Genomic DNA, 44028 nt, shown 5'->3' on the forward strand with positions numbered 1-44028 from the left:
CATCAAATGGGCCATTCAGGTTGGCGGGCAGTTGGTCGAAACCGTTTATATCCCTGATGGCGATCGCGCCACGCTCTGCGTCTCCTCGCAAGTAGGTTGTGCCCTCGAGTGTACTTTCTGCTCCACGGCGCAGCAGGGCTTCAACCGTAACCTGCGCGTGTCCGAAATTATCGGGCAAGTCTGGCGTGCGGCGAAAATCATCGGTGCCGCCAAGGTTGCCGGTACGCGTCCAATCACCAACGTGGTGATGATGGGCATGGGTGAGCCGCTGCTTAACCTGAACAACGTGGTTCCAGCGATGGAAATCATGCTGGATGACTTCGGTTTCGGCCTGTCAAAACGTCGCGTTACGCTGTCAACCTCAGGCGTGGTGCCTGCGCTGGACAAGCTGGGTGACATGATTGACGTTGCGCTGGCCATCTCTCTGCACGCGCCGAATGACACCATTCGCGATGAAATCGTGCCGATCAACCGTAAGTACAACATCGACACTTTCCTCGCCGCCGTTGAGCGTTACATTGGCAAATCCAATGCTAACCAAGGCCGCGTGACCATTGAGTACGTGATGCTGGACCATATCAACGATGGCACCGAGCACGCGCACGAACTGGCTGAACGTCTGAAGAACACGCCGTGCAAGATCAACCTGATCCCATGGAACCCGTTCCCCGGCGCGCCGTATGGCCGCAGCTCCAACAGCCGTATCGATCGCTTCTCTAAAGTGTTGATGGATTACGGATTTACCGTCATTGTGCGTAAGACCCGTGGTGACGATATCGACGCCGCTTGCGGTCAGTTAGCAGGTGATGTTATCGACCGTACTAAGCGCACGCTGAAGAAAAAGATGGCCGGTGACGCCATCGCGATTAAAGCCGTTTAAATTCAGCAGCTTGTGGGTAAAGGCGAGTCATTTGTTGTGTTTTCTGGAGCCCGGTCGGCAACGTCGCCGGGCTTAATCTGAACAGCATCTGCTGGAGCCAATAGGCTTCGCCAAGATGAAACGTGGTCGGTGGCAGAATAAAGGGATTTAGCATGACGATTAAAACCAGATGGACCAAGGCAATTGCGCTAAGCTTTACTGTCTGCCTGTTGGCGAGCTGCTCCAGTTCGCCAAAAGAGTCAGAACAGGCCGCAGCGGGCAGTGCTTCGCAGACCCGTTTGCAGCTGGGCATGGCCTATTTGTCTCAGGGCAATATGTCCGGCGCGAAGCAGAATCTGCAAAAAGCCGTCGATAGCGCGCCAAACGATTATCGCACCCAGTTGGGCATGGCGCTTTACGAGCAAAAAAACGGCGATAATGGCGCAGCAGAAAGCCGTTATCAGCAGGCTTTGAAGCTGGCCCCGCAAAATGGAACCGTGCTTAATAATTACGGTGCGTTTTTGTGTGGTTTAGGGCAGTATGTACCGGCACAACAGCAGTTTAGCGCCGCTGCCAATGTCCCTGATTACGGTCAGGTGGCTGACAGTCTGGAAAACGCAGGCTACTGTTTTCTGAAGGCCAATCAGAATGAGGAAGCACGTGTGTTACTGAGTCGGGCATTGAAAATTGATCCTGATAAAGGTGCGCCTTTGCTCACTGAGGCAACCAAACAGTTTGCTGCAGGGAACCGCGCACAAGCGCAAGTGTTGCTCGATGTCTACCAACATGTTCTGCCAGCCAGTGCTGAAAGCCTCATGTTACAAATTCGTTTCGCTGCGTTAGCAAGCAACCCGGTTAGCGTTCAACGCTACGGCAAGCAGCTGGCGCGAAGTTTTCCACAATCCCAACAGTACCAGCAGTTCTTAGCTAATGAATACTGAAGCCTCTCAAGAAAATAAAGCCACAATGACGACAGGCGAACGCCTACGTCAAGCTCGTGAACAGCTGGGACTTAGTCATCAGGCCGTTGCAGAACGCCTATGCCTGAAAGTCTCGACTATTCGCCAAATTGAAGAAGAAACCACGCCGGCCGACCTCGCGCCGACTTTCCTGCGTGGCTATATTCGCTCGTACGCTAAATTAGTTCACGTTCCTGAAGAAGAGCTTTCAAGCATGATTGGCAAGCAAGCGCCAATCAAAGTGCCGAAAGTTGCCTCGATGCAAGGGTTCGCACTCGGCAAATCTCGCAAGAAGCGCGATGGCTGGTTGATGGGCTTTACTTGGCTCGTGGTGTTCGTGGTGATTGGCTTGACGGGTGCATGGTGGTGGCAAAATCATCAAGCCCAGCAGCAAGAAATCGCCACCATGGCTGACCAGTCAACGGCTCAGTTGAATCAGGACAATGGCCAGGGGCAATCTATTGCACTGAACACGGGTGACAACCCAAATTCAGCCCCGGTTGAAACCACGCCAACGCAAGGCACGGCTCCTGCTGATGCTACAGCAGGCGCGGCGTCTTCTCAGCCAGCTAATTCAGTGCCATTAGACACTTCAAGTGCAGCCAATGCGTCAGCCAGCAATACTGAGCAGGCTCCTGCTGCCGTATCGCCAAGCCAGCCAGTTGCACAAAACGGCCTGCCGACGGCAAATGCCGATTCGACAACGCCTGCGGCAGATGCGGACGCTGTTGCCATGACCTTTAAGTCAGACTGCTGGTTGCAGATTGACGATGCCTCTGGCAAGACCTTGTTCAGCGGCATGAAGAAGGGCGGTGAAACCTTGAGCGTTAAAGGTACTGCGCCTTACAAATTAAAAATCGGGGCACCTGCTGCTGTTGAAATTCAGTATCAAGGTAAGCCGGTTGATTTAAGTCGTTTTATCAAGTCCAGCCGTGTTGCTCGTCTGACTTTGGCTGCCGAATAATCGGCAGCTGTTCAGATTCTTTGCAACTGTGGAGAGTAAGTAATGCATAACCAAGCACCCATCACCCGTCGGAAATCAACCCGGATTTACGTCGGCAAGGTGCCTATCGGTGATGGTGCGCCGATTGCTGTGCAATCAATGACCAACACCCGTACCACCGATGTCGCCGCAACCGTGGCACAGATCAAAGCCCTTGAACGTGTTGGCGTTGATATCGTCCGTGTTTCTGTTCCTACCATGGACGCCGCCGAAGCATTCAAGCTCATCAAGCAGCAGGTTAACGTCCCGCTGGTCGCCGATATCCATTTTGACTACCGTATCGCGCTGCAAGTTGCCGAGTACGGCGTTGACTGCTTGCGCATCAACCCGGGCAATATCGGTAACGAATCGCGCATTCGCTCGGTAGTGGATTGCGCGCGCGACAAGAATATCCCGATCCGTATCGGCGTTAACGGCGGCTCGCTCGAAAAAGACATTCAGGAAAAGTACGGCGAACCAACGCCGGAAGCCCTGCTTGAGTCTGCGATGCGCCACGTTGATATCCTTGACCGCCTGAACTTCGACCAGTTTAAAGTCAGCGTGAAAGCCTCCGACGTGTTCCTTGCCGTGCAGTCTTATCGCTTACTCGCCGCGCGCATTGATCAACCTCTGCACCTCGGGATCACCGAGGCGGGTGGCATGCGCAGTGGATCGGTTAAGTCAGCGATCGGCTTGGGTATGCTGCTTTCTGAAGGGATCGGCGACACGCTGCGTATCTCTCTGGCGGCGGATCCGGTGGAAGAAGTTAAAGTGGGCTTCGACATCCTGAAGTCACTGCGCATTCGTGCGCGCGGCATTAACTTTATTGCCTGCCCGACCTGCTCGCGTCAGGAGTTTGACGTCATTGGCACCGTGAATGCGTTAGAACAGCGCCTTGAAGATCTGATCACGCCAATGGACGTGTCGATCATTGGCTGCGTGGTTAACGGTCCGGGCGAAGCGCTGGTATCGACCATTGGCGTGACCGGCGGTCATAACAAAAGCGGTTTCTATGAAGATGGCGTGCGCCAGAAAGATCGTTTCGACAACGAGCGAATGATCGACCAGCTCGAAGCGAAGATCCGCGCGAAAGCCGCCATTATGGATGAGAGTAAACGTATCGTTATCAATCATCTTGAAAAGTAACATCGGTTGCAGGCGCCCATCCGCGCCTGCATTATATTGAACCCGACTATCGGGTTCATTTTTTATAAAAACGATAGAGAATTGACGTGGCAAAGAATATCCAGGCCATCCGTGGCATGAACGACTACCTGCCGGAAGATACCGCGCTGTGGCAACGTGTCGAAGGCATCCTTAAGCAGGTGCTGGGTAGTTACGGTTACAGCGAAATCCGTATGCCGATTGTAGAGCAGACCCCGTTATTCAAACGCGCCATCGGTGAAGTTACCGACGTGGTCGAAAAAGAGATGTATACCTTCGAAGACCGCAATGGTGAAAGCCTGACCTTGCGCCCGGAAGGGACTGCTGGCTGCGTGCGCGCCGGTATTGAACATGGTCTGCTGTACAATCAAGAACAACGCCTGTGGTACATCGGCCCGATGTTCCGCTATGAGCGTCCGCAAAAAGGCCGCTATCGTCAATTCTTCCAGATGGGTGTTGAAGTCTTTGGCCTGCAAGGCCCGGACGTTGACGCAGAACTGATCATGATGACCGCCCGCTGGTGGCGTGCGCTGGGTATCGCCGATCACGTCGCGCTGGAGCTGAACTCTATCGGTTCTCTGGAAGCTCGCGCTAACTACCGTGACGCGCTGGTGGCTTTCCTTGAGCAGCATAAAGAGAAGCTGGACGAAGATTGCAAACGTCGCATGTACACCAACCCGATGCGCGTTTTGGACTCGAAAAACCCAGACGTTCAACTGTTGTTGAATGACGCGCCGGAGCTGGCGGATTATCTTGATGCGGAATCTAAAGAACACTTTGCTGGCTTGTGTGAACTTTTAGAGCAAGCAGGTATCCCATATACGGTTAACCAGCGTCTGGTTCGCGGCTTGGATTACTACAACCGCACCGTGTTCGAATGGGTAACGACTAGCCTTGGCTCACAGGGTACTGTGTGTGGGGGCGGCCGTTATGATGGTTTGGTCGAGCAACTGGGTGGTCGCGCAACGCCAGCCGTCGGTTTTGCGATGGGGCTTGAGCGTCTGATCTTGTTGATTCAGGCTGTTAACCCAGATTTTAAAGCACCTGCGACAGTAGATGCTTATGTGATTTCTGTCGGTCCTGGTACTCAGGGCGCAGCAATGCAAGTTGCCGAGTCACTGCGTGATGAGCTTCCTGCATTGAGAGTGATGACTAACTACGGCGGCGGTAATTTCAAAAAGCAATTTGCCCGCGCTGATAAATGGGGAGCGCGCGTCGCTCTGGTATTAGGTGAAAACGAAGTCGCGGCCCGTCAGGTAGTGGTTAAAGACCTGCAAAGCGGTGAGCAAGAAACGCTGGCGCAAAGCGAACTCGCTGCGCGCTTGGCCTCGATGATAGGTTAAGGAGAAGGACCACGTGGAAGTCTATACCACTGAAAACGAACAAGTTGACGCTGTACGTCGTTTCTTTGCAGAAAACGGTAAAGCGCTGGCGATTGGCGTTGTACTCGGCATCGCCGCTCTGGGTGGCTGGCGTTACTGGCAGTCCCACGAGAGCACAGCCATGGCTGACTCTTCTGTGGCTTTCCAGCAGGCCAATCAGGCCGTGACGGATAAGAAAGCGCAGGGCGTTGAAGATTTAGAGAAATTCGCGCAGAGCAATAAAAATAACTATGGTGTGTTCGCTTCACTCCAGCTGGCTGACCATTTCGTGGAAGCGAAAGATTTCGCTAACGCGGAGAAGCAGCTGGTCGCCGCACAATCTCAGGCTAAAGAAGAGAATTTGCTCTCTCTGGTCAGCCTGCGTTTGGCTCGCGTTCAGTCGCAGCAAAAGAAATTTGATGACGCACTCAAAACGCTCGACGGCGTGAAGGGTGAAGGCTGGATTGCACTGCAACAAGATGTTCGCGGTGACGTTTTGCTGGCGAAAGGCGATGCCAAGGGCGCGCGTGAAGCCTTCAGCAAGGGCCTTGATTCTAAACCTTCTCAGACGCTTCAGAACGTGTTGCGTATGAAATTGAACAACTTATCCAGCTAAGGGGAACCCCGATGCAATTGCGTAAAACACTCTTGGTAGGATGGGTTTCCGTTGCCCTGTTGAGTGGCTGTTCTTTGTTTAACAGCGAAGAAGACGTCGTTAAGATGTCCCCGTTGCCGAAAGTTGAAAATCAGTTCACACCAACAAAAGTGTGGAGCACGTCGGTGGGTGATGGCGTAGGCGATTTCTACTCTCATCTGCGTCCAGCTTGGCAGGACAACACCATCTTCGCAGCCGATCGTTTCGGTATTGTGAAATCTCTTGATGCTGACAGCGGCAAAGAGAACTGGAAAGTGAACCTGTCGGAAAAAACCGGTTTCTTCTCCAAAAATCGTCCTGCATTGCTGTCTGGCGGCGTGACTGCTGCTGGCTCACATATCTATGTGGGCAGCGAAAAAGCGATCGTTTACGCACTGAACAGCGCGGACGGTACTGTTGCATGGCAGACCAAAGTGGCGGGTGAAGCACTTTCTCGCCCAGTGGTCAGCGACGGTCTGGTGATCATCCATACCGGCAACGGCATGCTGCAAGGCTTGAGCGAGGCTGACGGTACTATCCAATGGACCGCCAACCTCGATATGCCAACTCTGTCTCTGCGCGGTGAGTCAGCCCCTGCAACTGCCTTCGGTGCAGCCATTGTTGGTGGCGACAACGGACGCGTGAGCGCGGTGCTGATGAAAGAAGGTCAGTTGATCTGGCAGCAACGTATTTCTCAGCCAAGCGGCGCGACTGAAATCGACCGCCTGAGCGACGTGGACACCACGCCAATCATCGTTGACGGCGTAGTTTACGCGCTGGCTTACAACGGCAATCTGGTGGCGATGGACCTGCGTTCTGGTCAAATCATGTGGAAACGTGACGTTGGCTCGATCAATGACTTCATCGTCGACGCGGGTCACATCTACATGGTTGACCAAGATGACCGCGTGATGGCGCTCGACACCCAAGGCGGCGTTAGCCTGTGGCGTCAAAGTGATTTGTTGCACCGTAACCTGACCGCGCCAGTGTTGTATAATGGTTATATTGTGGTCGGCGACTCGGAAGGCTACCTGCACTGGATCAACACCACTGATGGCCGTTTCGTGGCTCAGCAGAAAGTTGACAGCTCCGGCTTCTTGGCTGCGCCAATCGTGGCAAGCGACAAGCTGGTCGTGCAGGCGAAGGGCGGTGAGGTTTACTCCTTCACTCGCTAAACGTCGCCAATAGTCGCTCGCAGCGTCTGGCCCTAACGGGCTTAAAAACGGCTCCTGAAAATCTCAGGGGCCGTTTCGTATTCTAAAATATGCGCAGGTGAATTTCACAGCCTGCGATGTAATGATTTGATTTATAGCGTTTTTACGGCTTTGCGTCGTGCTGTAACTCTTTGCGTTTTGCACTTAGTTTATAAAAACAGAGGCTTTAAAATGATACCTGTCGTCGCGCTTGTTGGGCGCCCGAATGTGGGTAAATCCACCTTATTTAACCGTTTAACCAAGACGCGTGACGCGCTGGTTGCGGATTTCCCGGGGCTAACGCGTGACCGCAAGTACGGTCGTGCTGAAATTGAGGGTAATGAATTCATCATCGTTGATACCGGCGGTATCGACGGGACTGAAGACGGCGTTGAAACCCGCATGGCAGGCCAGTCTCTGTTAGCCATTGAAGAAGCTGACATCGTGCTGTTCATGGTGGATGCGCGCGCGGGCCTGATGCCTGCCGATCAGGGCATTGCCCAGCATCTGCGTAGCCGTGAAAAAGCCACCTTCTTGGTTGCTAACAAAACTGACGGTCTGGACCCAGATACCGCCACCGGCGATTTCTACTCGCTGGGCCTTGGCGACGTCTATGCCATTGCCGCTTCTCATGGCCGTGGTGTGACTCAGCTTATCGAGCACGTGTTAGTGCCGTTCGTCGGCGAGAAGCCGGAAGAAGTTGAGCTGACTGAAGAAGAAGCCAACGCCGCGTACTGGGCGGAATTGGAAGGCGGTCAGGACGACGATGAGATCCCGGCCGACGTTGAAGATGACTTCGACCCGCAATCTCTGCCAATCAAGCTGGCTATCGTCGGCCGTCCGAACGTAGGTAAGTCCACACTGACTAACCGTATTCTCGGCGAAGAGCGCGTGGTGGTCTACGACATGCCGGGCACCACTCGCGACAGTATCTACATTCCGATGACCCGTGATGAGCGTGAATACGTTCTGATCGACACCGCCGGTGTGCGTAAGCGCGGTAAAATCACTGAAACCGTTGAAAAGTTCTCAGTGATCAAGACCCTGCAAGCGATTGAAGATGCCAACGTGGTGATGCTGGTTATTGACGCCCGCGAAGGCATCTCCGACCAAGACCTCTCGCTGTTAGGCTTTATCCTCAATAGTGGGCGCTCACTGGTTATCGTGGTGAATAAATGGGACGGCATGAGCGAAGAGGCCCGTGCTCAGGTGAAAGACCAGCTAGACCTGCGTCTCGGCTTTGTTGATTTCGCCCGTATCCACTTCATTTCTGCTCTGCACGGCAGCGGCGTAGGCAACCTGTTCGAATCCGTAACAGAAGCCTATACCTGCGCGACCACCCGTGTAAGCACTTCCTTACTGACGCGCATCATGCAGATGGCGGCCGACGACCATCAGCCACCACTGGTGAATGGTCGCCGTGTGAAGCTGAAATATGCGCACGCCGGGGGTTATAACCCGCCAATCGTGGTTATCCACGGCAATCAGGTGAAGGATCTGGCTGATTCGTACAAACGCTATCTGATGAACTACTTCCGTCGTTCACTGAAAGTCATGGGTACGCCAATTCGTATTCAATTCAAAGAAGGCGAAAACCCGTACGAAGGCAAAAAGAACACGCTTTCTCCGCACCAGCAGCGTAAGCGTAAGCGCCTGTTGCAGCACCTGAAAAATAAATCTTAATCTGATGAGGTACATGAAAATGTACCTCGTTTTTTTTGGCCTCGACGGCAGGGAAGGAACGGATGTTTTGGGAAACCTGGAGTTTTGCGTTTGGCGTTACGGTTCCTAATTTACTGATATTAATCCTCGGCATGTGGCTGCGTCGTACCGGACTGATGGACGACAGCTTCAATGAGAAAGCCAGTCGTCTGGTCTTCAATATCGCGCTGCCTTGCCTGCTGTTCTTCAGCGTGGCGCAGGGCCACGACACCTCGGGTTCTAACCTGCCGCTGGCCGCCTATGGCGCAGTCGGCACCATCATTTCATTTCTGCTGTTAGAGTTGGTGGCGATCAAGCTGGTGAAAGATCCGCGCGAGCGGGGCATCTTTGTGCAGGGCGGATTTCGCGCCAACACCGGCATTGCCGGGCTGGCCTACGCCTCGCTGGCTTTCGGCAATGACGGCATCGCGCTGGGGTCGATGTATCTGGCGGTCACGGTGATTCTGTTCAACGTGCTTTCAGTCATCACCTTAACCCGCAGTTTGCAGGGCGGCTCCGGCAAGCGCGTCGGGCTGCGGCCAATTCTGCGCGGCATTGTCACTAACCCACTAATTATCGGCCTGCTGCTCGGTCTGGCCTTCCAGTACAGCCACCTGCCGATGCCAGACACCATTGGCAAAACCGGCGAGTTTATCTCAGGCATGGCGCTGCCACTGGCGATGCTCTGTGCCGGAGCCAGTTTGGATTGGCGAACCATGTTCCGCAGCTCCAACGTGGCGGCTTGGTCCTCGGCATCACGGGTGATTTTCGTGCCGGCATTGATGACTTTAGGCGGCTGGTTGCTCGGTTTTCGCGGCGCGGCGCTCGGGGTAATTTTCCTCTTCTCCTGCACGCCAACGGCGGCGGGCAGCTATGTTATGACGCGCGCGCTGGGCGGAAATGCTACGCTGGCTGCGAACATTATTGCTGTCACCACGCTGGGTTCATTTTTCACCACCGCGCTGGGGCTTTATCTATTACGCGCCTTGGGCGTGATTTAACGGGAGCGAGAGAAGATGGAAGCAATTTGCCCGGTTTGCACTCAACCCATGAGTTGGGTGAGCAATCACTTTCACTGTGAGAGCTGTAACACCGACTATCAGCAGACGGCGCTGTGCCCGGATTGCCAGCAGCCGCTGCAAACGCTAAAAGCCTGCGGCGCGGTGGATTATTTCTGTGAACACGGCCACGGGATGATTTCCAAAAAGCGCGTGCTTTTCAGCTATCAGCCCTATAGCGACTAGCCTTCGGGCTGGGCCGATTTCCACAACTCAATCAGCTCGGCGGGCGTCTGGGTTTCCGGAATAATCAGCACCAGACTGCCCGACTGCTGGGCCGTAGCGTAAGAAATCTCCAGCCGATAATAGCGCTGATCGCCGCGCCCGGCCTGCTCCGGGGGCTCGGCGTAAGGCAGCGACTGGTTGATTAATTGGCAAATCTGCTGGCGTTTGTCTTCACTCATCCCCGCCATAGCGACTCGGCGGGGACCGTTGAGTTTAGGGATAAACGCCATGCCGCCTTCGCGATACATTTCGATGACGGCGCTGCTTTCCAGCGTTTCTAGTGGTTTCATCAGATAACCCCAACTTGCTCCCACGCCTCTTTCACCGCCTGAGCTACGGCGGCGTCAAAGCGCTTCTCAGCATGTTCGATTGTTTTCTTCGCAAAGGTGGCAAAGTCGGCATCCTGCGGCAGCGCTTTGTCACACACCGTGTCGTACCAGACATAGCCCGCACGCTCCCACGCAAATCCGCCAAGCTTGGTGGCTGCCAGATAGAAGGCGCGGTTTGGAATGCCAGAGTTAATATGTACGCCGCCGTTGTCGTCGCGGGTATTTACATAGCCTTTCATGTCGGCGGGCTGCGGGTCTTTGCCGAGCAGCGGGTCATTGTACGCGGTGCCGGGATGGGCCATTGAGCGTAACCCTTTGCCCTTGATTCCATTAGCCAACAGCCCTTCGCCGATCAGCCAGTCGGCTTTATCCGCCGTCTGTTTCTTGCTGAACTGCTTGACCAGAGAGCCAAACACGTCGGACAGCGATTCATTCAGCGCGCCTGACTGGCCGCTATAAACCAGCCCGGCCTCGCTCTCGGTTACGCCGTGCGACAGCTCGTGGCCGACCACGTCGATGGCGATGGTGAAACGGTTAAAAATCTCACCGTCGCCGTCGCCAAATACCATCTGCTGGCCGTTCCAAAAAGCGTTTTGATAGCCTTCGTCGTAATGCACCGAGCCGAGCAGCGGCAGCCCTTTATTGTCCAGCGAGTTGCGCTGATAAGCCTGCCAGAAGAAATCATAGGTGACGCCGAGGTAGTCGTAAGCTTCGTCCACCGCCACATCGCCATTGCTCGGCTGGCCCTCTTTTCTCACCGACTTGCCGGGCAGGCGAGTACCGTTTTGCGCATCATAAATATCCCGCTCGACCTGACCACCCTTGGCGGTTTTCACCCCTTTGGGCTTGGCGTAAGCCTCGGCCATCAGGGTGTTGACGTGAACCAGCGTCTGGCGCGCGCACTTCTTCTGCGGCTCTGAGCCGTGCTCAATAATGCGATTGAGAATATAGGGAGGAATAACGCCGAGGGGGGATCTCTGTTTTGTACCGTGACTCATAACAACTCTCCTTATCGATAAGTGAAGCTTAAGAGTGACAAGTATTCATTGATATTGAGTATAGTCCGGCTGCACGCCCCGCCAGCGAAAGATGGGATTTATCTGTTGTCGACAGCCTCTTGGTTATCATCATAAAGCTGATGATTGTGCGAAGTGACTGCCGGATGAAGGGCGCGACCAGTGACCTTGCGCACGGAGTTACGGGTCACCAGCTTGCCTTGTAGCAGCACGCTAGAGCAGGGGGCTTCGGGGCGGAACAGGCGGCGCTGCAGCAGGGAAATGGCCTCCACGCCGAGCTCGTCGCGCGGCACGTGGACGGCAGTGAGCGCCACGTCGTGAATTTCGGCCAGATTAAAGCCGTCAGTGCTCATCACGCTGATATCCGTCGGCACCGCAAATCCGCGTTTAACCAAGGCCGCCACGGCACCTGCCGCCATAAAATCACCGCCCGCCAGAATCGCCGTCGGCATCGGCTGGTCGCCGGGCAGGGTATCCAGATAATTCAGCATCGCCTGTTCAGCTTCCTGCGCGCCAAACCCTGAGGTCGTGACCAAATGCTGACTATCGTTGAAGGCCAGATTATGCCGCGCGAAAGCCTCTTTGATGCCCGCCAGCCGCAGCTCCATGGTGTGGCGGCGCAGGCACTGGAGTGTGAGGATCCGCTGATGGCCTTGAGTGAACAGGTAGTCTGTGGCGAAGTCGCCCATGGTTTGATGATCCGGCGACACGCTGTCGTGGCGCATCAGCCGATCGTGGCAGTTGATCAACACGCAGGGTTTAGCCAAGTCGGCGGCAAGCTGGTGGATATGCGCATCGTCAATGCCAACCAGCAGCGCGGCGTCGGTTTGGGTATCGGTCATTTTGGCGATAAACAGCGCGACGTCGGCGTCACTCTCTTCTAACGCGCAGTAGCGAACCCGCACGTCGTGCTGGCTGACGGCGGCGACAATCCCCTGAATCACCTTGTAGTAGAAGATATCGCTGCGAGCGTCGAAGGCACGGGCCGGGGCGAAGACCACGATGTTATTGAGCATCAGCCGCCCGGTGGACAAGCCGCTGAGCACGCCCTGTGATTTTGCATAGCTCAACACCTGCTCTCTGGCCCGCGCGCTGGTATTGCTTTTTCCAGCCAACACGCGAGAAACCGTGCTGATCGACAGCCCCGTATGGTCAGCAATTTGCTGGATTTTTAGCTTTCCGTTCAAATTGTGATCTCCTTCAAATTCGAAAATGAAAAAATTTTCATAAAGGATTTTGTCCGTAATCTTAGGCTTTTTCAGGGCGAGGCTCGCAAATCCGGCCACTCCATGAAAATTCTTGCAAAGAATCACGTTCCGCTCACAAATCAGCCTGCATACAGTCGTCTAGGGTACTCAAACAATAACCATCGCTGGCAGCTAGAGTGCTGACCCGTGAGGAGAAAATAACAATGACGATTGAGATCAATACCGACGTCGTGACGGCAGGAAGACGCAAAATCAGGGCCTTACGCTGGTGGATGCTGGCGCTGTTTCTACTCGGCGTGACGGTCAACTACATCACTCGTAACTCGCTGGGGTTGTTGGCGGCTGAACTGAAAACCAGCCTGAATATGACCACCGAACAATACTCTTACATCGTGGCGGCGTTTCAGGCGGCCTACACCATTTTCCAACCACTGTGTGGCTGGCTGATTGACGTCATTGGCCTGAAGCTGGGCTTCCTGATTTGTGCCTCGGTCTGGGCCGTGGTCTGCATGCTGCACGCCGGAGCAGGGGGCTGGATCCAACTGGCTATTCTGCGCTTCTTCATGGGCAGCGCCGAGGCGGCAGCCACGCCAGCCAACGCCAAAGCCATCTCCGACTGGTTCCCGCGTAAAGAGCGCCCGGTGGCCGCAGGCTGGGCTGGGGTAGGCTTCTCCATTGGTGCCATGCTGGCTCCGCCGATTATTCTGGTGGCTCATCTCTCTTTCGGTTGGCGCGGCGCTTTTCTGTTCTGCGGCATCTTGTCGATGCTGTGGGTGCTGCTGTGGTGGAAGTTCTACCACGCGCCGGAAAATCACCCCAACCTGAGCAAAGAAGAGCTGGCGCTGATTCGCCAAGACAATGAGCCTCAGCAGACTCGTTTACCTTTCATCAAATCGCTGAAAATCGTCTGCAAAAACAAGAAATTCTACGGCATTGCCATCCCGGCATTTCTGGCGGAACCCGCGTGGGCGGTGTTTAGCTTCTGGGTGCCGCTCTATCTGGCGAACGAGCGCGGCATGGACCTCAAACACATCGTGATGTTCGCGTGGCTGCCATTCTTGGCGGCGGACTTGGGCAGCGTCGCCAGTGGCTATCTCACCACGCTGTATCGCAAATTTTTCGGCTGCACCCGCATTAACTCGATTGTTGCCAGCTCGGTGACCGGCGCGTTCTTGATGCTGTCACTGGCGCTGGTGGCGCTCACCAAAAGCCCATACGCCGCCATCGCGCTGATCTCCATCGGCGGATTCGGGCATCAGGTGATCTCCTGCATGCTGAGCGCGGTGGTGGTGGAGTCATTCGATAAAAGTCAGGTGGCGACGGTTAACGGCATGCGCGGCTCCTCCGCGTGGATCGCCAGCTTCTTGTTTTCATTACTGATAGGCGCGGTGGCTGACAATATCGGCTTCAACCCGCTGTTTATCGCGATGGGATTTTTTGACTTGATTGGGGCGGTTTTCCTGATTGCCCTGATAGCAGAACGCCGTACGCCGGCAGATAAAAGGAAAAGTGCATGAAGACGTTAAAGCATTGGGTGCTGGCAGCACAGGACGCCGCGGGCGTGGAGCTGCGGGTGGACGATCAACATCTGTTTTGCCTGCGCGTACTGGAGCAGGGCCTATTCCGCGTGCTTGTCCAGCGCCGTGGCGAGCTGGCGCTGGACCGAACCTGGAGCATTGCGCCGACTGACGATGTGCCTTGGGAGGGGCGCGATCGTCTGAGCAATCAGGGCTTTAGCCTGCCGGGTTATGCGCTGGAGCAGTTTGAGGATCGGCTGGTGATGAGCAGCGACAGACTGCGGGTGACAGTTCACCAGCCTTTGTGGCTGGAATGGGAGTATCGCAGCGCCGACGGCAGTTGGCTGCCGCTGGCCAGTGACCGTAAAACCGGGGCCTATATGCTGGCGGTGGACGGTGACGGCTCGGCCCATTACCAGCGCCGCTACCCGGAAGAGCGTTATTACGGCTTGGGTGAAAAAGCCGGCGATCTCAATCGCGCCGGTCGCCGTTTTGAGATGCGCAATCTGGACGCCATGGGCTACAACGCTGCCAGCACCGATCCGCTCTACAAACACATTCCCTTCACGCTAACGCGCCGGGGCGACGTCAGTTTCGGCCTGTTCTACGATAACCTCAGCAATGTCTGGCTCGACCTCGGCAATGAACTGGATAACTATCATTTGCCTTATCGCCGCTTTAACGCCGAAGCGGGTGACCTCGATTACTATATGTTCCTTGGCCCGACGGCGCTCGACGTCACCAAAACCTTGGTGCGACTGACTGGCAAAACCACCTTCGGCCCGAAATGGAGCCTTGGCTACAGCGGCTCGACCATGTATTACACCGACGCGCCGGACGCCCAGCAGCAGCTGCTGAAGTTTATCAACCTGTGCCGCGAACAGGATATTGCCTGCGACTCGTTCCAGCTCTCATCCGGCTACACCTCGATTGGCAATAAGCGTTACGTGTTCAACTGGAATTACGACAAAATCCCTGAGCCGAAAGTGATGTCGCAGGCGTTTCTCGACGCGGGGATCCGTCTGGCCGCCAATATCAAACCCTGCCTGTTGCAGGACCACCCGCAATACGCGCTCGTCGCCCAGCAGGGGCTGTTTATTCGCGATTCGCAAGAGGATGTCCCTGAGCGCTCGGTATTTTGGGATGACGAAGGTTCACATTTGGACTTCACCAATCTGGCGACTATCCGCTGGTGGCAGCACGGCGTAACGGTGCAGCTGTTGAAAAACGGCATCGGCTCGACGTGGAATGATAATAACGAGTATGAAGTGTGGGACAGCGACGCGCGCTGTTTCGGCTTCGGAAAATCCATTGCTATTAAGCACATTCGCCCGGTGATGCCGCTGCTGATGATGCGCGCCTCCTTCGAAGCGCAGCAGGTCTTCGCGCCAAACCTGCGGCCATATCTCATCTCCCGTTCCGGCTGCGCCGGGATGCAGCGCTACGTGCAAACCTGGAGCGGTGACAACCGTACCAGCTGGCAAACGCTGCGTTACAACACCCGCATGGGGCTGGGTATGAGCCTCTCCGGCTTGTACAACGTGGGTCACGATGTCGGCGGCTTTGCCGGGGATCGCCCAGACGAAGAGCTGTTCGTTCGCTGGGTGCAGAATGGCGTGATGCATCCGCGCTTTACCATTCACTCGTGGAATGATGACGGCACGGTGAACGAGCCGTGGATGTTCAGCCGCAGCACGGCGCTGATCCGCGACGCCATTAACCTGCGTTATCGCCTGCTGCCTTACTTCTACACCTTGCTATGGCAGGCCCATGAGGATGATGAGCCGATGCTGCGCCCGACTTTCCTCGACCATGAGCACGATGCCAATACCTTCGCCGAAACCGACGATTTTATGCTGGGCAAAGAGCTGCTGGTGGCAAGCGTGGTGGAGCAGGGGCAGCGTCAGCGCGAGGTTTATCTGCCTGCCAACGAGAGCGGCTGGTGCGATTTCTACAGTGGAAAATGGTTCGCCGGTGGGCAGAGCATCAAGCTAGACGCGCCGCTAGATCGCCTGCCACTGCTGGTGCGCGCCGGTGCGGCACTGCCTATGTCTCAACGCACGGCTTATGTCGATCAGCAGCAGGACAAGGTGCGCGAGTTGCACATTTTCCCAAGCCCGGCGGCGGCCACCTCTTGCGGTATGCTGTTTGAAGATGACGGCGAGAGCCACGGCTGGAAAGAGGGCAATGCGCTGTGGCTAAGCTGGGAGATTAAAACTGACGGCGTGAAAATCAGTATCGACTTTACTCAGCGCGGCGATTTCAAACCGGCGTGGGACAGTCTGGGCATCGTGCTGCCCGCCGGAGAGACGCGCCAGTTGTGGATTAATGGTGTGAAGTCAGACAGTTATAGGTTGTAAGCTTTTAGCACCTCCCCCTAAAAAAGGGGGAGGTTGCGAGGGGGTATACAGCGACCGCTATTACTTCGCAGCGGGTTTACGCGCTTTCTTCGCAAGCGTCACGGCTTTCACTTCGCTCTCTATCCAACCATCTGCCAGACGCGTTTTCAGTGTGTCGCCCGGCGCGGTCTGCGTGGTTTTCTTCAGCAATTCACCTTTCGGCGTGGTGGTCACGCTATAGCCTCGCGCCAGCGTGGCCAGCGGGCTCACGGCTTCCAACTGGGTGCATGCCGTGCCAAAACGCTGGCGGCTATTGGACAGCTGCAAGGCCAGCGCCTGTTGCAGGCGATATTGCAATTGCTGCACGCGCTGCTGGGCGCGATGAATACGCGACTGCGGCTGTTGCTGGTTGAGGCGCTGCTGAAGGCGATCGATGCGGCGCAGCATCTGGCGCAGCTGGTTTTGCATGGCCTCGTCGAGCCGACGGCGCAGTTTGAACAGTGCGGTTTGCTGGCGAGCCAAGCGCAGATGCGGGTGCTGTTGCTGCAAACGGTGATTCAAACGGGTGAAGCGCTGAGTCAGCTGGGCGAGGTAATAGTCCATCGCCATTTCCAAACGCTGCTGCTGAGATTGAATTTGACGCAGCAGTTCCAACTGATTGCGGCTGATAAGCTCGGCGGCGGCAGAGGGCGTCGGCGCGCGCAGGTCAGCCACAAAGTCGGCAATAGTGACGTCGGTTTCATGGCCGACGGCGCTGACAATTGGGATGGCGCTTTTAAAAATCGCGCGCGCCACGCGCTCATCGTTGAAGCTCCACAAATCTTCTAAGGAGCCGCCGCCGCGCCCGACAATCAACACATCCACTTCCTGACGCGAGTTTGCCAGTTCGATGGCGCGGACGATTTGCATCGGCGCATCGACACCCTGTACCGCGGTCGGGTAGATGATGACCGGCAGTGACGGGTCACGGCGTTTCAGCACGTTTAACACATCATGCAGCGCCGCGCCGCTCGACGAGGTGATCACCCCGACACACTTGGCAGGCGAGGGCAGAGGCTGCTTGAATTGGGCGTCGAACAGCCCTTCGGCAGCCAGTTGCTGTTTGAGCAGGTCAAATTTTTGCTGCAACAGCCCGTCACCGGCTTCCTGCATGCTTTCGGCAATCAGCTGATAGTCGCCGCGCGGTTCATACAGCGTAATAGTGGCGCGAACCAACACCTGCTGGCCATTTTGCGGGCGGAAGGTGGTGCGGCGATTGGTGTTGCGGAACATGGCACAGCGAACCTGCGCCCGGTCGTCTTTCAAGGTGAAATACCAGTGACCGGAGGAAGGTTGAGAGAAGTTGGAGATCTCGCCTGAAAGCCAGACCTGGCCCATTTCGTTCTCCAGCAGCTGTCGAACCGTCTGATTCAGGCGGCTTACGGTAAAAATTGGCGGGGAAGAAGGTAGTGGCATGTGATCCAGATCAAATTCAAAAACAGAGACTTAATCGGTCGATACTACATGCCCAAAAAAGGTAATCAAGAAGTTTCGTAAATAGTACTAGTCGCAATGGGCCCTCACCTGTATAATCCCGCTGCAATATTTTATCCTTTCCGCATCCACCTTGGTGAGATATTGCCCATGCTACGTATCGCAAAAGAAGCTCTAACGTTCGACGACGTCCTCCTTGTACCAGCTCACTCCACAGTTCTGCCTAATACTGCCGACCTAAGCACTCAGCTGACCGCTAAAATCCGTCTCAATATTCCAATGCTCTCTGCAGCAATGGATACCGTGACTGAAGCGAATCTGGCGATTGCTCTGGCGCAAGAGGGCGGTCTGGGATTCATTCACAAGAACATGTCCATTGAACGTCAGGCCGAAGAAGTTCGCCGCGTTAAGAAGCATGAAAGCGGCGTGGTCGCCGACCCGAAAACGGTCACCCCTTCTACCACCCTGCGTCAAGTTAAAGAACTCACCGAAATCAACGGCTTTGCCGGTTATCCTGTTGTGACTGAAGGCAACGAACTGGTCGGTATCATTACCGGTCGTGACGTGCGCTTCGTGACCGATTTGGAACAGCCAGTGACCGCAGTGATGACCCCGAAAGAGCGTCTGGTGACGGTCAAAGAGGGCGAAGCACGCGAAGTTGTGTTGCAGAAAATGCACGAAAAACGCGTTGAGAAAGCGCTGGTTGTTGACGCGCAATTCCACCTGTTGGGTATGATCACCGTTAAAGACTTCCAGAAAGCGGAACGTAAACCTAACGCCTGTAAAGATGAGCACGGCAGTTTGCGCGTTGGCGCGGCAGTTGGCGCTGGCGAAGGCAACGAAGAGCGCATCGACGCACTGGTTGCAGCGGGCGTTGACGTGCTGCTGATCGACTCCTCACACGGCCACTCCGAAGGCGTTCTTTCCCGTATTCGCGCAACTCGCGCTAAATATCCAGACTTGGAAATCATCGGCGGCAACGTGGCGACCGGCGCTGGCGCACTGGCGCTGGTGGAAGCTGGCGTGAGCGCGGTGAAAGTGGGTATCGGCCCAGGCTCAATCTGTACCACGCGTATTGTGACCGGCGTGGGCGTTCCACAAATCACTGCCGTTTCTGACGCAGTGGCTGCGCTGGAAGGTACCGGTATCCCGGTTATCGCTGACGGCGGTATCCGCTTCTCTGGCGACATTGCCAAAGCTATCGCCGCTGGCGCAAGCTGCGTGATGGTTGGCGGCATGCTGGCTGGTACTGAAGAATCTCCGGGCGAAATCGAGCTGTACCAAGGCCGCGCATTCAAATCTTACCGCGGCATGGGTTCTCTGGGCGCGATGTCCAAAGGCTCTTCTGACCGTTACTTCCAGACGGATAACGCCGCTGACAAACTGGTACCGGAAGGTATCGAAGGTCGCGTGGCCTATAAAGGCCGTCTGAAAGAGATCGTTCACCAGCAAATGGGTGGTCTGCGCTCATGTATGGGCCTGACCGGTTGTGGTACTATCCACGACCTGCGTACCAAGGCTGAATTTGTTCGCATCAGCGGTGCGGGGATTCAGGAGAGTCATGTTCATGATGTGACTATCACTAAAGAATCGCCAAATTACCGCATGGGTTCTTAACCCTTTAGACAGCGAGCCACGTGCTCGCTGTCTGCTTTATTGAAGTAAGCTTTTATTGTTGTTGAAAGTTTAACTCGTTGTTTTAACGCTTTTTATTGCTTTCTGGAAAACGCCCCCTCATGAGCGAAAATATTCACAAGCACCGTATCCTGATCCTCGATTTCGGCTCCCAGTACACCCAACTTGTTGCACGCCGCGTGCGTGAACTGGGCGTGTATTGCGAACTCTGGGCTTGGGACGTAACCGAAGCCCAAATCCGCGAATTCAATCCGAACGGTATTATCCTGTCCGGTGGCCCGGAAAGTACTACCGCCACCGACAGCCCGCGCGCACCGGACTACGTGTTCGAAGCTGGTGTACCGGTTCTCGGCGTATGCTACGGCATGCAGACCATGGCAATGCAACTTGGCGGCCATGTTGAAGGCTCCAACGAGCGTGAGTTCGGCTATGCGCAGGTTGAAGTTCAGACCGAAAGCGCGCTGATCCGCGACATTCAGGACGCCCTGAGCGACAGCGCCAAGCCACTGCTCGACGTATGGATGAGCCACGGCGATAAAGTCACCGCTATCCCGTCTGACTTCGTGACCGTTGCCAGCACCGATACCTGCCCGTTTGCCATTATGGCTAACGAGGAAAAACGCTTCTACGGCGTACAGTTCCACCCAGAAGTGACGCACACCCGTCAGGGCCTGCGCATTCTGGAGCGTTTCGTGATGGACATCTGCCAGTGCGAAGCCCTGTGGACGCCGGCCAAAATCATCGAAGACGCTGTTGAACGCCTGCGCGAGCAAGTGGGCAACGACCATGTGATCCTCGGCCTGTCTGGCGGCGTGGACTCTTCCGTTACTGCGATGCTGCTGCACCGCGCCATCGGCGACCGTCTGACCTGTGTGTTTGTCGACAACGGCCTGCTGCGTCTGAACGAAGCGGATCAGGTTCTGGAAATGTTCGGCGACCGTTTCGGTCTGAACATTGTTCATGTGGCTGCTGAAGATCGCTTCCTGTCTGCTCTGGCCGGTGTTGATGAGCCAGAAGCTAAGCGTAAAATCATCGGTCGCGTGTTCGTTGAAGTGTTCGACGAAGAAGCCTGCAAGCAAGAAGAAGTGAAATGGCTGGCGCAAGGCACCATCTACCCTGACGTGATTGAGTCTGCGGCTTCTGCCACCGGCAAAGCGCACGTCATCAAGTCACACCACAACGTGGGTGGCCTGCCGAAAGAGATGAAACTGGGTCTGGTTGAGCCGCTGAAAGAGCTGTTCAAAGACGAAGTGCGCAAAATCGGTCTGGAACTCGGCCTGCCGTACGACATGCTGTACCGCCACCCGTTCCCGGGTCCAGGTTTAGGCGTTCGCGTACTGGGCGAAGTGAAGAAAGAGTACTGCGACCTGCTACGCCGCGCCGATGCTATCTTCATCGAAGAGCTACATAAAGCCGACCTGTACAACAAAGTCAGCCAAGCTTTCACCGTCTTCCTGCCAGTTCGCTCCGTCGGCGTGATGGGCGATGGCCGTAAATACGACTGGGTTGTTTCACTGCGCGCAGTAGAAACCATCGACTTCATGACCGCGCACTGGGCGCACCTGCCGTACGATTTCCTCGGCCGCTGCTCCAACCGCATCATCAACGAAGTCGACGGCATCTCCCGCGTGGTTTACGATATCTCCGGTAAACCGCCTGCTACGATTGAGTGGGAATAACCCCCCAACCGCAGCCCGCCTGACGGCGTTCAAATAAAACTAAAGCCCGCAATCGCGGGCTTTTTTTGTGCCGAATTCAGCCATTAACCATCAGTTATCAGAGCTTTTCGCCATTAGTGGCGATCACTTCTTTATACCAGTTGAAGGATTGCTTGCGGCTGCGGTTCAGGGTGCCGTTGCCCTCATTGTCTTTATCGACGTAGATTAGGCCGTAGCGTTTTTTCATTTCGCCGGTCCCGGCGGAGACCAAATCGATACATCCCCACGGCGTGTAGCCCATCAGCTCGACGCCATCTTCGACCACGGCTTTCTTCATTTCGGCAATGTGAGCTGACATATAGTCGATGCGGTACTGGTCATTGACCGTGCCGTCGCGCTCTTGCACGTCAATCGCGCCGAAGCCGTTTTCCACGATAAACAGCGGCAGTTGATAGTGATCCCAGAACCAGTTTAGCGAATAGCGCAGGCCGACGGGGTCAATCTGCCAGCCCCAGTCGGACTTCTGAACATAAGGGTTAGAGACCAGACTCTTGGTTTCGTCATAATCCAGCTGCGGGTTATCGTCGGTGGCTTTGGTGGCAAACGACATGTAGTAACTGAAGCCGATATAGTCGACGCAGCCCTGTTTGAGCGCCGCCAGATCGCCCTCGGTGATATCCAGCTCGAAGCCCCGACGCTCAAAATATTTCAGCAGGTGCTGCGGATATTCGCCGCGCACGTGAACATCGGTGAACCAGTAGCGGCGGTGCATGGCGTTCATCGCCATCATCATATCGCGCGGCGCACAGGTCAGCGGGTAGATAGGGCACATGGCAATCATGCAACCAACCTGCAAATCTGGGTTAATGGCCTTGGCGGCGCTGACGGCCAGCGCACTGGCGACCAGCTCGTAATGGGCGGCCTGATACATCACCGGCTCGCGATCTTCCCCCTCGACATACTTCAACCCGGAGTTGGTGAAGGGGGCGAAATCTTCGTGATAGTTGGCCTGATTGTTGATCTCGTTGAAGGTCATCCAATACTTCACTTTGTGCTGGTAGCGCGTAAACACCACCTTGGAAAAGCGCACGAAGAAGTCGATCAGTTTACGATTGCGCCAGCCGCCGTACTCGACCACCAAGTGATAAGGCATCTCGAAGTGCGACAAGGTGATCACGGGCTCAATGCCGTGCTTCAGGCACTCGTCGAACAGGTCATCGTAGAATTGCAGGCCTGCCTCGTTTGGCTCTAACTCATCGCCCAGAGGGAAGATGCGCGTCCACGCGATGGAGGTGCGGAAGCATTTAAACCCCAGCTCGGCGAACAGCCCAATATCTTCTTTATAGCGATGATAAAAATCGATGGCTTCGTGGTTAGGGTAGTTTTTACCCGGCAACACGCCATCCGTTATCACGCGCGGGACGCCGTGAGCGCCAGCGGTCATGACGTCAGCAACGCTGACCCCTTTGCCACCTTCCTTCCAACCGCCTTCCAACTGGTGCGCGGCAACCGCGCCACCCCACAGAAATCCTTCTTTGAATCCGGACATATTCCTTCCCTCAATTAGAGACTGCTATTGTGCGACAGATACTGTTGATTGAAATGGTAGACCGCGCCGATGAGACCGGCGTCATTGCCGTGGCTGACGATATCGACATAATCATCAATCCCGAACCAGGCCAGATGTTGACGAAGTAATGCAAGAAATCCGGGGCGCTCAACAATGCCGCCGCCCACCAGAATGATTTGTGGATCAAACAGATTCACCAAGTTGTACAGGCCGCTGCCGATATCATTCAAAAACTCGGACACCAAGCGCTGGCAGACGACGTCCCCGGCCTCGTAGCAATCGAAGATCTCCTCTCCGCTGACCTCATTGAGCGACTTGCCGACGTGCTCCGCGTAGTTCTGGCGCAGGGTGCGTAGGGTGCAATTGTCATTCATCGTGTACTTGCGGACATCGCGCGGGCCGGGGCGCTCGGTCAGCATGTAGCCGAATTCTCCGGCGCGAAAACGGGCGCCGTGAACCAGCTGGTTATTGCAAAAAATAGCCCCGCCGATGCCCGTGCCGATGGTCAGCACCAAAAAGTTAGCCATCTCGGCGGCCTTGCCTTGCCAACGCTCGGCAAGTAGCGCGCAGTTGGCGTCATTTTCGATGGCGACGGGAAGCTGCGTTTGCTGCTCGAGCCACTCTTTCATGGCGAAATTATCAAAGCGGCGAATGGCTCCGCCCATTTCGATAAAGCCGGTGTGTGGATTGACATAACCCGGCGCGCTGATGGCTATCCCTTCACACTCCGGATGCGCGGCGACCCATTGCACCATCGCCTGTAAAATCTGTTCTCCGTCGCTGTCGTTAATGGGCTGGTTGGCCTTCTCTTGTACTTTTCCATCAGAGGTAAGGACGCCCATTTTTAACGCCGTGCCACCAATATCAAATGCGGCAATCTTCATGTGTTTAATTCCTTCTGAGTTTTTATTTCTGCACAGTGAAAGAATTCAATCTTATTTATTTTTTAATTATTCGTTCTGAAAGCGAATAAAAGCTTAATCAATTGAAAGGAGAGTAGGCAAGGTTGTGCCTCATCATGAATTGCACCTCTTTTGCACTTCTTTAACAGTAGGTTATACAAAGAGTTATGTCTTCTTTCAGAGGCTTAAAGATGGGAGGTACATTTATTATCTGATTTCTGCACCACTTTTTTGAGCGGAACTGTGATCAATATGACGCTAGGGGACCAAATCCAAGCGTCGGATTTGGTCGATGAAATTAAATAGCTTTTATTGAGCCATTAAGCTGGCTGGCGGGCCATCTTGCGCGGAAGGAAATACTTCACTTGGAATTCAAACACATTGGTATAGAGGATGGAAAAATCGATGGGCGCATGGTTGGCATCAACAGATTGGGTTTCCATCCTGATAATTGGGTCACGGACGCTGATATTGAGCATTTTGGCCACTTCGAGGGGAGGAAGCACGGGGTGGAGTGATTCATAGCAGCCGTGTATTTTGACGCCGCACTCATGCTCGATATAGAAAAACTTGGATTTTTTCATATGGTTAATCGTCAAGTCCGGGAAGCGATTAACCGAAAGCCACGTCTCCTCGAGTTGCATCGGGACATTGTCGATGTAACGCAGCCGCTTGGCATAATAAACCGGTTCGCCGATAGCTAAATGCAGGCGGCTGGCAATGTCCTCGGAGGCTTGCTGCAATTCAAATCTCAGGACCTGACTGGTCGGTTTTTTCCCTTCGCTTTTAGCAATTTCGGTAAAACTGTCCAGATGGGTGACCGAGGCTTGAAAATGTTTATTGCGCAGATAGGTACCCGAGCCGTGCCTGCGCTCAATAAGCTCTTCATCTTCAAGAACTTTCAGCGCCTTTCTCATGGTATTTCGCGACACATTATAAAGTTTAGCCAGCTCTATTTCCGCCGGAAAGATATCGCCAATATTGTATGTCGGACTACTAATTCTTTTTTTTAGTAAGTTCACAATATCTTTGTATACCACTTTTGAACCTCCTTAACTCTTTATAAAACAGTAAACTACACATTTCCGAGACAAAAAATTAATCACATGTTCATTTTTATCTATTTTTTTAAACAACTCCGCTCTTACTAACTGTGATCGCAATGGCAATTTCTTTCATTGAAATTCATTAAGTTACCCGACGGGTCGACTATCAACATATATTAATTGGGTGACAAATGAAGAATATTTTATTGGTATGTGCTGCTGGCATGTCCACCAGTATGCTGGTCAAGCGAATGAGAGAACACGCCGAGGCGGGAAATGTTGCTGTAAATATCGACGCTTTTTCCGTTCCTGAGGCCAAGGAAAAAATAAAAAGAAATGAAGCTGACGTTGTCCTATTAGGTCCGCAGGTTCGCTTCCAAAAAAGTGAAATAGAAACTGCCGCGCAGGGAAAAATCCCCGTGGCGGTTATCGATATGAAGCATTATGGACAGATGGATGGTAAAGCCGTATTGGAGAGTGCTTTATCGCTAATGTCAGATAACTAAACCCTTAGGCTGTAGATAATCACTAAATAAAAACAAATTTCACCGAAGAGCATTTCGGTGATTGCGTATGGACGCAATATGACCAGATCATTTCTAAAAATATAATATCTGGCTTTATCTACAGTTCAACGTATTCGGTTAATTATTTATTCTAATATAAAAGGACTCATCATGAGTTTAATGAATGCCTTTGAGCGCGGTATGGAGAAGATCCTTGTTCCTATCGCGATTAAATTAAATTCTCAGATACATGTCTCTGCTATTCGCGATGCGTTTATTTTGTCATTCCCAATCGTGATGGCAAGTTCCCTCATTGTATTAATTAACTTCGCTATTCTCTCACCGGAAGGCTTTATTGCGTCTATTCTGCATTTGGGCACGATATTCCCGAACTTGGCCGAAGCACAAAATATCTTTGCGCCGGTGATGAATGGCTCGGTGAATATCATGTCGATCATGATCACCTTTCTGGTAGCGCGAAATATCGCGATCAGCTACCAGCAGGATGATCTCTTGTGCGGGCTAACAGCCATTGGCGCCTTCTTTGTGGTTTACACCCCTTATCATATGGAAGGGGAGCAAGCCTACTTAACCACGCAATATCTCGGGCCACAGGGGTTATTCGTCGCCATTATTGTGGCGATGCTGACCAGCGAGATTTTCTGCCGTCTGGCGCGCAACCCTAAAATCACTATCACCATGCCGGACACGGTACCGCCCGCGGTGGCGCGCTCCTTTAAAGTGCTTATCCCTATTTTCTTCGTGATGGTGTTCTTCTCGGTGGTGAACTACTGCCTGACGAAAATCTCCCCCAATGGCCTGAACGAGCTGATTTACACCTTTATTCAGGCCCCGCTGAAGAACATGGGCACCAACATTGTCACGGTTCTGGTACTTGGCGTGGTGGCTAACTTCCTGTGGGTACTGGGAATTCATGGCCCGAACACCGTAGCGGCAGTTCGCGAAACGATTTTCTCCGAAGCCAATCTTGAAAACCTCTCTTTCGCCGCCAACAACGGCACCACTTGGGGCGCGCCATATCCCATCACCTGGGGCGGCATCAACGATGCCTTCGCCAACTATGGAGGTTCGGGCATGACGCTGGGTCTGGTGCTGGCGATTTTTATTGCCTCGCGCCGCGCTGATTATCGCGATATGGCAAAAATGGCCTTTGTACCGGGACTCTTTAATATTAATGAGCCGATTATTTTTGGCCTGCCGGTGGTGCTCAACCCCATTCTTATTATTCCTTTTATTATGGCGCCATTTGTTAACTCGATTGTTGGCTATTTCTTTGTGAGTTTAGAAATTATCCCGCCAATTGCTTATGCCGTCCCGTGGACAACGCCCGGCCCGTTAATTGCCTTCTTCGGCACGGGAGGGAATTGGATGGCGCTATTTGTCGGCATGCTCTGTCTGGCCATCTCGACATTAATTTATCTACCTTTCGTTATCGCTGCCAATAAGGTCAACGCCGCGCAGGCCGCACAATAATACATCAAGGAGAAGCGAGATGTTTGCTGATGAAAGCACCGTTATGGAACTGCTTATTTACGCCGGGCAGGCGCGTTCAGATGCCATGGAGGCCATAAGGGCCTCGCGCCAAAAATCATGGAATGAAGCCGAACAGTTGATGGAGTCCTCCGAAGCTGCCTGCCGTGAGGCACATAAGATCCAAACGGCATTAATCGGTCAGGATGAAGGTTGCGGCAAAATAAACGTCAACCTGATTCTGGTCCACGCTCAAGATCATTTAATGACCGCCATGTTGTGTCAGGATCTGGCGAAAGAAATTATTAGTTTACGAAAAGAAGTTTTTGCTTAATTTCACCCGCCTTTAGCCGCAATGGTTAAAGGCAAATAATAATTATATTTCTGGGATACTATAATGCCTTCACATTCATTGAAAGTTAGATTGTTGTATTTATCAATACTTCTTGCTTTATCCTCTACCGATGTTATGGCTGCTAAATTAACCGTCGAGCAGCGCCTTGAGCTGCTTGAGAATCAATTATCGGAGAATAAGTCAGAACTTAAAAAAACACAGGCCGAGCTAGCGGTCTATAAAGACAGAGTGACACAATTACAGGGCGGCACTAATGGTTATAGACCAACAGTACAATCGCCAACTACCCAAACCGCACTTTCACCGGTGGCGGATAATATTGAAAACGAAAATAACCATCTCGGAACGGCGAAGGCTCGAACGCCGGTGAAAGGCTCGCAAAAAGTCGCGGTGGTGAATAACGATGGCGGAAAAACCAGCGTTGAAAACGTCACTCTGACGGATATCAGTAAATTTATTAAAGATGATATCGGCTTTAGCTACGAGGGCTATTTCCGCTCTGGCTGGGCGGCTTCTAATCGCGGCTCGGCACAAACCTATGCGGCGGGCTCGCTGGGCCGTTTCGGCAATGAAATGAGCGGCTGGTTCGACTTAACTCTGAACCAGCGGGTTTATAATCAGGACGGCAAAACCGCTAACGCCATCGTCACCTACGACGGCAACGTCGGCGAGCAGTACAACGATGCTTGGTTTGGTGATACCAACAATGAAAATATCCTGCAATTCAGCGACATCTTCCTGACCACCCGAGGCTTCCTGCCGTTCGCCCAAGAGGCTGATTTTTGGGTAGGTAAACACAAATTGCCGGAATACGAGATCCAAATGCTCGACTGGAAATCGTTAACCACCGACGTTGCCGCCGCCGTGGGGATTCAGAACTGGGACTTGGGGCCGGGCCAGTTCGACGCGTCACTGAGCCGTAATGACGTAGATGTTTACTCGCGCGACTTCAACAGCACCACGCAGATGAACACTAACTCGGTGGACTTACGCTATCGCAATATTCCGCTGTGGCAGGATGGCTCGCTGTCACTGATGGCGAAATATGCTTTCGCCAATAAAACTGACGAACAGAAGGACAACGAAGACAGCGGTGACTTCTTTAAGTTGAAAGATACCTGGATGACCACCGCCATCGTGCGCCAAGAGTTGCCTCGCGACGCATTCAACGAGTTTACGCTACAGGTGGCAAACAACTCCTACGCCAGCAGTTTCGCCAACTTCTCCGGGGCCAGCAACTCCATGGCGCAGGGGCGTTACTACTATGGCGACCAAACCAACGGCATCGCATGGCGCCTGATCTCACAGGGGGAAATGTATCTAGCCGACAGAATCATCATGGCTAACGCGCTGGTCTGGTCGCACGGCAGTGATGTCTATAGCTATGAGAGCGGCGCGCACAGCGACTTCAACAGCTTCCGCGCTGCCGTTCGCCCAGCATGGATTTGGGATACCTGGAACCAAACCGGCGTCGAGTTAAGCTGGTTTACCCAGAAAAACAAAACCGAACAGGGTGAAGACCTGAAAGAGTCTGGCTACAAAACCACGCTCTACCACGCGCTGAAAGTCGGCCCAAGCCTGCTCGGCTCCCGCCCAGAAATTCGTTTCTACGGCACCTATCTCAGCATTCTGGACAACGAACTGTCGCAGTTCAGATTCAATGACAACAGCAAAAACGAGTTCATGGCAGGGGTGCAAGCCGAGGTATGGTGGTGATGGTTTGGTAAACTTTTTAGCCCGCAAACGCGGGCTTTTTTACGCCTTCCTTCAAGCCAGCTTCAATTAAAAAACGCCAGCTTAATCGCGAAGATAGCGAGGAACAGCCCGGCGGTTTTCTCCAGCATGAAGATCATAACGGGGCGGGCTCGGACGGTTTCGGCCAGTGACGAGGTCAAGGCGATCATGATGGTGCAGTAGATTAGCGTCAGTACGGCGGCGGTGCCCGCCAGCGTGCCGAAGGTCAGCAGGCCCTGACTGTGAACCGGGTCGATAAACAGCGGCAAGAACATCACATAAAACAGAATAGGTTTGGGATTGGTCAGGGTGATGACCATACCTTGCAGGAAAGGCGTTCTCTTACGCGTGACCGGCGGGGGAGGGGCGCTGGTGCGCGATTTCATCAGCAGTTGCGCGCCGAGCCACAGCAGATAGGCTGCCCCCAGCCATTTGATGACCTGAAACACATGGGGAGAGGACTCGAGCAGCGCCGCTACGCCCGCAATCGCCAGCCACAGCAGTACCTGATCGCCGAGGATGATGCCAAACAGGCAGAGAAACCCGCTGCGCGCCCCGCCTTTACTGGTGCTGGTGATCAGCACCAGATTGCCCGGCCCCGGAATAATTAATAGCAGAATGAATGACAGGACGAAGGTCCCGTAGTTGATGATGCCCGGCATGCTCAGATGTCCTTTAAAAAGCTTATTGCTTAAGGTGATTTCTTATTGGTTTGGTCTCTCGGAGAGGGGAGTAACGGCTTCCCCCTCTGCCTACATCATGAAAATCCCTCCCATGACCGGCAACCGAAAATCGTGATATGTTTGATGCTTCTATGAAAAAATTCGATTTGTCACTGCAACCTGATCCTGAGAACTGACTGACACAATGTCCAAGATAAAGCTCAATCAGCTGGAAATGCTGATTGCTGTAGTGGAAAACAACGGTTTTAGTGCCGCCGCTGCGGTATTAGGCTGCACGCAGTCGCGCATCAGTCACGCCATTGCCGAGCTGGAGCAGCATCTCAATACTCGACTGTTACACCGTTCACGCACCGGCTGTGTGCCGACTCCTGCTTGTACTCGCATCCTGCAAGACGCGCAAAAAGTGATGCAACTGCTGGCGGGCATTGAGCAAGTCGCCGCAGAGATGCCGCAAATCGCTGGCCGACTGCGCGTCGCCTGCTTTCGTAGCGCGACGGCTTATATCCTGCCGCCCTGTCTGGAAGCGTTGGCGAAGTCTTGGCCGGACATCCATCTGGACATTGATGATAGCGCCACCGAGTACCACCATATTGACGAAGCCGTGGCGTCGGGGCGCGCCGATATTGGTGTGACGATAAACGGTCAGTTGCCCGAGATGCACAGCGTGCCCTATGTCAGCGATCCTTACGTGTTGATGATCCCGCGCTCGTTCCGGCTAAAACATCCGTTCAGCTGGCAGCAGCTGGAAACTCTGCCATTCATCCAGCCCAGCGTGAATACATTGACCACGGTGATTGAACGCTGTCGGGAGATGGGGCTGCGCAATGAGGCCACGCACAAATTGGCCAGCGATAGTGGCATTGTCGGGTTGGTGAATCAGGGAATTGGTTTTTCGATTATGCCGTGGTTGTCGGTGCTCCCAGTGCCTGAAAATATCCGTATTCTGGAGTTGCCGCAGCCCTTGCGCCGCCACTCTTACATCATCACCCGCACGGAAAATCGTCACGACCGGCTTATCTCAACCCTGATTAATTTCCTACGAGATAAATCCCTGATCCGCACCACCAGCGTATGGCGTTCAGGGATGATGGCCTTGGATTACTGAGAAAGCCCCCGGCGGGTGCCGAGGGCTTGATTGGCTGAGTGTATTCAACAGAAGTTAGATCTTGTGGAACTGGTAACACAGCCAGACGACGCCATCTTGCAGAGTCTTCACGGATTTCAGTTCCAGCGCCTGCCCGGCGGCAGGCAGTTCGTCAGCTTTCCCGTGATATTCGAAAATGGCTGGAACGCCTGAAAGCCCGTCAATACCCGGGTAAAGAACCAGACTCAATTCATCCAGCAGACCGGCTTTTAAGAAGTTGCCGTTAATGGTCGCCCCGCCTTCTAGGCGCAATTTTTTGAACCCAAAATCACGCCCCAGAATATCCATTGCCAGAGCAATATTCTGACCCTCTGCCCCACAGAACAAGTATGAAACGTTGCAATCGCGCAGGTGTGCAAGGTAGCGATCCGATACCTTTTCACTGAGTAATGCGATGAAGTGATACTCGGCGTTTTTCTCGTATTGCACTTTGCCGTTAGGGTCGGTCACGACGAAGATTCGCTTATCGCCACGCGGCGCGTTAAAGATTTCTCGAACCTGAGTTGGCGCCTCGCCCTGATGTTCGAAATCTCCGAGAGATAGGAATTCTTGCAGCGTCACGCGGCCCAGAATGGTCGCTTCTCCGCCAACCTCTTCGGCAACATCAAAATAGATATTCAGCACATCATCCGCTGGTTTGCCATCGAACGGCAGACTGTAGCGCGGGGTGACCAGACGACCATCAACCGTCGAGACCATGTGGCTAATAATTTGTGGTTTCATTACTCATTCCTTCTTTCTCAAAAATAGTGTGCAAACCGGCGTCAGCACAGGAGAAACCCAATATCATTGCCTAAAAATGTCTGAGTATTTTCAAAGGAGATATTGGGATAGGGAAATGGTAAAGAGTAGGCTGATGAATGTAATGTCTGATACTGCCACATCATTGCCTAATTCGCGCAAGCTATGATTTCGCAAGAATGGCGTTGGGAAGAGAAGTTAGCCTGAACTGCACCGCCTTTATTATCTATTCGAGAACCATTCCGGCCGTGCGCATTCGGTCGATATCACGCTGCGGAGGGAGGCCAAATTCGCGTTTGTATTCGCGGTTGAACTGTGACGTGCTTTCATAATTAATGCGAAAAGCGGCAGAGGTTGCATCGAGATTTTCAACTAACATCAGCCTTTGGGCCTCATACAGGCGCAGGCGTTTTTGAAACTGCAACGGGCTGTATGACGTGACTTTGCGAAAGTGACGATGAAAGGTTGATAGCGACATATGCGCATGATTCGCCAGATCTTCAATCACCAGTGGCTCAAGAAATTGCTGTCGCAGTCGGGTGACAGCCTGCGCAATGCGCTGACTGTTAGTACCCTCGGTCGCCAGCGCGCGCAAATATTGGCTCAGCGGCCCGGTGAGTAAATAGTAGTGAATCTCGCGAATGATCATCGGGGCGAGGGCCGGAATATGCTGTGGAGATGCCAGCAGGCGCAGCAAACGTAAGAAGGCGTCGGCAATCTCCAGCGTGGAGCCAGTGATGCAAATACCTTTGTGACTGCTGCTGTCCGTGGGCGTATTGAGTTCAAGCTCCACGGAAAGCTGGGTTATCAGTGACAAGTTGAGAGGCAGGCTAAGGCCAAGAAATGGCTCGTCCGGAGCTGCTATCACCTCATTGATAATGCAGGGAATATCCACCCCCGCGACCATCAGTTGGCCTTTGCCGTACTCTAGCCTTTCACTGCCAATCAGAGACTGCCTGCTGCCTTGCACAATCAGCTCGATGATCGGCTGATAGATGCAACTTTCATCTAAAACGGGGCGATCGCGGCGAATAAGCCCGAGATCTTCTAAGGGCGTTGTCGTTTTCTGCTCATCAGGGAGAAGGCGCAGGAGCCACTCTTTAAGCTGCGCGTAAGTATATTCCCCATCTCGTTGCGTCAGCTTCTCCGCCATTTGGCTATCGGATATTCTGTTCCAAAGGTTGTTCCGGGAACCCAGCAAGGAGGCAGAATCTGCGATATGGGCCATGCTCAAAACTCCATTATAGAGGGATGCAAAAACGGAGTTTAAAGGGCCGAGCGACAAATAGCACTAAAGCCATTTATCCCCCGGCAGCTACCGAGGGCAATTCCACGCTACTTACTTGCATCTCCCCGGCGGTACTCGAGTGTTAACTCGTCTAACTGCGTTTTTACCTCTGCGGGTAGCTGATAATCGGCGGCGGCGAGGGTGTCGGTGAGCTGGGCAGGGCGGCTGGCGCCGAGGATAACCGAGGTGATCGACGGGTTGGCGAGTAGCCATGCCACGGCGAGTTTTGGCAGCGGCTGGTTGTGCTGCTTGGCAAGAGCGTTGAGCTTATTGACGGTTTCAAACTCCCGCTGATGCCAATAGCGGGCCTGATACATGGCACCAAATTGCCCCACTTCGGCGGAGAAACGACCCTTTTCCGGCGTGCTGTCTAACTGATATCGGTCAGTGAGCAGGCCGCCAGCCAGCGGATTGAAGGGAATAACTGCCAGATTTTCTTCCTGCGCCAATGGGAAAAGCTCGCGCTCAAACTCACGGAATAACAGGTTGTAACGCGGCTGGACTGAAACAAAACGCGTTAGCCGCTGGAAGTCCTGACGGCCCAGCGCCCGCGCCAGACGGTAAGCCAGAAAGTTCGACACCCCGATATAGCGCGCCTTGCCCGAGCGAACGATGCTGTCCATCGCCTCAAGGCTGTCATCCAGCGCCACGCTGGCGTCATCCATATGCAGTTGGTAGAGGTCAACATAATCGACATTCAGCCGAGTTAGCGAGGCGTCGATAGCATCCAGCAGGTGTTTGCGCGATGTGCCTTTTGACCAAGGCGCGGTGCCCATCACGCCACCGCCTTTGGTCGCCAGAATGAATTTGTCGCGTTTGCCTTTCAACCAGCGCCCGGTGAACTCCTCGGAACGCCCAACTTCGGTCATGTCCGCGCCTGCGGGGTACATGTCGGCGGTATCAATAAAGTTGACTCCGGCGTCAGCGGCGATATCAAAAATCCTAAATGAATCAGCCTCATTGGTCTGTTTACCAAAGGTGCCGGTGCCGAGGGTAAGGCGTGAAACTTGCAGGCCCGTCCGGCCAAAAGTAGTGAATTGCATGACGACTCCTCGATGAAAAGTAGGGGACAGAATGATGGTACGGCAACGGGCTAAGTTGTAATATAGTGATTACTATATTACAACCGAAAAATTACCAAGACTTTAGGAAACGATAATTTTATATTGCTCAACCTTGGTCATCGGGAGGCTCGACACATGGCGCGAACACGCATTTTGGATATCGATAGTGCAATCGAAACGGCAACTCAGCTGTTTTGGCGCAATGGCTATGAACGCACCTCGCTGTCGGATCTGACCCAAGCGATGGGCATCACGCCGCCGAGTTTTTACTTCGCCTTTGGTAACAAAGAAGGGCTATTTAAGCAGGTTCTGGCGCGCTATTCGCAGACCCGTCTGGGCTATGCCGAGCAGGCTTTGGCGCTGCCAAAAGTGCGCGATGGCGTCGAAACCATGCTCTCACGTTTGGCCGCCTTGTACAGCGACACGGACTACCCGCCGGGCTGTCTGGCGCTAAATAACGCGCTGCCTTGTGTCAAAAGCAACGAGCCGATGCGCGAAGAGTTCGCCGAAATGCGCGCCGCGCGCCGCGCCAGACTCTGTGCCAGACTCGAGCAGGCCAAGGCGGAAGGGGATTTGCCCGCCAATGAAAATTGCGAATCTCTGGCGCGTTACATTATGACCGTCGGCTGGGGAATGGCGATTGACGCGCAGTCGGGCGCCACGCGCGATGACCTGCTGCGTACCGTGGCTAACACCATGAAAGCGTGGCCGTTCTGAAGCCTTTGTTTTGTAACAACTAACTTCCCGCTTTCAGCCGATTTTCAGCGCCGTTCACCGACTTGTTTCTATTTCTTCGACTAGTCATTTTATGCCCTCGGCGATTTTTTCGCCGCTCTGCTTATTGTGTAACGCGTTACATTCAATCTAAGATGCCACGACAGTGAAAGGTGAGCGCCGTCAAGTTTTTGTAGACTGAAACGCCGTCGTGCCGCCTGCTGAGCTTTCTCAACATTTGATGAATCCTATGAACTCAACATCAAAATCAACTGACTCACAGACTGCCATCCACCCGGCGTGGGGCGCGGTATTCGCTATGGCGATGGGCGTTTTCAGTCTGGTCACGGCGGAGTTTTTGCCTGCCAGTTTATTAACTCCGATGGCAATAGGACTGCATATGTCAGAAGGGTTGGCAGGGCAGGCCGTGACCACCACGGCGGCCGTGGCGTTGGTCACCAGCCTGCTGATTTCAGCCGCGACCAAGGGTATTGATCGCAAATACGTGCTGTTGGCTTTCTCATTGCTGCTGGTGGTCGCTAACCTGTTCGTGGCGCTGGCAAATGGCTTTACTGCCGTGTTGATTGGCCGAGTGCTGTTGGGTGTCGCGCTGGGCGGTTTTTGGACCATGGCCGCGGCCACGACAATGCGACTAGTGCCTGAAGATAAAGTGCCAAGGGCGCTGTCGATCATCTTTAGCGGCGTGTCCGTTGCCACTATCGCGGCGGCGCCGATGGGTAGCTACTTCGGCAATCTGTTCGGCTGGCGCAGCGTGTTTTTCGCCGCCAGCGCGCTGGGCGCAGTGACTTTTGTCGCCCAGTTGCTGACCCTGCCTTCACTGCCTGCTAAAGGCAGCGCCGGGTTGAAAACTATTATCGACGTGCTGCGCCGTCCCGCGGTCGGCATTGCTATGGTGGCGACCATTCTGGTCTTCACCGGCCACTTTATTTTCTTCACCTATATGCGGGCTGCTTTGGAGCAGGCGGCAGGCGTCGGCGTGAATACGCTGTCGGCGATTCTGTTGGGCTTTGGGGTAGCGAACTTTTTCGGCACGGCGCTGGCTGGCCGAGTGCTTGAGCATCGGCTGCGTTTAATGCTGATTGCCATGCCCGCGCTGATGGCCGTTCTGGCGGCTTTGTTAGTGCTTTTCGGCTCATCTTCGGTGCTGGACTTCGCGCTGGTGGCTCTGTGGGGCATGGCTTTTGGTGGCGTTCCCGTTGCCTGGTCAACCTGGGTAACGCGCGCGGTGCCCGACGAAGCAGAAAGCGCCGGTGGTCTGATTGTGGCGGCGATTCAGTTGGCCATCAGCCTCGGTGCGGCCTTTGGTGGAGTGATGTTTGACCTCAACGGGGCCAACGGCATCTTCTCATCGTCGGCGGTGATCTTGCTGCTCGCCATGCTGCTGATTATGTACAGCGTGCCGGCCAAAGCCCCGGCACAGGGTGCCAAAGCGCAGAGTTTTCATTGAGTAAACTGCGAGAGGCGTGATCGTTTTTGCGCGTGAAGACATGTTATCCTGCGACTGTTTCGAGACCTTTATCTCAAGAGAAGGGAACATGAGCAGGATAAACATACGGCAAGTGGCGAAGGCTGCGGGTGTTTCGACCGCGACTGTGTCTCGGGTGATTAATGGCACCGGGCCGGTAAAGCCTGAAACCCGTGAAAAAGTCATGCGCGTTGTGGAGCAGGAAGGCTTTCATCCTAATCGTCTCGGCCAAAAATTGAGGAACTCGCACAGCGGCATGCTGCTGGTGATGGTCTCGAGTATTGGTAATCCGTTCTGTGCGCTGGTGGTCTGCGGCATCGAGTCCGAGGCCGAGCGGCGCGGGTATCACATCATTCTGTGTAATTCAGAATCCAGCCCGCAGCGCGAAGCCGCCTACCTCAAGCTGCTGCACGAGCGTACCGTGGACGGCGTCATTACTATGGATGCCACCACCCAAATTGATGCGCTGAAAGAGCATATTGGCCACCACCCTTGGGTGCAGTGTGGCGAGTATAAGCAGGGCGTTGCGCCTTTTGTTTCTATTGATAATTATTCTGCCGCCCGTGCTGCCGTCGACCATTTAATTCAATCTGGCAAAAAGCGTATCGCGATGATCAGCGCCCGCGAAGGCTATAAGTATGCCCAAGAGCGCGAGCAGGGCTATCTCGACAGTCTCGCCGAAGCCGGGCTGTCATGGCATAAAATTGTTCATGTCCGCAATGTAATGAGCTTCACCGACGGGGCATCGGCCTATGAGGCGCTGACGTCAGGGGATGAGCCTTGCGATGCGATTTTTGGGATCTCAGATATGCTGGCCTGTGGCGCACTTAATGCTGCGGTGAAAGCAGGGAAAGCCATTCCCGACCAGTTGGCGGTTGTCGGTTTTGACGGGGTGCCATGCTCTGAAATCACGGTTCCGATGATGACTACTATTCAGCAGCCGATGCTAGAGATGGGCAATAGAAGCGCAGGATTGTTGATCGACCAGATTGAAGGGAAGCTGTTGACCAGCCACGAAAGCGAGCTTCTTCTGCCATGGAAGCTGGTTCCAAGGGATTCCACCTGATAATGCGAGTGGTGTTTCTGCCGCCATTCGTGACTGTTTATTAAGGCATTGATGTCAGATCAATGCCTTTTCAGGCAAACTACTTTTTAGTTTTCGAGCTGGTAATCGAGGGTGATTTCAGCCTTCAGCAACTTAGAAACCGGGCAACCGGCTTTGGCTTTCTGAATGATCTCGTCGAACTTTGCCTTATCAATCCCCGGCAGCTTCACTTTGCTTTGCAGCGCGACTTTGCTAATCGCGAATCCGCCGTCCACTTTATCTAACGAGACGTTAGCCTCAGTATCAATGCTCTTGGCAACATGCCCAGCTTCGGTGAGCATCAAAGAAAGCGCCATAGAGAAGCAGGCCGCGTGCGCCGCGCCAATCAGCTCTTCCGGGTTAGTGCCGGGTTTGCCTTCAAAGCGAGTGTTGAAGCCATAGGGTTGTTTATCCAGAGCGCCACTCTCCGTGGAGATAGTCCCTTTACCTTCCTTAATGTTACCTTCCCAGTGAGCCTGTCCTTTCTTGTGAATGGTCATGTTAATCCTCCGGTTTGTGAACATTGACGATAAGTATAGTCATGAACTCGGAGGTTGAAGGGCTGAAGGAGATTAAACAGATTTATCTGTGTGCATTGGGTCATAAACCATGCGTGCGAGCATATCGTTAATCCATTGGTTAACGCTTTTGCCTGAAATCTCGGCGGCAACATTAATGGCTGAATGGACTTCAGGTTGGATGCGTAAGCTGATTTTTCCGCTGGCCGGGCGCTGTGGTGACCTGCCTTGTTCAGCGCAATAGCTGAGATAGTCATCAACAGCTTCCTCAAAAGCATTTCGCAAATCAGTCACATTATCGGCATGAAAGCCTATGACGTCTCTAATGCCAGCGATATGCCCGATCAGGCATTGGTCTTCTTCGCTGTATTCAATTTTTGCCGCATAACCCTGATAAGTCATGGTACTCATGGAATGACTCCTATTGTTTCAAGAAAGATTCTGGCACTTCTGACTTGATAAACTTTTGCCTCTTTCTCTGGATGGGGACGATGAAATGAGGCAACCACTCGCTGAATTTCAAACCTCACTCGCGATCCTTTCCCTTCTGTAACGAGTGCGCCAAGCGCAACAAATAAATTCTCGATCTTACGCCATTCCAGCGTGCGAGATGTTGGTGTGGAAAAGATGATATTCAATGTCTTTATATGGTTAGCGTTCAACATGCTGGTGCCCTAAATCCTTTTAGTTGCAATGCGCCATCTTGGCTTAATGATATCATTTTTTGATATCGCCTGCGGCATTTGAGTTGAATTATTAATCAATAACAATATTCAAGGATTAGAGACCAATCTCGGCGCTACATAAAGTCATTGGCTTAATTTTCAAAAAATTACATGCTTATTTGCGAGGCATTTTCCAACCATTTTCTGATTATTTTTCTCTGTGGTCGTTACACTCTCAAGCACCAACGGATGGTTATTAAATAAACTATTGAGAGGGTGTGGTTTTTAAACTACAATGAACTATTGAAAGAAATCAAACAGACCGAAAATTTTCGTCTTTGGGAGAAATGCCTTAAAGACCGCCGAGCCAAAACGATCATTGCCAGCCGTATTTTCCGCGTATCTTATGGGCTGATGGGGGATGTAGAACCTGTCGGAGAGGGGGTATTTGAGTTGCGGATCCATTATGGCCCTGGCTATCGGCTCTATTTTAAGAATCATCGTGAGGAGATTATTTTGCTGCTATATGGTGGAGATAAATCATCTCAAAAGCGCGATATCTGTCTTGCAAAAAATTTAGCCAAATCATGGAGTAATGGCAATGACTGAAAAGCTGACGACGTATGATCCAGCCGGCGCATTGGTCAATGATGAAGAGATTGAGTTTTTTCTGGCTGACGCACTAGAAACTGGAGATTCAGCTTATATTGCTCAAGCGCTGGGTGTTATCGCTCGCGCCAAGGGGATGACGCATATTGCTCAGGAAACGGGTTTATCCCGTGAGCAGCTTTACCGTTCTTTTAGTCAAAACGGCAATCCCACGTTGAAAACCACGCTGGCGGTATTGAAAGCTCTGGGGCTCTCTCTTTCCCTCAAACACCCGTCCTAAAAACAAAAAAAGCAGCCCGCAGGCTGCTTTTTCACTTCCACTCGAACACTTACTTTTGTGGGGCAGGGTTGAACTGCACGACGTCGGTCGCCAAGCTGTCTACCACGCCTTTCAGGTCGTTTAGGGTCACTTTCTGGCTGTCGTTGGAGACTTGTTTACCCAAGCCTTTACGCGCCACTTTTACCACCACTTTACCGGTGCTGGCGTCGATCAGCTCAGCTTCGAAATAGAGTTCGGTATCGCGGGTACGGTGGCCGCTGGCGGTTTCTGCTCCGGCGACAACTAACGCCACTGGGATCACTTCATAGAACTGCAAACCTTCTGCGGCGGTGTTCACGCCGGTGATCGCGCCTTTGAAGATTAAGGTGCGAGGGCCCGCGTGGTCAGTCAGCGGCAGGCGCTGTGCAATAGAGGACTTCAGGCGATTGTTGGTGTAATCCAGCACGCCATCCAAGGTCTGTTTGTCGATCTGCGCATTTGGCTGAGGCTGCGGGTAGAAGGTGATTGGCTGGTAGAGAACATGCGAATAGTTAGAAGCGTTGAAGGACGGATCAACCCAGCGTAATACCGTTTTTCCCGAAGGTGTTTTGGTCTCTTTTAAACCTGAATAGTCGCCGAGGAAGCCAGAGTATTTATCGGATTTAGTGATCTGACTGGTACAGCCTGCAAGCAAAACTGCACCAGCAATTAGCGCAACTTGCAAAAGCTTTGTTTTTTTCATGGGGAGGACCCTTAAGTGTGTAAGTGGCGTGTCAAATTATGTATAGCACTAAAAGCAAAATTCACCGTGCATAATCATCAAAAACGGTGTGAGAAGCAGAATAGCAAAATAAAAGCCTGCGCTATCAACAACAACAAGGTTTTTTGACGAAGAGGGGTAAAAAGTGGCGGTTGGCGACGGGCAGCTAAAAAATGCGCAAGAGAGAAGAAAAATCCGCTGATTTATTTCACGCTGTAAAATAAATAATAATCAATTAACTTATTGTTTTCATTATTTTAATTTTTTGTGTAAATCAATATTTAGCACGAATTGAACCACGCCAAGATATTATCCCTGCATATCGTGTTGTATCATGCCGACGTTTCTTTACATATCGGCTACTTTTATAACAATGATGCGCATAAAAAATAATCCTCTCCGCATCATACAAGCCGGTAGATAACACCGCGTACAACCATTGAATTGTGCACTTTACTCACCCGTTAGGGTGACAGCGCGTTGATGAAGGGCGCAGCCCACGGATGTCCGTTCATCCGTCATCCCGCTGTTTTTTAGGAGAAAATGCAATGTCTGATACCCCTTCGAAGACGCTTCGCGTCAGCGGCGTTTCACGTCGTCGCTTATTGGGTTATATCGGCGTCGGACTGGCCAGCAGCCTGATGATGCCCGTTCCGCTTAAAGCTTTTGCCGCCGACGGAGAACCTTCGCCGGTTGATGTCGATAAATTCTTGCGCATTTCCCGCGCGCTAACTGGCAAAAAGCACCTCAACCCGGTGATTGGTCAACGCCTGTATGCTGCGATTTTGCAGCGCAAACCTGACATCGCCGCGCAGTTGGACTCACTACAAACCCTGCCTGCCGGTGCGCCGTCGAGCTGGTCTCAGCCTCAGCAGGACGCCGCGCGCATCATCCTGCAAGGCTGGTATTTGGGTCAGGTGGGTGAGGGGCAAGACATTGCAGTCGTGACTTATGAAAAAGCGCTGATGTTTGAGGCGGTCTCCGATGTGCTGGTGATCCGCTCTTACTGTACCAATCGTCCTGGCTACTGGGCTGCCAAGCCCGATGTCGCGCTTTAATTAAGGAAAAATGAACATGGCTGACACATTAAAAGCTGACGTCGTTGTCATTGGCTCAGGCGTTGCCGGTGGTTTAGTGGCAAACGAACTGGCGAAGGCGGGGAAAAACGTCTTAATTTTGGAAGCAGGCCCGCGCCTGTCTCGCTGGGAAATCGTCGAGAATTTCCGCAATCAGGCCGACAAGTCGGACAACATGAAGCCGTACCCGTCTACCGACTACGCGCCGCATCCTGAAGCGAACCCAAGCAATAACTATCTGATTCAGAAGGGTGAGCACCCGTACGACGCCCAGTTTATCCGCGTGGTGGGTGGCACAACCTGGCACTGGGCGGCCTCCGCGTGGCGCTTCCTGCCGAACGACTTCAAGATTAAATCTCTGTACGGCGTAGGCCGCGACTGGCCGATGGAGTACGGCGAGCTGGAGAAATGGTACTTCCGCGCCGAGCAAGAGCTGGGCGTGTGGGGGCCAAACAATGAAGAGCTGGGTTCGCCGCGCAGTGCGCCATACCCGATGGAACCTCTGCCGCTCTCTTATAACGAACAGCGCCTGAAAACCGTGCTCAACAACAACGGTTACTACGTGGTGACCGAGCCGGTGGCGCGTAACAGCCGCCCTTATGATGGCCGCCCGACGTGCTGTGGTAACAACAACTGCATGCCGATTTGCCCGATTGGCGCGATGTACAACGGCATCACGCACGTTGAGAAAGCTGAGAAAAACGGCGCCGTGCTGCGCCCTGAGTCGGTGGTGTACAAGCTGGAAGTCAACGACAAGCAGGAGATCACCGCCGCGCTGTTCAAAGACCCGCAGGGCAATGAGCACCGCGCCGAAGCCAAATACTTCGTGCTGGCGGCGAACGGCATTGAAATCCCTAAACTGATGCTGATGTCCACCAACGACAAGAACCCTAACGGCGTGGGTAACAGCTCTGACCAAGTGGGCCGTAACTTGATGGACCATCCGGGCGTCGGCGTTGAGTTCTACGCCAACGAGCCGCTGTGGCCGGGGCGCGGGCCGCAGGAGATGACCTCTATGGTTGGCTTCCGCGACGGCGATTTCCGTAAAGAGTACGCCGCGAAGAAAATCCACCTGTCGAACGTTTCCCGTACCGATCAGGAAGCAGGGCGTCTGCTCAGCCAAAAAGGTGAGTTGATCCTTGGGCCAGACCTCGACAAGCGCATTCGTGACCGTTCGTCGCGCTACGTGCGTTTTGACAGCTTCCACGAGATCTTGCCGCACGCGGAAAACCGCATCATTCCGAGTACCACGGAGAAAGACAAACTGGGCATTCCGAAGCCGGAGTTCTACTACGCGATGGATGACTACGTGCGTAAAAGTGCCGAGCACACTTACAAAGTCTATGCCGATGCGGCTCGCCTGATGGGCGGCACCGACATCACTTACTTCAAAGACTTCGCCAACAACAACCACATTACCGGCACCACCATCATGGGCCACGACCCGAAAGACTCGGTGGTAGATACCGATTGCCGTACTCACGACCACAAAAACCTGTTTATCGCCAGCAGCGCGGTCATGCCGACTGTCGGCTCGGTAAACTGTACTTTGACTATCGCGGCGCTCTCGCTGCGGATTGCAGACACGTTAAAGGCGGAGGTGTAATGATGAAAAAGTTAACCCTTAGCCTGATGGCTGCTGTTGGTCTGTTTAGCTTGGCGGCGCAGGCCGAAGAGTCTGGCGTGGACCTGATTAAGCGCGGTGAATACCTGACGCAGGCCGCGGACTGCGTGGCGTGTCACACCACTAAAGACGGCAAACCTTTTGCCGGCGGACTGGCTTTTAAGACGCCAATGGGCACGCTCTACTCGCCAAACATCACGGCGGATAAAGAGACGGGCATTGGCACTTGGAGCGACGAGGACTTCCTGCGCGCGGTTCACGAAGGTAAGAACAAAGAGGGCCAGCACCTCTATCCGGCCTTCCCGTATACCTCTTACACGCTGTTGAAAGATGACGACGTGAAGGCTATCAAGGCTTACTTGTTCAGCCTGCCGCCGGTGCATCAGCAAAATCGTGAAAACGAGATGCCGTTCCCGTTCAACCAGCGCTGGGGCATGTGGTTCTGGAATCTGGTGAATTTCGACAGCAAGCGTTTTGAGCCAGACACCGCGCAGTCTGCCGAGTGGAATCAGGGTAAATATCTGGTCGAAGGCTTAGGCCACTGCGGCGAGTGCCATACCCCGCGTAACATCACCATGGGGATGAAAGACGGCAAGCCGTACGCCGGAACCGAGGTTGACGGCTGGACCGCGTTTAACATCTCTTCCGACAAGAAAGCCGGGATTGGTAGCTGGAGCAAAGGCGACATCGTGCAGTATCTGCGTTCTGGTCACGTCAGTGGCAAAGCGCAGGCCGCTGGCCCGATGGCGGAAGTTATCGAGAACAGTACCCGCCATCTGACCGATGCCGACCTGAACGCGATGGCGACCTACATCCAGACGCTGAAGCCGCAGGCAGATTCTTCCGTCACCAAGAGCCGTTCTGATTGGGGCCATGAGAGCACCAGCGTAGACAACCTGCGCGGCGTGCCATTCAAAGCCAGCCAAGAAACCGACGGCGCGCGTTTGTTCCTCGGCAACTGCGCAAGCTGCCACAGCTTCGGCGGTCAGGGCAGCCAAGACGGTTACTACCCATCGCTGATGAAAAACAGCGTGGTGGGTGCCCAGACACCAAACAACTTGGTCAACGTTATCCTGCACGGCGTATCGCGCAAGACCAACGACGGCGAAGTGTTCATGCCGGGCTTTGCCGACACCCTGAGCGACAAGCAGATCGCCACGCTGAGCACCTATATGTTTAAAGAGTTTGGCGCCCAGCCGGTGTTGAATGTGAAAGATAAAGATGTGAAGGATTTGCGCGGGGAGTGATCCACGGCTGATCAGTGGGCGCCGGCCCACACCGGAAGACCTAGCGTGGCCACGCTAAAAGGCTTTAAAAGTCAAAACCGTGCGCTGCCGCCACACCGGCCTCAAGGGGCGCCTATCGCCGCGCCCCTTGAGAATCCCCGGCTCTTAACTA

At 53.7% G+C, this 44028-nt stretch carries 42 protein-coding genes (1 of these 42 cut by a window edge); 27 read left to right on the forward strand and 15 right to left on the reverse strand.

Annotated features, from left to right (window positions below):
• The 10 genes from rlmN to GEAM_RS03275 form a co-directional block, all read left to right on the forward strand.
• Positions 1 to 880, forward strand: partial view of a dual-specificity RNA methyltransferase RlmN gene (gene rlmN, locus GEAM_RS03230; protein ID WP_100937954.1) — the 3' portion only. 290 nt of this gene lie to the left of the window's left edge; 880 of the gene's 1170 nt are visible here — the last part of the coding sequence; the start codon falls outside the window, past its left edge; the stop codon is at positions 878 to 880.
• A gap of 152 nt (positions 881 to 1032) precedes the next feature.
• Positions 1033 to 1800 (forward strand): type IV pilus biogenesis/stability protein PilW, encoded by a 768-nt coding sequence (gene pilW / locus GEAM_RS03235; RefSeq protein WP_051899395.1) that lies wholly within the window; start codon positions 1033 to 1035, stop codon positions 1798 to 1800.
• A complete protein-coding gene (rodZ, locus tag GEAM_RS03240; RefSeq protein ID WP_034788177.1) occupies positions 1790 to 2782 on the forward strand; it encodes a cytoskeleton protein RodZ in 993 nt (330 codons plus the stop codon). The genes pilW and rodZ overlap by 11 nt, the downstream gene beginning before the upstream one ends.
• Positions 2783 to 2824: 42 nt before the next feature.
• Positions 2825 to 3946: a flavodoxin-dependent (E)-4-hydroxy-3-methylbut-2-enyl-diphosphate synthase gene (ispG, locus tag GEAM_RS03245; RefSeq protein WP_034788180.1), complete on the forward strand. Its 1122-nt coding sequence runs from the start codon at positions 2825 to 2827 to the stop codon at positions 3944 to 3946.
• A gap of 86 nt (positions 3947 to 4032) precedes the next feature.
• A complete protein-coding gene (gene hisS, locus GEAM_RS03250) occupies positions 4033 to 5307 on the forward strand; it encodes a histidine--tRNA ligase (protein WP_034788184.1) in 1275 nt (424 codons plus the stop codon).
• A gap of 13 nt (positions 5308 to 5320) precedes the next feature.
• Positions 5321 to 5941: a YfgM family protein gene (locus GEAM_RS03255; RefSeq protein WP_034788188.1), complete on the forward strand. Its 621-nt coding sequence runs from the start codon at positions 5321 to 5323 to the stop codon at positions 5939 to 5941.
• A gap of 11 nt (positions 5942 to 5952) precedes the next feature.
• Positions 5953 to 7134, forward strand: a complete 1182-nt coding sequence (gene bamB, locus GEAM_RS03260) for an outer membrane protein assembly factor BamB (RefSeq protein WP_034788193.1) — start codon at positions 5953 to 5955, stop codon at positions 7132 to 7134.
• Between the two features lie 210 nt (positions 7135 to 7344).
• Positions 7345 to 8835 (forward strand): ribosome biogenesis GTPase Der, encoded by a 1491-nt coding sequence (gene der, locus GEAM_RS03265; RefSeq protein ID WP_034788196.1) that lies wholly within the window; start codon positions 7345 to 7347, stop codon positions 8833 to 8835.
• A 62-nt stretch (positions 8836 to 8897) separates the two neighbouring features.
• Entirely contained in the window at positions 8898 to 9854 is a 957-nt protein-coding gene (locus tag GEAM_RS03270; protein ID WP_034788199.1) for an AEC family transporter, read from the forward strand.
• A 15-nt stretch (positions 9855 to 9869) separates the two neighbouring features.
• A complete protein-coding gene (locus tag GEAM_RS03275) occupies positions 9870 to 10097 on the forward strand; it encodes a zinc ribbon domain-containing protein (protein WP_034788202.1) in 228 nt (75 codons plus the stop codon).
• Here the strand turns inward: GEAM_RS03275 and GEAM_RS03280 are convergent.
• The 3 genes from GEAM_RS03280 to GEAM_RS03290 all read right to left on the reverse strand — a co-directional run bounded on the left by GEAM_RS03280 (position 10094) and on the right by GEAM_RS03290 (position 12668).
• Positions 10094 to 10426 carry a protealysin inhibitor emfourin gene (locus GEAM_RS03280; RefSeq protein ID WP_034788205.1) on the reverse strand — a complete coding sequence of 111 codons (333 nt, stop codon included), beginning with the start codon at positions 10424 to 10426 and terminating at the stop codon, positions 10094 to 10096. The genes GEAM_RS03275 and GEAM_RS03280 overlap by 4 nt on opposite strands.
• Positions 10426 to 11463, reverse strand: coding sequence for a M4 family metallopeptidase (locus tag GEAM_RS03285; RefSeq protein ID WP_034788209.1), 1038 nt, complete (start codon positions 11461 to 11463; stop codon positions 10426 to 10428). The genes GEAM_RS03280 and GEAM_RS03285 overlap by 1 nt, the downstream gene beginning before the upstream one ends.
• Positions 11464 to 11561: 98 nt before the next feature.
• A complete protein-coding gene (locus GEAM_RS03290; RefSeq protein ID WP_034788307.1) occupies positions 11562 to 12668 on the reverse strand; it encodes a LacI family DNA-binding transcriptional regulator in 1107 nt (368 codons plus the stop codon).
• Between the two features lie 224 nt (positions 12669 to 12892).
• Between GEAM_RS03290 and GEAM_RS03295 the strand changes: the two genes are divergently transcribed.
• Together GEAM_RS03295 and GEAM_RS03300 are read left to right on the forward strand one after the other, a co-directional pair.
• On the forward strand, positions 12893 to 14206 hold the full coding sequence (locus GEAM_RS03295; protein ID WP_034788213.1) for an MFS transporter: 1314 nt from the start codon (positions 12893 to 12895) through the stop codon (positions 14204 to 14206).
• Positions 14203 to 16566: a glycoside hydrolase family 31 protein gene (locus GEAM_RS03300; RefSeq protein ID WP_034788216.1), complete on the forward strand. Its 2364-nt coding sequence runs from the start codon at positions 14203 to 14205 to the stop codon at positions 16564 to 16566. Before GEAM_RS03295 ends, GEAM_RS03300 begins: the two co-directional genes overlap by 4 nt.
• A gap of 60 nt (positions 16567 to 16626) precedes the next feature.
• On the opposite strand, the gene xseA is transcribed toward GEAM_RS03300, so the two are convergent.
• Positions 16627 to 18000 (reverse strand): exodeoxyribonuclease VII large subunit, encoded by a 1374-nt coding sequence (xseA, locus tag GEAM_RS03305; protein WP_034788219.1) that lies wholly within the window; start codon positions 17998 to 18000, stop codon positions 16627 to 16629.
• A gap of 168 nt (positions 18001 to 18168) precedes the next feature.
• Here xseA and guaB point away from each other — a divergent pair, with 168 nt between their 5' ends.
• Together guaB and guaA are read left to right on the forward strand one after the other, a co-directional pair.
• Positions 18169 to 19635 (forward strand): IMP dehydrogenase, encoded by a 1467-nt coding sequence (gene guaB, locus GEAM_RS03310; RefSeq protein ID WP_034788222.1) that lies wholly within the window; start codon positions 18169 to 18171, stop codon positions 19633 to 19635.
• A gap of 119 nt (positions 19636 to 19754) precedes the next feature.
• Positions 19755 to 21332 carry a glutamine-hydrolyzing GMP synthase gene (gene guaA / locus GEAM_RS03315; protein ID WP_034788227.1) on the forward strand — a complete coding sequence of 526 codons (1578 nt, stop codon included), beginning with the start codon at positions 19755 to 19757 and terminating at the stop codon, positions 21330 to 21332.
• 97 nt (positions 21333 to 21429) lie between these two features.
• Here guaA and GEAM_RS03320 read toward each other — a convergent pair whose 3' ends face one another.
• The 3 genes from GEAM_RS03320 to GEAM_RS03330 form a co-directional block, all read right to left on the reverse strand.
• Positions 21430 to 22860, reverse strand: a complete 1431-nt coding sequence (locus tag GEAM_RS03320; RefSeq protein ID WP_034788231.1) for a 6-phospho-beta-glucosidase — start codon at positions 22858 to 22860, stop codon at positions 21430 to 21432.
• A 14-nt stretch (positions 22861 to 22874) separates the two neighbouring features.
• Positions 22875 to 23765: a beta-glucoside kinase BglK gene (bglK, locus tag GEAM_RS03325; RefSeq protein ID WP_034788235.1), complete on the reverse strand. Its 891-nt coding sequence runs from the start codon at positions 23763 to 23765 to the stop codon at positions 22875 to 22877.
• Positions 23766 to 24103: 338 nt separating this feature from the next.
• A complete protein-coding gene (locus tag GEAM_RS03330; protein WP_034788239.1) occupies positions 24104 to 24823 on the reverse strand; it encodes a GntR family transcriptional regulator in 720 nt (239 codons plus the stop codon).
• Positions 24824 to 25020: 197 nt separating this feature from the next.
• On the opposite strand from GEAM_RS03330, the gene GEAM_RS03335 reads away from it, so the two are divergent.
• The 4 genes from GEAM_RS03335 to GEAM_RS03350 all read left to right on the forward strand — a co-directional run bounded on the left by GEAM_RS03335 (position 25021) and on the right by GEAM_RS03350 (position 28897).
• A complete protein-coding gene (locus GEAM_RS03335) occupies positions 25021 to 25335 on the forward strand; it encodes a PTS sugar transporter subunit IIB (protein WP_034788243.1) in 315 nt (104 codons plus the stop codon).
• Between the two features lie 171 nt (positions 25336 to 25506).
• Positions 25507 to 26829: a PTS sugar transporter subunit IIC gene (locus GEAM_RS03340; RefSeq protein ID WP_034788246.1), complete on the forward strand. Its 1323-nt coding sequence runs from the start codon at positions 25507 to 25509 to the stop codon at positions 26827 to 26829.
• 19 nt (positions 26830 to 26848) lie between these two features.
• Entirely contained in the window at positions 26849 to 27160 is a 312-nt protein-coding gene (locus GEAM_RS03345) for a PTS lactose/cellobiose transporter subunit IIA (protein WP_034788249.1), read from the forward strand.
• Positions 27161 to 27223: 63 nt separating this feature from the next.
• On the forward strand, positions 27224 to 28897 hold the full coding sequence (locus GEAM_RS03350; protein WP_034788252.1) for a carbohydrate porin: 1674 nt from the start codon (positions 27224 to 27226) through the stop codon (positions 28895 to 28897).
• 62 nt (positions 28898 to 28959) lie between these two features.
• On the opposite strand, the gene GEAM_RS03355 is transcribed toward GEAM_RS03350, so the two are convergent.
• Positions 28960 to 29577 (reverse strand): LysE family transporter, encoded by a 618-nt coding sequence (locus tag GEAM_RS03355; protein ID WP_034788256.1) that lies wholly within the window; start codon positions 29575 to 29577, stop codon positions 28960 to 28962.
• A gap of 205 nt (positions 29578 to 29782) precedes the next feature.
• Between GEAM_RS03355 and GEAM_RS03360 the strand changes: the two genes are divergently transcribed.
• The gene (locus GEAM_RS03360) at positions 29783 to 30703 is read left to right on the forward strand and encodes a LysR family transcriptional regulator (RefSeq protein WP_034788259.1); all 921 of its coding nucleotides are present in this window, start codon (positions 29783 to 29785) and stop codon (positions 30701 to 30703) included.
• 54 nt (positions 30704 to 30757) lie between these two features.
• Here GEAM_RS03360 and GEAM_RS03365 read toward each other — a convergent pair whose 3' ends face one another.
• The 3 genes from GEAM_RS03365 to GEAM_RS03375 all read right to left on the reverse strand — a co-directional run bounded on the left by GEAM_RS03365 (position 30758) and on the right by GEAM_RS03375 (position 33814).
• Entirely contained in the window at positions 30758 to 31465 is a 708-nt protein-coding gene (locus GEAM_RS03365) for a dihydrofolate reductase family protein (RefSeq protein ID WP_034788260.1), read from the reverse strand.
• 244 nt (positions 31466 to 31709) lie between these two features.
• The gene (locus tag GEAM_RS03370) at positions 31710 to 32711 is read right to left on the reverse strand and encodes an AraC family transcriptional regulator (RefSeq protein WP_084674040.1); all 1002 of its coding nucleotides are present in this window, start codon (positions 32709 to 32711) and stop codon (positions 31710 to 31712) included.
• A 107-nt stretch (positions 32712 to 32818) separates the two neighbouring features.
• Entirely contained in the window at positions 32819 to 33814 is a 996-nt protein-coding gene (locus GEAM_RS03375) for an aldo/keto reductase (RefSeq protein ID WP_034788265.1), read from the reverse strand.
• Positions 33815 to 33970: 156 nt separating this feature from the next.
• On the opposite strand from GEAM_RS03375, the gene GEAM_RS03380 reads away from it, so the two are divergent.
• The 3 genes from GEAM_RS03380 (at position 33971) to GEAM_RS03390 (ending at position 37101) form a co-directional block, all read left to right on the forward strand.
• Positions 33971 to 34552 (forward strand): TetR/AcrR family transcriptional regulator, encoded by a 582-nt coding sequence (locus tag GEAM_RS03380; protein ID WP_034788268.1) that lies wholly within the window; start codon positions 33971 to 33973, stop codon positions 34550 to 34552.
• 247 nt (positions 34553 to 34799) lie between these two features.
• Entirely contained in the window at positions 34800 to 36017 is a 1218-nt protein-coding gene (locus GEAM_RS03385) for an MFS transporter (protein ID WP_210435871.1), read from the forward strand.
• A gap of 88 nt (positions 36018 to 36105) precedes the next feature.
• Positions 36106 to 37101 (forward strand): LacI family DNA-binding transcriptional regulator, encoded by a 996-nt coding sequence (locus GEAM_RS03390; RefSeq protein WP_244956593.1) that lies wholly within the window; start codon positions 36106 to 36108, stop codon positions 37099 to 37101.
• Positions 37102 to 37187: 86 nt separating this feature from the next.
• Here GEAM_RS03390 and GEAM_RS03395 read toward each other — a convergent pair whose 3' ends face one another.
• The 3 genes from GEAM_RS03395 to GEAM_RS22510 form a co-directional block, all read right to left on the reverse strand.
• The gene (locus tag GEAM_RS03395) at positions 37188 to 37619 is read right to left on the reverse strand and encodes an OsmC family protein (protein WP_034788271.1); all 432 of its coding nucleotides are present in this window, start codon (positions 37617 to 37619) and stop codon (positions 37188 to 37190) included.
• A 72-nt stretch (positions 37620 to 37691) separates the two neighbouring features.
• Entirely contained in the window at positions 37692 to 38048 is a 357-nt protein-coding gene (locus GEAM_RS03400; protein WP_034788272.1) for a type II toxin-antitoxin system HicB family antitoxin, read from the reverse strand.
• Positions 38045 to 38302: a type II toxin-antitoxin system HicA family toxin gene (locus GEAM_RS22510; protein WP_172468483.1), complete on the reverse strand. Its 258-nt coding sequence runs from the start codon at positions 38300 to 38302 to the stop codon at positions 38045 to 38047. Before GEAM_RS22510 ends, GEAM_RS03400 begins: the two co-directional genes overlap by 4 nt.
• A gap of 303 nt (positions 38303 to 38605) precedes the next feature.
• Between GEAM_RS22510 and GEAM_RS22515 the strand changes: the two genes are divergently transcribed.
• On the forward strand, positions 38606 to 38911 hold the full coding sequence (locus GEAM_RS22515) for a type II toxin-antitoxin system RelE/ParE family toxin (RefSeq protein WP_034788314.1): 306 nt from the start codon (positions 38606 to 38608) through the stop codon (positions 38909 to 38911).
• Positions 38904 to 39191 (forward strand): addiction module antidote protein, encoded by a 288-nt coding sequence (locus tag GEAM_RS03410; RefSeq protein ID WP_419471216.1) that lies wholly within the window; start codon positions 38904 to 38906, stop codon positions 39189 to 39191. The genes GEAM_RS22515 and GEAM_RS03410 overlap by 8 nt, the downstream gene beginning before the upstream one ends.
• 49 nt (positions 39192 to 39240) lie before the next feature.
• Here the strand turns inward: GEAM_RS03410 and GEAM_RS03415 are convergent, their stop codons facing one another.
• Positions 39241 to 39912 (reverse strand): DUF3313 domain-containing protein, encoded by a 672-nt coding sequence (locus GEAM_RS03415; RefSeq protein WP_034788277.1) that lies wholly within the window; start codon positions 39910 to 39912, stop codon positions 39241 to 39243.
• 566 nt (positions 39913 to 40478) lie between these two features.
• Here GEAM_RS03415 and GEAM_RS03420 point away from each other — a divergent pair.
• The 3 genes from GEAM_RS03420 to GEAM_RS03430 are packed head-to-tail and all read left to right on the forward strand — an operon-like array spanning position 40479 to position 43877.
• The gene (locus GEAM_RS03420) at positions 40479 to 40988 is read left to right on the forward strand and encodes a sugar dehydrogenase complex small subunit (RefSeq protein ID WP_034788279.1); all 510 of its coding nucleotides are present in this window, start codon (positions 40479 to 40481) and stop codon (positions 40986 to 40988) included.
• 16 nt (positions 40989 to 41004) lie between these two features.
• A complete protein-coding gene (locus tag GEAM_RS03425; protein ID WP_034788281.1) occupies positions 41005 to 42612 on the forward strand; it encodes a GMC family oxidoreductase in 1608 nt (535 codons plus the stop codon).
• Between the two features lie 26 nt (positions 42613 to 42638).
• Positions 42639 to 43877 (forward strand): c-type cytochrome, encoded by a 1239-nt coding sequence (locus tag GEAM_RS03430; RefSeq protein WP_411267870.1) that lies wholly within the window; start codon positions 42639 to 42641, stop codon positions 43875 to 43877.
• The last annotated feature ends 151 nt before the right edge of the window (positions 43878 to 44028 follow it).

The sequence above is a fragment of the Ewingella americana ATCC 33852 genome, from assembly GCF_000735345.1.
Taxonomy (GTDB): Bacteria; Pseudomonadota; Gammaproteobacteria; order Enterobacterales; family Enterobacteriaceae; genus Ewingella; species Ewingella americana.

Bases quoted from the DNA above. Each gene is read 5' to 3' on its own strand.
- pilW (WP_051899395.1), top strand. From the start codon at position 1,033: ATGACGATTAAAACCAGATGGACCAAGGCAATTGCGCTAAGCTTTACT.
- rodZ (WP_034788177.1), top strand. From the start codon at position 1,790: ATGAATACTGAAGCCTCTCAAGAAAATAAAGCCACAATGACGACAGGC.
- ispG (WP_034788180.1), top strand. From the start codon at position 2,825: ATGCATAACCAAGCACCCATCACCCGTCGGAAATCAACCCGGATTTAC.
- bamB (WP_034788193.1), top strand. From the start codon at position 5,953: ATGCAATTGCGTAAAACACTCTTGGTAGGATGGGTTTCCGTTGCCCTG.
- der (WP_034788196.1), top strand. From the start codon at position 7,345: ATGATACCTGTCGTCGCGCTTGTTGGGCGCCCGAATGTGGGTAAATCC.
- GEAM_RS03270 (WP_034788199.1), top strand. From the start codon at position 8,898: ATGTTTTGGGAAACCTGGAGTTTTGCGTTTGGCGTTACGGTTCCTAAT.
- GEAM_RS03275 (WP_034788202.1), top strand. From the start codon at position 9,870: ATGGAAGCAATTTGCCCGGTTTGCACTCAACCCATGAGTTGGGTGAGC.
- GEAM_RS03280 (WP_034788205.1), bottom strand. From the start codon at position 10,426: ATGAAACCACTAGAAACGCTGGAAAGCAGCGCCGTCATCGAAATGTAT.
- GEAM_RS03285 (WP_034788209.1), bottom strand. From the start codon at position 11,463: ATGAGTCACGGTACAAAACAGAGATCCCCCCTCGGCGTTATTCCTCCC.
- GEAM_RS03295 (WP_034788213.1), top strand. From the start codon at position 12,893: ATGACGATTGAGATCAATACCGACGTCGTGACGGCAGGAAGACGCAAA.
- GEAM_RS03300 (WP_034788216.1), top strand. From the start codon at position 14,203: ATGAAGACGTTAAAGCATTGGGTGCTGGCAGCACAGGACGCCGCGGGC.
- xseA (WP_034788219.1), bottom strand. From the start codon at position 18,000: ATGCCACTACCTTCTTCCCCGCCAATTTTTACCGTAAGCCGCCTGAAT.
- guaB (WP_034788222.1), top strand. From the start codon at position 18,169: ATGCTACGTATCGCAAAAGAAGCTCTAACGTTCGACGACGTCCTCCTT.
- guaA (WP_034788227.1), top strand. From the start codon at position 19,755: ATGAGCGAAAATATTCACAAGCACCGTATCCTGATCCTCGATTTCGGC.
- GEAM_RS03320 (WP_034788231.1), bottom strand. From the start codon at position 22,860: ATGTCCGGATTCAAAGAAGGATTTCTGTGGGGTGGCGCGGTTGCCGCG.
- bglK (WP_034788235.1), bottom strand. From the start codon at position 23,765: ATGAAGATTGCCGCATTTGATATTGGTGGCACGGCGTTAAAAATGGGC.
- GEAM_RS03335 (WP_034788243.1), top strand. From the start codon at position 25,021: ATGAAGAATATTTTATTGGTATGTGCTGCTGGCATGTCCACCAGTATG.
- GEAM_RS03340 (WP_034788246.1), top strand. From the start codon at position 25,507: ATGAGTTTAATGAATGCCTTTGAGCGCGGTATGGAGAAGATCCTTGTT.
- GEAM_RS03345 (WP_034788249.1), top strand. From the start codon at position 26,849: ATGTTTGCTGATGAAAGCACCGTTATGGAACTGCTTATTTACGCCGGG.
- GEAM_RS03350 (WP_034788252.1), top strand. From the start codon at position 27,224: ATGCCTTCACATTCATTGAAAGTTAGATTGTTGTATTTATCAATACTT.
- GEAM_RS03355 (WP_034788256.1), bottom strand. From the start codon at position 29,577: ATGCCGGGCATCATCAACTACGGGACCTTCGTCCTGTCATTCATTCTG.
- GEAM_RS03360 (WP_034788259.1), top strand. From the start codon at position 29,783: ATGTCCAAGATAAAGCTCAATCAGCTGGAAATGCTGATTGCTGTAGTG.
- GEAM_RS03365 (WP_034788260.1), bottom strand. From the start codon at position 31,465: ATGAAACCACAAATTATTAGCCACATGGTCTCGACGGTTGATGGTCGT.
- GEAM_RS03370 (WP_084674040.1), bottom strand. From the start codon at position 32,711: ATGGCCCATATCGCAGATTCTGCCTCCTTGCTGGGTTCCCGGAACAAC.
- GEAM_RS03375 (WP_034788265.1), bottom strand. From the start codon at position 33,814: ATGCAATTCACTACTTTTGGCCGGACGGGCCTGCAAGTTTCACGCCTT.
- GEAM_RS03380 (WP_034788268.1), top strand. From the start codon at position 33,971: ATGGCGCGAACACGCATTTTGGATATCGATAGTGCAATCGAAACGGCA.
- GEAM_RS03385 (WP_210435871.1), top strand. From the start codon at position 34,800: ATGAACTCAACATCAAAATCAACTGACTCACAGACTGCCATCCACCCG.
- GEAM_RS03390 (WP_244956593.1), top strand. From the start codon at position 36,106: ATGAGCAGGATAAACATACGGCAAGTGGCGAAGGCTGCGGGTGTTTCG.
- GEAM_RS03395 (WP_034788271.1), bottom strand. From the start codon at position 37,619: ATGACCATTCACAAGAAAGGACAGGCTCACTGGGAAGGTAACATTAAG.
- GEAM_RS03400 (WP_034788272.1), bottom strand. From the start codon at position 38,048: ATGAGTACCATGACTTATCAGGGTTATGCGGCAAAAATTGAATACAGC.
- GEAM_RS22510 (WP_172468483.1), bottom strand. From the start codon at position 38,302: ATGTTGAACGCTAACCATATAAAGACATTGAATATCATCTTTTCCACA.
- GEAM_RS03410 (WP_419471216.1), top strand. From the start codon at position 38,904: ATGACTGAAAAGCTGACGACGTATGATCCAGCCGGCGCATTGGTCAAT.
- GEAM_RS03415 (WP_034788277.1), bottom strand. From the start codon at position 39,912: ATGAAAAAAACAAAGCTTTTGCAAGTTGCGCTAATTGCTGGTGCAGTT.
- GEAM_RS03420 (WP_034788279.1), top strand. From the start codon at position 40,479: ATGTCTGATACCCCTTCGAAGACGCTTCGCGTCAGCGGCGTTTCACGT.
- GEAM_RS03425 (WP_034788281.1), top strand. From the start codon at position 41,005: ATGGCTGACACATTAAAAGCTGACGTCGTTGTCATTGGCTCAGGCGTT.
- GEAM_RS03430 (WP_411267870.1), top strand. From the start codon at position 42,639: ATGGCTGCTGTTGGTCTGTTTAGCTTGGCGGCGCAGGCCGAAGAGTCT.